Annotated in this window: 39 protein-coding genes and 1 CRISPR repeat array (1 of these 40 running past the window's edge); of the genes, 24 read left to right on the top strand and 15 right to left on the bottom strand. The window is 30.9% G+C overall.

Features of this window, described 5'->3' with window-relative positions; translation table 11 throughout:
- The 7 genes from RBH29_RS02835 to RBH29_RS02805 all read left to right on the top strand — a co-directional run.
- Nucleotides 1-7 carry the 3' end of a baseplate J/gp47 family protein gene (locus tag RBH29_RS02835; RefSeq protein ID WP_306695002.1) on the top strand. 2,192 nt of this gene lie to the left of the window's left edge, so 7 of the gene's 2,199 nt are visible here — the last part of the coding sequence; its start codon lies beyond the left edge, outside the window; it ends in the stop codon at nt 5-7.
- Between the two features lie 48 nt (nt 8-55).
- A complete protein-coding gene (locus tag RBH29_RS02830; RefSeq protein ID WP_306695001.1) occupies nt 56-1,186 on the top strand; it encodes a phage tail protein in 1,131 nt (376 codons plus the stop codon).
- A 105-nt stretch (nt 1,187-1,291) separates the two neighbouring features.
- Complete coding sequence (gene alr, locus RBH29_RS02825; RefSeq protein WP_306695000.1) at nt 1,292-2,428, top strand: alanine racemase; 1,137 nt, start codon at nt 1,292-1,294, stop codon at nt 2,426-2,428.
- 67 nt (nt 2,429-2,495) lie between these two features.
- Entirely contained in the window at nt 2,496-3,707 is a 1,212-nt protein-coding gene (locus RBH29_RS02820; RefSeq protein WP_306694999.1) for an ABC transporter substrate-binding protein, read from the top strand.
- 95 nt (nt 3,708-3,802) lie between these two features.
- Nucleotides 3,803-6,277, top strand: coding sequence for an MFS transporter (locus tag RBH29_RS02815; RefSeq protein WP_306694997.1), 2,475 nt, complete (start codon nt 3,803-3,805; stop codon nt 6,275-6,277).
- Nucleotides 6,278-6,294: 17 nt separating this feature from the next.
- Entirely contained in the window at nt 6,295-7,428 is a 1,134-nt protein-coding gene (locus tag RBH29_RS02810) for a D-alanine--D-alanine ligase family protein (protein WP_459076750.1), read from the top strand.
- A 2-nt stretch (nt 7,429-7,430) separates the two neighbouring features.
- On the top strand, nt 7,431-9,635 hold the full coding sequence (locus RBH29_RS02805) for an AAA family ATPase (RefSeq protein WP_306694993.1): 2,205 nt from the start codon (nt 7,431-7,433) through the stop codon (nt 9,633-9,635).
- A 66-nt stretch (nt 9,636-9,701) separates the two neighbouring features.
- Here the strand turns inward: RBH29_RS02805 and RBH29_RS02800 are convergent, their stop codons facing one another.
- The 12 genes from RBH29_RS02800 to RBH29_RS02745 are packed head-to-tail and all read right to left on the bottom strand — an operon-like array spanning nt 9,702 to nt 31,989.
- Nucleotides 9,702-16,370, bottom strand: coding sequence for a hypothetical protein (locus RBH29_RS02800; protein WP_306694991.1), 6,669 nt, complete (start codon nt 16,368-16,370; stop codon nt 9,702-9,704).
- Between the two features lie 22 nt (nt 16,371-16,392).
- Nucleotides 16,393-17,166 (bottom strand): GNAT family N-acetyltransferase, encoded by a 774-nt coding sequence (locus RBH29_RS02795; protein WP_306694989.1) that lies wholly within the window; start codon nt 17,164-17,166, stop codon nt 16,393-16,395.
- Between the two features lie 59 nt (nt 17,167-17,225).
- Nucleotides 17,226-17,663: a type III secretion system chaperone family protein gene (locus RBH29_RS02790; RefSeq protein ID WP_306694988.1), complete on the bottom strand. Its 438-nt coding sequence runs from the start codon at nt 17,661-17,663 to the stop codon at nt 17,226-17,228.
- A 50-nt stretch (nt 17,664-17,713) separates the two neighbouring features.
- Nucleotides 17,714-18,100, bottom strand: a complete 387-nt coding sequence (locus RBH29_RS02785; RefSeq protein WP_306694987.1) for a DUF4280 domain-containing protein — start codon at nt 18,098-18,100, stop codon at nt 17,714-17,716.
- Nucleotides 18,101-18,133: 33 nt separating this feature from the next.
- On the bottom strand, nt 18,134-18,931 hold the full coding sequence (locus RBH29_RS02780) for a hypothetical protein (RefSeq protein WP_306694985.1): 798 nt from the start codon (nt 18,929-18,931) through the stop codon (nt 18,134-18,136).
- A 6-nt stretch (nt 18,932-18,937) separates the two neighbouring features.
- Nucleotides 18,938-19,513, bottom strand: a complete 576-nt coding sequence (locus RBH29_RS02775) for a DUF4255 domain-containing protein (protein WP_306694984.1) — start codon at nt 19,511-19,513, stop codon at nt 18,938-18,940.
- 33 nt (nt 19,514-19,546) lie between these two features.
- The gene (locus tag RBH29_RS02770) at nt 19,547-22,735 is read right to left on the bottom strand and encodes a copper amine oxidase N-terminal domain-containing protein (RefSeq protein WP_306694982.1); all 3,189 of its coding nucleotides are present in this window, start codon (nt 22,733-22,735) and stop codon (nt 19,547-19,549) included.
- Between the two features lie 20 nt (nt 22,736-22,755).
- The gene (locus tag RBH29_RS02765) at nt 22,756-24,834 is read right to left on the bottom strand and encodes a TolC family protein (RefSeq protein WP_306694981.1); all 2,079 of its coding nucleotides are present in this window, start codon (nt 24,832-24,834) and stop codon (nt 22,756-22,758) included.
- A gap of 40 nt (nt 24,835-24,874) precedes the next feature.
- Nucleotides 24,875-26,485, bottom strand: coding sequence for an MORN repeat-containing protein (locus RBH29_RS02760; protein ID WP_306694980.1), 1,611 nt, complete (start codon nt 26,483-26,485; stop codon nt 24,875-24,877).
- 26 nt (nt 26,486-26,511) lie between these two features.
- Nucleotides 26,512-29,265, bottom strand: coding sequence for a HAMP domain-containing protein (locus tag RBH29_RS02755; protein WP_306694978.1), 2,754 nt, complete (start codon nt 29,263-29,265; stop codon nt 26,512-26,514).
- A 3-nt stretch (nt 29,266-29,268) separates the two neighbouring features.
- Nucleotides 29,269-30,183: a hypothetical protein gene (locus RBH29_RS02750; RefSeq protein ID WP_306694977.1), complete on the bottom strand. Its 915-nt coding sequence runs from the start codon at nt 30,181-30,183 to the stop codon at nt 29,269-29,271.
- Nucleotides 30,184-30,204: 21 nt separating this feature from the next.
- Nucleotides 30,205-31,989, bottom strand: coding sequence for a hypothetical protein (locus RBH29_RS02745; protein WP_306694976.1), 1,785 nt, complete (start codon nt 31,987-31,989; stop codon nt 30,205-30,207).
- A 671-nt stretch (nt 31,990-32,660) separates the two neighbouring features.
- Between RBH29_RS02745 and RBH29_RS02740 the strand changes: the two genes are divergently transcribed.
- The 3 genes from RBH29_RS02740 (at nt 32,661) to RBH29_RS02730 (ending at nt 34,514) form a co-directional block, all read left to right on the top strand.
- On the top strand, nt 32,661-32,930 hold the full coding sequence (locus RBH29_RS02740) for an ArsR/SmtB family transcription factor (protein ID WP_306694974.1): 270 nt from the start codon (nt 32,661-32,663) through the stop codon (nt 32,928-32,930).
- Nucleotides 32,931-32,949: 19 nt separating this feature from the next.
- Nucleotides 32,950-33,636, top strand: coding sequence for a deoxyribose-phosphate aldolase (gene deoC / locus RBH29_RS02735; RefSeq protein WP_306694972.1), 687 nt, complete (start codon nt 32,950-32,952; stop codon nt 33,634-33,636).
- 83 nt (nt 33,637-33,719) lie between these two features.
- The gene (locus tag RBH29_RS02730) at nt 33,720-34,514 is read left to right on the top strand and encodes a GerMN domain-containing protein (protein ID WP_306694971.1); all 795 of its coding nucleotides are present in this window, start codon (nt 33,720-33,722) and stop codon (nt 34,512-34,514) included.
- 43 nt (nt 34,515-34,557) lie between these two features.
- Here the strand turns inward: RBH29_RS02730 and RBH29_RS02725 are convergent, their stop codons facing one another.
- Nucleotides 34,558-34,884 (bottom strand): hypothetical protein, encoded by a 327-nt coding sequence (locus RBH29_RS02725; RefSeq protein ID WP_306694970.1) that lies wholly within the window; start codon nt 34,882-34,884, stop codon nt 34,558-34,560.
- A gap of 605 nt (nt 34,885-35,489) precedes the next feature.
- On the opposite strand from RBH29_RS02725, the gene RBH29_RS02720 reads away from it, so the two are divergent.
- From RBH29_RS02720 to RBH29_RS02710, 3 genes are read left to right on the top strand one after another with little or no spacing between them, the layout of a single operon-like run.
- Entirely contained in the window at nt 35,490-35,861 is a 372-nt protein-coding gene (locus tag RBH29_RS02720) for a hypothetical protein (RefSeq protein ID WP_306694969.1), read from the top strand.
- 39 nt (nt 35,862-35,900) lie between these two features.
- Nucleotides 35,901-36,683, top strand: coding sequence for a hypothetical protein (locus RBH29_RS02715; RefSeq protein WP_306694967.1), 783 nt, complete (start codon nt 35,901-35,903; stop codon nt 36,681-36,683).
- A gap of 31 nt (nt 36,684-36,714) precedes the next feature.
- The gene (locus RBH29_RS02710; protein ID WP_306694966.1) at nt 36,715-37,179 is read left to right on the top strand and encodes a hypothetical protein; all 465 of its coding nucleotides are present in this window, start codon (nt 36,715-36,717) and stop codon (nt 37,177-37,179) included.
- Nucleotides 37,180-37,261: 82 nt separating this feature from the next.
- On the opposite strand, the gene RBH29_RS02705 is transcribed toward RBH29_RS02710, so the two are convergent.
- On the bottom strand, nt 37,262-38,317 hold the full coding sequence (locus RBH29_RS02705) for an RpnC/YadD family protein (RefSeq protein ID WP_306694964.1): 1,056 nt from the start codon (nt 38,315-38,317) through the stop codon (nt 37,262-37,264).
- Nucleotides 38,318-38,393: 76 nt separating this feature from the next.
- Here RBH29_RS02705 and RBH29_RS02700 point away from each other — a divergent pair, with 76 nt between their 5' ends.
- From RBH29_RS02700 to RBH29_RS02685, 4 genes are all read left to right on the top strand, one after another.
- Complete coding sequence (locus RBH29_RS02700) at nt 38,394-40,334, top strand: hypothetical protein (RefSeq protein WP_306694963.1); 1,941 nt, start codon at nt 38,394-38,396, stop codon at nt 40,332-40,334.
- Entirely contained in the window at nt 40,331-41,215 is an 885-nt protein-coding gene (locus RBH29_RS02695; RefSeq protein ID WP_306694961.1) for an ATP-binding cassette domain-containing protein, read from the top strand. Before RBH29_RS02700 ends, RBH29_RS02695 begins: the two co-directional genes overlap by 4 nt.
- A gap of 532 nt (nt 41,216-41,747) precedes the next feature.
- Nucleotides 41,748-42,626, top strand: coding sequence for a DUF6273 domain-containing protein (locus RBH29_RS02690; protein ID WP_306694960.1), 879 nt, complete (start codon nt 41,748-41,750; stop codon nt 42,624-42,626).
- Between the two features lie 54 nt (nt 42,627-42,680).
- Entirely contained in the window at nt 42,681-44,906 is a 2,226-nt protein-coding gene (locus tag RBH29_RS02685; RefSeq protein ID WP_306694958.1) for an S-layer homology domain-containing protein, read from the top strand.
- A 148-nt stretch (nt 44,907-45,054) separates the two neighbouring features.
- Here RBH29_RS02685 and kamA read toward each other — a convergent pair whose 3' ends face one another.
- The gene (gene kamA / locus RBH29_RS02680; protein ID WP_306694956.1) at nt 45,055-46,392 is read right to left on the bottom strand and encodes a lysine 2,3-aminomutase; all 1,338 of its coding nucleotides are present in this window, start codon (nt 46,390-46,392) and stop codon (nt 45,055-45,057) included.
- 384 nt (nt 46,393-46,776) lie between these two features.
- Here kamA and RBH29_RS02675 point away from each other — a divergent pair, with 384 nt between their 5' ends.
- From RBH29_RS02675 to RBH29_RS02645, 7 genes are all read left to right on the top strand, one after another.
- On the top strand, nt 46,777-47,295 hold the full coding sequence (locus RBH29_RS02675) for an ABC transporter ATP-binding protein (RefSeq protein ID WP_306694954.1): 519 nt from the start codon (nt 46,777-46,779) through the stop codon (nt 47,293-47,295).
- 216 nt (nt 47,296-47,511) lie between these two features.
- Nucleotides 47,512-48,567 (top strand): Fic family protein, encoded by a 1,056-nt coding sequence (locus tag RBH29_RS02670; protein ID WP_306694952.1) that lies wholly within the window; start codon nt 47,512-47,514, stop codon nt 48,565-48,567.
- Between the two features lie 170 nt (nt 48,568-48,737).
- A complete protein-coding gene (locus tag RBH29_RS02665) occupies nt 48,738-50,564 on the top strand; it encodes a TIGR02556 family CRISPR-associated protein (protein ID WP_306694947.1) in 1,827 nt (608 codons plus the stop codon).
- A complete protein-coding gene (gene cas7b / locus RBH29_RS02660) occupies nt 50,561-51,478 on the top strand; it encodes a type I-B CRISPR-associated protein Cas7/Csh2 (RefSeq protein WP_306694945.1) in 918 nt (305 codons plus the stop codon). The genes RBH29_RS02665 and cas7b overlap by 4 nt, the downstream gene beginning before the upstream one ends.
- 15 nt (nt 51,479-51,493) lie before the next feature.
- Complete coding sequence (gene cas5b, locus RBH29_RS02655; protein WP_306694941.1) at nt 51,494-52,201, top strand: type I-B CRISPR-associated protein Cas5b; 708 nt, start codon at nt 51,494-51,496, stop codon at nt 52,199-52,201.
- 10 nt (nt 52,202-52,211) lie between these two features.
- Nucleotides 52,212-54,611 carry a CRISPR-associated helicase Cas3' gene (gene cas3 / locus RBH29_RS02650; protein WP_306694939.1) on the top strand — a complete coding sequence of 800 codons (2,400 nt, stop codon included), beginning with the start codon at nt 52,212-52,214 and terminating at the stop codon, nt 54,609-54,611.
- Between the two features lie 16 nt (nt 54,612-54,627).
- Nucleotides 54,628-55,299: a CRISPR-associated endonuclease Cas6 gene (locus RBH29_RS02645; RefSeq protein ID WP_306694937.1), complete on the top strand. Its 672-nt coding sequence runs from the start codon at nt 54,628-54,630 to the stop codon at nt 55,297-55,299.
- A 263-nt stretch (nt 55,300-55,562) separates the two neighbouring features.
- Nucleotides 55,563-57,671: a CRISPR direct-repeat array (repeat unit 37 nt; unit sequence GTTGCAGTAAGAAATCCATTAAAACAAGGATTGAAAC).

The raw sequence follows: 57,671 nt of genomic DNA, 5'->3' as shown, positions 1-57,671 counted from the left end.
AGAGTAAAGAAAAACTTATAAAGATAAAGTACTTATAGGAAGGTAGTGACATTAGATGGGACAAGACACAAAATTCTTTTCCTTAAATGGATATAATGATTTAAGAAATAGTTTTAGCCAAAATATAAAAATTATGTCTGATGGATCTTTAGAGCTAGCAGAAGGAAGAACTAGAGGGACCTTTATCTGGACATCTATAGACAGCAGAGAAAAGGGGATGTCTTGGTATAGAATACTTGTTGATGGTTATATACCCCAAAATGATTTTATAAAGCTATCGTGTTATGTAAATGAGAAAAAGACGATATTTTTTAAGGACAAACTTATAGACATTGATGATTGGCTATTGGATGACTCTATAAAAGATAAAGAGAAAATGGAACTTTTTGAAGTTTTAGATATTGTATCTTTTAATAATGCAAAGGATGTATTAATAAACAATGCAAAGGGAAGGTATTTATGGATTAAGATTGAATTGACTAGTAGTCAGAAAAAATCTCCTATAATCAGAAAAATAAGGGCATATTATGATGTTCAGTCATTTGTTCAGTATCTTCCTGAAATATACCAGCAAGAAAATGATAGTAGTGAATTTCTTGAGAGATTTCTCGGAATATTTCAATCTTTGTATCTTGATATGGAAGAAAAAATTGACAATATATCAAATTATTTTGACCCTGAATGTGTTTATGGAGAGTTTTTGAATTTTTTAGCAGACTGGGTTGGGATTGATGATGTTCATATATGGGATGCTCATAAGTTAAAAGCTCTTATAAAAACATCTGTAAAATCATACAAAACAAAGGGTACTAAGGAGAGTATAGAAAAACATGTAGAGTTATACACCACAGAGAAGCCTTATATCATAGAACATTTCCAGATAAAAAAGTTTAATGATATTGAAAAAGATAAATTAATGAAACGGCTTTACAGCGATAGTCCATATATTTTTACTGTTATTGTTAAAGAGCAACATGTACCTGGCAGAAAGGAATACTCTGAATTAAAAAAGATAATTGACAGTGTAAAACCTGCACATACCCAAGCAAACTTAGTAGTTTTAAAACCTTTGATACATCTGGGGAATTATTCCTATCTGGGAATAAACAGCTATTTAGAAAGACCGACTAAACTTAAACTGGATGGATATTCCACTCTTACATTTAACACAATGCTTGGTGGATAAAAATAGTATCAGAATTTTGATTAATTGAAAAATATTTAATATTTGAAATAGGTTGCTTTCATAAATCAAGATATTTCGTAAGTTGAAAATATTAGGAGTGATTTTGTGATAGAATCAAATGACTATGGTTTTTGCTGGACGGAAATCGATATTGATGTAATAAGAAATAATCTAATAAAAATAAGAGAAAAAGTTAGTAATGATACAAAGGTTATGGCAGTAATAAAGTCTGATGCATATGGACATGGAATGGAGAGAATTTCACAGATAATTTCTAATGAAGGTTTAGCTGATGCACTTGCAGTATCTAATCTAGAAGAAGGATTAAAATTGAGAAGAATAGGGACAGGCTTGCCTGTTTTAATTTTAGAGAATATATTTTCTGAGCAAATACCCCAAATAATCCAGTATGAACTTATACCTTCTGTGTTCTCAATATATTTTGCAGAAAATCTTAACAGGGAAGCGAAACTAAAGGGTATAAAGCAAAAAATACATATAAAAGTTAATACAGGTTATGAAAGTAGTGGAGTGGATGTAGAAAAGTGTGTGGATTTTATAAGAAGAGTTAACGAACTTGAGAACCTAGAAATCGAAGGAATTTTTACCCATTTAGTGTCAGCTTATGATAATAAAAAAAGTCTGGTATACAAACAACTTGAATTGCTTAATAATTTGCTTTCAGAGATAAAAAAAATGCAAATAAACATTCCAATAGTACATGTTGCAAATAGTCCAGCAATCTTAGCTTATCCAGAGAGTCATTATGACATGGTAAGAGTAGGGACATTAATGTATGGCTTATCACTTCCTTTTATAGATACAGAGCATGAGTTTTCACAGGCAATGGAGCTTAAAGCAAGAATTAACAGCATCAATGATTTTAGGCAGGGAAAAATGTTTGGATATAACTGCAAAGATTATATTTGTTCTGAGAAGACTTTTGCCACAGTTTCAATTGGCTATTATAATGCCCCGTTTTTACTGTTTTCTGACCATTTAGATGTTTTGATTAGAGGTAAAAGAGCACCTGTTTTTGGTAAAGCAAGAATGGGATCCTTAATTGCAGATATAACTGAGATTAAAGATGCCAAAGTTGGTGATGAAGTTGTTATATTTGGAAAACAATTCTTTGAATCCATTACCCCTAAAGAAATATCACAACGAATTAATATTGGCGTAACTCGTTGCGATAGCATTTGTTTTTTAGGGAATGGAACTAAGAAGATTTATAAAGAATAGATTGATTTAAAAAAGTCTTAAAACTTTTTTAAAAGAACACCATGTATAGCGGAAAGGAGTGGGTTGTATGAATAAAAGAATTATACTCAGGTTGGCTTTAGCATCAATTATTTTTTTAATATCAGTTTTACAGTTGTCAAAATACAATGAAGAATTTTTTCTAATTGAATCTAGAGGAGATAATACCAACTATCTTAGTGCAGATTTTATAATAGATGAAATGAATAATAAAAACTTAGGGCCTATATTAAAAGAAGGAGACAAAAAATTTAAGATTGCTGTTGTACAAAGTGGAGAGTACTATGCCTATATAGATTATTTCTCAAATATGCTGGAGGGACTCAAAGAAATAGGATGGCTCAATGATGTAGATTTGCCTAAAGAAGCAGACAGCATGCTTTCTTTTTTAGAGGAGTTAAACAGTATTTCATATAGTGACTATGTTGAGTTTTCCGTAGATTTGTTTTTTGACATGGAATGGGATACAGAAAGAATGAAGTCATCAGAATTTTCAAGCATTAAAAATTCTGATAATATTGATTTAATTATCAGTCTTGGTACATCTTCAACACGGTACATATCTAAAATAGGGGATTTTCCTATTCCTGTTCTTGGAGATGGTATTTCAGACCCTGTTGGAGCTGGCATAAGCAAGTCGTATGAAGACTCAGGAAAAGATTTCTTAACTGTTATGTGTGACCCAAGTGTATATTTAAGACAGGTCAGACTTTTTCATGATATTGTTGGATTTGAAAGATTGGGTGTTCTTTATACAGATACAGTTGAGGGAAGAAGTTATGCTGCGTTAAGAGATGTTGAAAAAGTATCCCAGGAAAGAGGCTTTGATATGGTAGGCTTTACAAAATACCTCATTGAAGAGGAAGTGCCTGAAGCTGATGATATGTTTTTAAAGGCGTTAAAAGAGTTAAGCCCTCATATCGATGCTATATATTTAAATCCTAGTGCAGGCGTTAATATAAATAATCTGCCCAACATACTAAAAATACTTAACAATCATAAAATTCCATCTTTTGTCATGATGGGGTCTATGTACGTTGAAAATGGAGTGCTATACGGTGTTTCCATGGAAGAATTAACGTCAGCTGGGATTTACAATGCAAAGAAAGTTGAAATGATACTGCATGGTTATAAACCAAGAGAATTGAATCAATTATTTGAACACAATCCGAGGATTTCTGTAAATCTTAAAACTGCAAAATCTCTTAATTATGATGTTCCTGTTGACTTATTATTGAGTACTGATGAAATATACTATTAAGGACTTAGTTTGCATAATTTTTCTTTTTAAATCGTCGGGATTTTGTCCCTTAGAACAGGCCAATACTTCCAAAACATTTTTTAGGAGGGGAAAACTTGAATAAATTTCGAAACGTAAGCATGATTAAAGGAGCAATTATTATTTTAGTAGTATCTCAACTCTTGACGCTGTTTCTTGCTATTGCTTCTTTTGATGATGTTTACAGAGAGTCATTGATTTCTGAGTTTCAAGTGGTTACAGGTGAGATTAAAGAAGAGATAGAAAGAGGTATAAATCTAGGAAGACCTATAGACAGGTTTACTGGTTTAGAAGACATTCTTAAAAGAGGGCTTTATCGAAAAGAAAATTTAAGTAATATGTTTGTAACTTCTGTTGAAGGAAGGGTACTTGGAGCGACTCAACAAGAAGCTGAATCTACAATTCTTGATATTGGACATGTGGATAACCTAGATATTTATAAAGACAATCAGTATAACATTATAGAATATAAAAACCATTACTATATTGTAGTTCCTCTGCTTCATAATGATGATAACTTGGTTGGATTCTTAATCTCTCAATTTAATAAAAACATTATTACTGAAAGAATTGTAGAAATACTTCTTAATAACCTAGTATATTTTGTGTGGATTTTAATTGGGGCAGCCTGCCTTATAGTTGTATTTCTTACTTTGATAGATAATTTTAGTTCTGAAAAAGATAATAATTTAAAAAGGTTTTTTAACATTGAAAGAAAAAAGATACTGGCTATTTTAGCTGTTCTTTTGATAGCTCAATCATATTATACCTATCTCAATTACAACTATTTCAAATCTGCCTATACAGAAGTTATAGAGTCAAAAATTTCATCGTTATCATGGAATATGAAAGAAAATATTGAAACCCTTATGGATTTAGGGTTATCTATAGATAGCTTAAAAAACATGGAGAATGTGTTGGGAATAAGCATTGCTGACTTTAAGGAATGTAAAGATGTATTTGTTACAGATAAGGAAGGAGAAATACTATATAGGGCAGATTACAAAGGCAGCCGAAGTATTGTGGAAGGAAATTTACTGGAAGAAGACAGGCAAAGTGATTTTTTCAAAATAAAAGATGAGTTCAAGGAGTATATCAATGAAATAAGAGATAGTGATGGAATTTTAAAAGGTTATTTGGTGTATATTCCAGATTTGAAATTACAGGAGAGCCAGCTTAGCGATATGCTTCAGGACTCGGTAACTATTATACTTGTATCACTGCTTTTTGCTTTTGAAATGCTTATGTTCCTTACCTTGATAGCTAGAAGGAAAAGGGCTCTTATTGATGGTAGTGATGAAAAAGAATTTGATGATGACAGTGGATTTAAAATAATAAGGCTTGCTGCATTTACCTTCTTTTTAGGAGACTTGTTTTCAATGTCTTTCCTACCGTTATTCACCAAAAATCTCTATAGTGAAAATCCTGTAAATCTGTTAGGATTGTCCCAAGAGGCTATAGTTAGTCTTCCTATATCTGCTTATATGGTTGGTGTAACAATAATTATTCCTGTTGTAGGGTTTATATCTAAGAAAATATCTGTAAAGAACATGTTTTATGCTTGTATAAGTATTTCGATAATTGGATCATTATTCTCTGCACTGTCAGTTAATGTTCCAATGTTAATTGTATTCAGGTTTTTAGCTGGCATAGGATATGGAGGAACAATAATAAACTCTATAGATTTTATCATTCAAAACACAAGAGAGAAATACAGAGCCACAGGTTTTGGAAATTGGTCTGCAGGATATGCTGCTGCAAGTATTTGTGCCCTACCAATAAGTAGTGTAATTGTAAGTAAATTTGGTTACAGGGTGGGATTGATGCTTTCTGTGGCAACTGGAATAGCTTTTGCAATTATTGTTTACCATTATGTTAAAGACAAAAAAAGACCTGTGGATGATATTGATGACACTAGAAATTTTAAAGAGAGTTTAATAGATCTATTTGTAATATTTAAAGACAGAAATATAGCACTTTGTCTTTTCTTGTCCAGCATACCGTTGCAGATTTGTCTTGTAGGAGTGTATCAGTTCTTTTTCCCTCTATATATGAATTCTATAAATATTTCCCAAGGGAATATAGGAAGGCTAATGTCGATATTTGGCATCATAAGCCTTATGACACCACTAGTTGCAAAAATTTCTGATAAAATTAACAACAATAAAATATTTTTGATTTGTGGAAACATGATAATTGGTGCTTCATTTTTATTGTATCTCACAGGTGGAAGTGTTTTAATTGTAGCTATATCTATAGCTGCAATAGGGTTAGGAAGTACCTTTGTAGATGCTGTAAGGGAAGCTTATCTTATATCAATAGATAAGTCCAGAGAAATTGGTGAGACAAAAATGATAAGCATTTATTGCACTTATGAGAAGTTTGCAACCGTCTTAGCACCAGTTTTTATAGGGATGCTTATGGCCTCATTTAATCCTACTATGGTAATAGCCTATATGGGAATCGTTTTGATATTTTGTATTCTAATGTTTGCAGTTTTCACACATGGTAAAACTAGTAAAGTCAATAAAGAGGAAAGCAGGGAAGCGTAAGTAAAAAAATAATTTTAATGGAGGTTAAAATGGCTGATAAAATAAAAGTAGCAGTAGTATTTGGAGGAAAGACATCTGAACACATAGGTTCTGTAGAGTCTGCTTTATATGTTTTAGCTTATATGGATTGTTCAAAATATGACATCCATGCTGTTTACATTAAGGAAGATGGAAAACCTTCCACTCCAGAGGAATTCATAGAGCTGATTCCAAAATTTCTCAACAACCCGGAGATATCAATATTTGATGAGAATGAGAAAATGCCCCGGGGCTTTTTAGAAAAACTTAAGACATTTTCTTTATTTAATTCACATAGTCAAATAAATAAAAGCGATTTTTATGATAATATTTTGAGCCACAAATATCATATAGTTTTTCCAGTTATGCACGGAAAATATGGTGAAGATGGATCAATACAGGGGCTTTTAGAATTTTTAGATGTTCCATATGCAGGGTGTGGTATATTAGGTTCAGCTATAGGACTTGATAAGGAGATTGCAAAAAGGGTTTGTATGACACATGGTATACCTGTTGTTGATTTTGATGTAATAAGAAAGAGTGATTGGATAAAAGATAAAAATAATTGTATAGACAGAATTGAGAAAAAGTTATCATATCCCAATTTTATTAAGCCTTCCAATTTAGGGTCTTCTATTGGTGTAGCAATGGCTAAGAACAGAGATCAGTTTATTTTAAGTGTGGAAAGTGGTTTAGAACTAGACAATAAACTTCTTATTGAGAAAGCGCTTAATATAAGTGAGTATGGAATTGGAATATTAGAGGGGGATGATATTAAAATAAGTCTTCCAGCTAAGTATAATTGCTGTAATGAATTTTTAGATTATGATGCTAAATTTGGAAGTAATGCGTTAGAGGATGATATACCTGCAAAGCTTTCAACTGAGGGTATTACAAGACTAAAAGAGATGGCGGGGAACATTTGTTTAGCCCTCCAGCTGGAAGGGTTTTCGAGAATAGATATATTTATTGATGACAAAGAAAATTTTTATTTTAATGAGGTTAATACAATGCCGGGATTTGGAGCACACAGTGTGTTTGCAAAGATGTGGGAAGTTAGTGGACTTAATATAAGTGAGTTGTTAGACCAAATGGTAAAGACAGCTCTAAACAGGAATAGAGGAGGGAAATAAGGATGAAGGGGTTATTTCATTCAAGGTTTGACAATACTCTTTTAGATGTTCCCTATAAAAATAATGAAGAATATCTTTTAGATATTTTAAAGTTTTATGAAATTAAAATTGTAAATCTTTTCAAAGCTGAACATGAAGAAAATTCTCCAGAAAATCTTAGTCAGCTTAAAGGACTGGTTATTTCAAAAGATGAGGTGCTTGATATATTAAGGGGGGAGCTAAATACAGATAGTGTTGAGGGTGCTTGTATTTACAGTGAGGATATTGAGTATGCAGAAGAATTTATAGATAAAAGAGTTAGGGCAAGTTTAAAAGAGGGGGTATTCCTTCCCCTTGTATACATAAATACTATATTTAATCTCAATCATTTTGAGCGTCACTGTGTTATGCTTGCCATTACCGTAGAGTTAAATAGAAAGTTTGAAAAACTTTATGGATTTCTTCAGGATGATATAACACTGAGACTTCCTACATTGGAATTGGCTATAAAGCTTTACACATTAAATTCAAGGGCAGTACCAAAAGCTATTTCAATGATTAATGATCGTAAAATATTGGATCAATATTTTTTTTCAAGTCTTAATGACTTAGCAAGTGATAGATCGGATTTATCAAAGGTCTTAAAACTAAATTCAAGAATATTAAATTTTATTCTCGATACAGGTATTGAAGATGAAAAAGCATCTCAAATGGCAGATGTTTTTTATCCTAATCAGGATTTAGATGAACTTTTAGAGGGACAGGATATGTTAGATACAATGAAGGGCATTATAAAAGGCAATGAAGGACTATTTAAGCAAAAACTGCTGTTATATCTTAAAGGGAAAAGGGGAACAGGTAAGAAGTTTTTAGTAAAACATTTATGTAGAGAATTAGGACAAACTGTACTTTTTGTTGATGTGGAGAAAATATTAAGGTCGGGTGAAAGCATAGAAACAAACATGAATACAATTTGCAGAGAAGCTTTAATTCATGGTGCAGCACTCTGCTTTTTTAAACTTGAAGTTTTACAGGATGAAGAGACCTTAGATTATACAAAAATATATGCCTTATTAAAGTGCGTAGAAAAAATTGGAAACACAGCTTTTGTTTTATCTGAAAAGGAAATTAATATAAAGGATGAACTCTATGGCTATAAGATTATAGATATAGAGTTTAAAACCCCTGGGAATATGTCAAGGTTTAACATATGGGAGAAAATGCTTTTGAAGTATAAATTAAAGGGGGATATAGACATTTCTGGTATTGCAAATAAATTTCAATTTACACCAGGGCTTATAAAAAACTCCCTTGAAACAGCAAAAGATATGAGTTTATTAGAAAATGATGAGGGGATTTGTGAAAAGACATTATATAGTGCCTGTTTTAAGCAGGTATCACACAAGCTTCCCTCTATGGCGTCAATTATAAAACCAGTGTTTAAATGGGAAGATATCGTACTTTCAGGTGAAGCAAAGAAGCTTTTGAAAAATGCATGTGACTTTGTAAAATACAATCACATAGTTCAAAATCAATGGGGTTTTGATAAAAAACTTCCCTATGGAAAAGGGCTTAGTATTTTACTCTACGGGCCTCCTGGTACTGGTAAAACAATGGCAGCACAGGTAGTGGCAAATGAGCTTCAGCTTGAAATATATAAGATAGACTTATCCGAAACGGTAAGTAAGTATATTGGTGAGACAGAGAAAAATTTACAACAGTTATTTGACAGGGCAAAAGAGAGTAGTATGATATTGTTTTTTGACGAGGCGGATGCCCTGTTTGGAAAACGTTCAGAAGTAAAAGATTCTCATGATAGATATGCTAACATGGAAGTGTCTTACCTTCTTCAAAGAATTGAAGAACATGAGGGCATTACCATACTTGCAACCAATTTTATTCAAAACTTTGATGAGGCATTTAAAAGAAGGATTAATTTTATTGTAGAGTTTCCATTTCCTGGTCCCGACTTTAGAAGACAAATCTGGCAAAATGTCTATCCTAAGGAGGCACCTGTTGAAAGAGATATTGATTTTGATTTTTTAGCAGAGAGATTTGAGCTTACAGGTAGCAATATAAAAAATATAGCCCTATTTTCAGCCTATCTTGCAGCTGATGATGGCACAAAAATAGAAATGAGACATATTTTAACTGCCTTAAAGTATGAGTACGGAAAGATAGGGAAGACCCTTTTAAAAGATGACTTAGGCCCATACTATAACCTATAAAATGGGGTTAGGCTCGAATAAGTAAATTATTCAAGCCTGACCCTATTTTAGTTTGCATTTACCATTCTACTCAGAGTAGCTAGAAACTCTAGACCCGTCTAACATATTTTTTACTTTTATTTTTTCAAGAGGCACATCTGTAATGTCATTCCATTCATCATAATTGTTGTTTGATAACATGAATTCAAATTCTTCATCATTGTCGTCTATAATTGCATTTATATTAATATCTTCATAATCAAGGTTTTCAAGAGTTTTTCTAATCAAGAATTCCTTATTTCGTATAAAAGAAGATAATACTCCATAATGCATTGCCAAATCAAGATTTTTTTTAAATTTAGGATATTTTTTATTATATGATTCTTTACAGTCGTTAATAAACTTTTGTTTTCTATCAGGAGATTTTTTATTTGAGCTTCCCATTAACTGTGTCAGCTTATCATATCTAGTATCATTTTTTGCATTTTCATTGATTGGATTTCCGAAATCATCTAAAAGTCCTTCGGCAACTATTATTCTATATTTATACATAGCGGCTTTAGAGCGGAGATTATACATTTTGTTCTTATGAGATTTATGCTTAGATTCCACATCTTTAAATTCATCATTCATTTTTTTAAGTTTGTTTGCAAATGATTCTTTTATATAAGATTTATTATCTTCAAATTTTGTGGTTCCTTTAGAGTTATTTAATTCTATCAATTCATTTTTGACTGCTTTTCCATCTTCATTTGTAACATCAAGAATCATTTTTTTGTCTGATTTTTTGTAATTTAAGAATTCGGTCTTTAGTTCGTTAATAAATGATGAAGCATCTTCGTTTACATCCTTTGTAATGTTTCCTTTAATATTTAATAATCCTGCATTCCATTTAGCTAATTCATATTCATATTTTTTTTCAAACATATAAAATGCGCTTGCTTTTGCATATATTCCGCCAGCTATAGTGACGTCAACATCTGTTGAATAGGGGAATTCCAATTTCTTAAACAAAAAGTCTTTATTTTTATATTCAAAGTTAGATGAAATACCAACTTTACTTAAAAGATCAATTCGTGCTTCACCATATAGTCCACCCTCTAAAGAAACAATATACTTTGAGCCTACCTTAATACCTGCTATGAGTTTAATGCCAGCCATACCTTTTAGACCAAGATCAGCGTTTATTTGCCAAATTGAAGGACTGTCTATTGAATTAGTTTGTGAGGTGAGATTTAAAATGCTTCCTTCTCCAAATAATGACATATAACCAAATAACTCTATTCCTCCTTTTGCAGAGAGAAAAGGTATGCCTAATATAGGTACGTTGATTTCGGTTGAACTCATAGGAGGTAAAATATTATCTGGGAGAGTAAACTCAGGAGTTTTCAATGAGCCACTTAAAGTTGCTAAATCAAAATTTAGCTTAAAGCCAAATTTGTCAATCTCAAAGGCAGGGGCTATAAAGGATAAACCTTTGGCAGTACATTTTAGTTTGCTTTCATTTTTTGAACCGTCATCATTTATTGTTGAATTATTTTCTAATGTGACCTGTCCTAATTTTAGACCAAAACCTTCAAGACCTATGTATTGAAGATATTTTGAGGCTCCACCAAAAAAGGATTGAGCTTCATCTTTTTTATCAGAAGCCTTAATTCCTTCAGGATTACCTGAGCCAGTTGTTATTTCAAGATTTGAAATGTTTAAAACATTGTCGTTAAATGATGCAGAACCAATCTTTAGGTTGAAAAAGGAACAGGCTAGTTTAAAATCATTTAACGTTCCACTTGTCTTTCCAGTTTTATCAAAGTTTACCGAAGCATTATAGGCACCTCCTGTTAATCCTGCAAAGTCAAAGTCAAAAGCTCCTGAGACACAAAGATTTTCAGTATCTTTTTTTATAGTTGCTTCTTTTATAGAAAAAGTATCATTAAAAAAGTTAAGATTACTAAATGTTGCGTCAATTTCTTGAAAGTCAAAGCCCTGGCTGCCAGCTTTAAACCCTGATATATCAGCCTGTGCTTCACTACCTAGAAATTTTGCATTGGCTTTAAAGTGATCGGCTGTAAAAAGTTTATTTGAAGAAGAGTACTCTACATTTGTTGCATTGAAGTTTAGTGTACAAAAACTTACTTCTATACTGCCGTCTGCACTTTCGTCTTCTTTAATGCTTTCATCATTATTTTTACTTCCTATCTTAAAGTACCATTCACTTTCATTTTGAAAATCGGTTTTTTGTGCAGTTATTCCACCTTCAACATTGGCTGTAAAACCTGCAATGTTTAATTTAGCATCCTTTGCACTTATTGTAGTTATACTTGAGTTTTCTGACTTATTTTGAGTATAATCCATTTTAGGAGAGGTTATATTTATGTAATCATAGAAACTGACACTGTTAGCTGAAAGGGTGAAGGAATCCCAGTCATATTTACCTTGAGATACAGTTAAGTTAGTAATATTTCCTGAAAAATCTGTGCCAGCTACTTTGCCAGATGCAGAGGCATTTTCAACAGATGCAGATTTGCTTCCAGAATTGAAATTTATTCCAGTGGCATTTGCTGTTATACTGCCAAAGTTTAATTTTGCACTTCCATTTTCAATTCCTCCAGACCAGTTTCCAACTCTATGAATTAGAGTGCACTCACCATTTAAATCCACAAAGCTTTTAGCATCCTCAGAACCTTCTTTTTTGCCGTTCATAATTTTAATACCCTCTGATAAAAACAAGTCGGTATAGTCTCCATCGTCGTAGATTACAGCAACTAAGGGATTCTCAATTCTTACTATGTCATATAGATTGAAACTGTCTCCTGATAAATAAAGAGAGTTCCAAAGATAACTTTTTTCTGTTAAATGCAGTCCTTGAAAGTTTCCGCTAAAAGTGTTTTTGAGTATATTAGCTGATGCAGGTGCACTTTTAATAGGTGCAATTTTTTTATTGGCATCAAAGGATATATCACTTGCATCTACAGATATTTTTCCAAAGTTAAGCTTAGCAGTTCCAGAATCAAATCCATTAAAAAACATACCTGAACTATACATAAGTGTACTATTTCCGGCAACATCTACAAATTCATCATTTTTTTCTGATGAAGAAGCAGTACCGTTTTTTATTTTAAAGCGGCCAGAAGTTAAATTATTAATATAATTGCTATTGTTATATAATACAGAAAATTCAGCATTATTAATAAGAAACATATCAAAAAGATTAAGACTGTCAGTTGATGATAGCATAAATGCGCCCCAAGTATATCCAATTTGATTTAGATTAAGGCCTTGGATTTCTCCATTAAAGGGGGTTGCCCCAATTAATTGATAAGAGGAAGCTTTAGACATATTAATTGACCCTGAGTTTTCGTCCACACTCATTTGGGAAGCTTCTACCGATATATCTCCAAACTGAAGTTCTGCAACTGAAGAGTTAAGATCAATTGTAAATATACCAGAGCTATAAATAAAGTCCCCCACATTTTCGAGATTTACCCAAGGGTTGGGACCATAAAAATTACCATTTAGAATTTTAAAACTACCGGAAGTTAATTTATTATTATAATTACTATTATCGTATTCTACAGAGAATAAAGGATTAAGTAAATGAAGCATGTTGAGAAAATTAAGGCTTGGGGCACCAAGCTTAAAGTTACTCCATTTGTAACCTTTTTTATCAAGATTTAAGTTTTGAACAATTCCTGTAAAAGGAGTATTTAAAATATTTTGAGATGCTTGGGCACCTGTTGTTGAAGCATTTTTTGATGCTGCATCTATTATTATGCCTCCTGCATCCACTGATATGGTACCAAATTGTAGTTCGGCAGTCCCAGATTTAAGTCCACCTGAAAATTTACCCGATGTATATGAAAGAGTTTTTTCGCCATCTATATTAACCATAGGTTCAGCAGCGGAGGGTAATGGCGAGTTGCCATTTTTTATTTTAAAGTTACCAGAAGTTAAAATATCAGTGTATTTTTCATCATTATATTCAACTGAAAATTCAGGTTTGTCAATTTGAAATAAGTCATATAAATTTAAAGTGGTTTCAGAGGACAGTTTAAACTCGGTCCACTTATATTGTTTTTTAGCTAATTTTAAATTTTTAATGTTTCCTTTAAAACTGTTTTTAAGTATTTTTTCAGATGCTTTTGCATCACCAATAGATGCAGATTTTGAGTTTGTATTAATTTTTATATCTGATGCATCAACACTTATATTTCCAAACTTAAGTGTTGAAATTCCTTCTTCAAGTCCACCTGAAAATTTACCTTCTCTGTATAAGAGAGTTTTTGTTCCTTCTATATCAGCCATTGAGTTATTTCCGTTTTTAATTTTAAAATCTCCTGAGGTTAGAGAATTTGTGTAGTCTTTCTTTAAATATTCAACAGAAAATTCAGCTTTATTGACATGAAACATGTCATATAAATTAAGTTTATTATCTGTAGACAGAACAAAGGAAGACCATTTATAACCGTCGCTACTTAAAATCAAACCGTTAACATTCCCTTTAAAAGGGGTGTCGCCTATTTCTTGTGATGCATTGGCAGAAGCAGATAAAGACATGGTTTTTGTGTCAAAAACTAATTCTGATAAGGTTACATCGATATTGCCAAACGGAATGGAAGCTTGTGAGTCGAGATCAATTGTAAATGTGCCTGCTCTGTATAAAAGTGAATTAGTACCTTCTAATTCTACAAAGGGTAGATTTGATGTGTTTCCTTTAATTTTAATGGATCCTTCCATTAATTCATATGTATAATCTTCTTCAATATAGTTAACCTTAAATCTTGGATTGTCTATTTTTAAAACGTCAAAGTCAAGTAGGGAAGAGGAAAGTTCAAAAGAGTCCCAATTATATCCAGCGGTATTTAAGTTTAGTCCTGTAATATCTCCTGAAAAACTACTGTCAAGTATTTTATCAGTTGCTTTGGCACTGCCGATTAAAGCAGATTTTGAACCTGCATTAATTATTATATCTGATGCATCAACATCGATGCTACCAAATTTAAGCCTGGCATTTCCTGACAAGAGTCCTTCTGAAAACTCACCAGAATTATATAAAAGGGTATTTTCACCAGCATTAATGTTAACCATAGGACTAGAAGTTTCGTTGCCACTTTTTATTTTAAAACTGCCGTCAGATAATATATCAGTGTATTGTTCATTGTCATAAATAACTGTAAACTCAGGGTTCTCCACTTCAAACAAATCAAATAAATTTAGTTTTTCAGATAGTAGATTAAAGGAGTTCCAGCAATAACCGTCAATATCTAGATGTAAATCTTTAATTTCTCCTTTAAACTCAGACTGTTCAATGATTTCTGAGGCTTCAGATTTTGAAATTGTGGCACAATTATCCTCAATGTATGCATTAATACCACTTGCTTCTATATCTATGCTTCCAAATCTTAAGAGGGCTGAACCATTTTCAATTCCATCTGTCCATTCTTGGTTTATATATGAAAGGTTGGGGAGACCACTTAAGTCTGTATATGGACTTGAAAGTGGATCATTGCATTTGGTACCGTGTACTATTTTGAAATCACCTCTTGTTAAGAATAAATTATATTTTCCTTTTGCATAATTAGCTATAAATCTAGGGTTTTCAACTTGGATAAAATCAAATAGATTCATTTTATTTGCTACTAAGTAAGTTTGTTGAAAAACATAAGTGTAATCAGTTAAGTCAAACCTGAATTTTTTTAGCGGTTCTTCTCCAGTAAATTGACCACCAAATACAGACATTTTTGGGATAGCATTTTCGGAACTGTATAGACCTTCGCTGGATTTGTAATAGAGATTTTTTATTTGAAATTCAAGATTTTCATGCTCAATATCTAAATCAAAGCCTGAAATATCTCCAAAATATTTTTTGTTTGCAATATCGTAACGTAAATTGACTTTATCAGGAGTTTTAACATTTTTAATACCTGGAAGTAATAGTTTAGTATCATATGACTCAATGTCAGCGATACCTTTGGATTTAATGCTAACAGATGGATTTTCAAGTAAAATGAAACTTCCAATTAGCATATCTTCTGTACGAAAATTTTTTTCTCCTGTAAATAAAACTTCTAGAGAGGAGCCAAGCTTTGCAAAAAAACTTAATTTTTTAGTTTGTGCCTTTAAAACATCTTCTCCCTTATCTTTCATTTCTTTAGCGTGGGATTTACTAACTTTGGTATCTAATGTCGGAGTCTGTAATTTTTTTAAGTTACTATGGACTGAGGATGCAGTTTCAAAGGAGCTAACTCCATCTGCTAAATCTATTTTCAATGGCCCACTATCAGGTTTAATTGATGCTTTTTCTCGTTTAACTTGAACTTGGGTTTCTTCCACATCATTTGGGTTATTGGAGGTGACTTTGTCAGGAGTAAAAATTTTTAAACCTTGGTCTGTTTTTTTAAAATCTGGAGTTTTTTCATTCTGATATGATTCCATGAAATTAGAGGGTGCTTTTTTCATAGCAACCAAATCAGATGTAAGAGAACCTTTTCCAAAAAAGCTTGATGCAGTTTTGAAAGAGTTTTTTACACTACTCCAGGCTCTTGTAAAGATTCCAGATTGTTTTTTTGGAGTATCAGAATCTTTCTTTTCATTATCCGATTGTTTACCTAAGCTGTCAGCCTCTATATAAGCCTGTAGCAGAGCTTCTTTGTCAAGTTTTGCAGAGCGACTTGAAGCTTCAGCCGGCAAATTATTTTTTGTTAGATTATTGTCTCTGTTATTTGCAGTTTTTTTTCGTTTTGAATTCCAAAATGCCATAAAAAACACCCCTTACTATGTTTTAACAGTTAATTCTTGTTACTTGATAAGTTTTTTTGATACGGTATCCAAATTTTAAAGCTAAACCTATTGATACAGGGTTTGATGAATCCCAAGAAGGATAGATATTGTTATCTAAGCAGTATAGAATAAGTGCGGCAGCAGCAGTAGTTGCAAGCCCTTTTCCTCTAAAGGCTGTATTAGTGTCAATTTCAATTTCTATTCCTCCAGCAAAAATTGAACAGGACGATGCACCAGACACAATATTACCATTATGGATAATACAATATCCCACTCCTCTTTTGCAAAAATCTTCAGGAGATTTAAAGTTTTTAATAAAGTCTTCGGACCACTCTTCTTTTTGTAGTTTTTTAGCAATTTCCACATTCATAGGTTTAACTTGGAATCCTTCAGGTAATTTGCTTAGAAAACCTTTTACGTGTTCATAGTTCAAGTTGTCTGGGGTAAAGTCATGTCTGGTTATTATAGATATTTTCGAATCATACTGGACTTTTATTAGTTCACTCCAGTAAGGAGAAGAAGGCAAAACAGTTACAGGATTGGTTAAGCTTTTTACTAAACCTAAGGCAGTAGGGCATTTGGAATCTCCGGCAAAAATGGTATAACCACTAAGAGAAAGCTGACAGACAGAAGGGTTGTCTATACTGTCAGACCATGCATTTCCCATGTATCCTTCAAGTACTGAGTTAATCATTGGAAATTCATATACATCATTAAATAGGTTTTTTAATTTATATCTTTTATCAGTAGGTACCTGAATAATATTTGTTGACATATCGAGACTCCTTAGTTTTTTTAAAAAGCTAATCAAGACAAGAGAACCGTCCCCTTGTCTTATTCTAGAATGTCTTTTATTGGAGTGTCGGAATAAATAATTTTCATTATTAATGGGAGAAACTCATCCATGGTAAGTATGTTTATTATGATGTTATTGCCTATGATGTCATGTGAATTTGTATTATCTATAAGTTGAACAGCTGTTTTAAAATGGAATTCTCCTGTATCCATGTCAATTTCAAAATTACCTATTTTAAGTCCATAATTTAAGCGAGTGATAAATTCAACAGTTCTTAAAATTTTGTCTTTTGGAACTTTAATTGACAAAACAGAATAATATATGAATTTCTTTTCCTCCTCAAGGCATTTGCAAAAGGATGACCATGTGCCATTTTTACCTTCTACATCAATTTTAATTAAATCGTTTATTTCATTAAAAGCCCATCCATTTTCTTTAGCTATCTCACGTACTACATCAATAATTTTTTCTGACATTATTTTTCCTCCTTAAAATTATAATTATTGTAATCTTTTATTTATTCACTCTAGGGCACCTGAATGGTAGTTTGCCCGGGATTTGTTATTTGTATGATTCCTGCCCATGTACACATAAGTTTTGATGAGTTATTAAGTGCAGGCATATTTGCAATTAGTACAGTGGGAGAACCTGGAACCCAAGGGCTTGGTGTGTTTGGAATGCAAGGCATAGGAGTTAAGACACCTAAAGCAGCAGCTGTAGCTGATGCTACCTGTGGGTTTGCAAGAGAATTACACATACCAAATGGAAGAATATTAACCATTGGTTTGTAATCCATTATATTGGCTACAGGCATTGATGTTAATACTTTATTTTGAGGGGTAACAGTGAAATTGCTGGGGGCAGTTCCAAAGCTGCATTGCAGCATTGCACCACCACATACACATATACCCATAATAACACCTCCAAATAGAAAATAATAATAAATTTAAAAAGTTATTGTTCCAATTTTATTTCGTATATTTTTTGAAATTTCAAATTCCCTTGAAATAACCCTGCTGTTATACTCAGCTTCAAGTATAATTTCCTTGTTGTTATCAATTTTAAAATCAAGAGGCATAAGAAACTGGCCATTTTTATCTGTTCTGGTTGAATAAACTTTAAGTATATAAGCATCATTTTTGTTATATTCATGTGTTAATGGCTCTTTTAATATAAATGTATTGTTGTTGTCAAAGCTTTCCAAAAGGGTAAAGTATTCTTTTTTGTCACTTTTTTTATCACATATTAAAAAAGTTTTACCTTCAAGGTTTTTGCTTCCTGAGGAGTATAAAGTAATTAAGTTTTTATCCTTTAATTTTTTAATTTTAACTATTTTATAATCAGAGCTTTGGTTATGAGGAACAACCTTTATGTTAACCCCGTCTAGAGGATTATTGTTAGAAGATCTAATAACACCGGTGACGGCTGTACAAGTAGTAGAAAGATTATAATTTACATTTGGTTTTAATCGTATTTTAACTACAGGTGAAGAAGCTTGTAAGCTTTCAGTGTTGATATTAAAGATTTCATCAATGTATTTTGATGATTTTACCATTATTTGAATCTGGTTTGATGGCAGATTTGTAAAGACATAAAAACCATCGTTTTTTCTAAGGGGATTTATATTTGTATCTTTAATTGACAGTGTAAATCCTGATCCATAAATACAACTATCAGTAAAATCATCTATTAGCATTACTGCCAAATTAACTCTAAAAAGCTTCTTACATGCAAGCAAGGTCATAACATATCAATCCTTCTTTTTTATTATAAGATCCATATCAACCACACGCTTAGTTGTCTTAATTCTGGTTGATTCAATTAATACTGGTGAAACAGTATAGTATAGAGCCAGCTTTATAGGGGAGTTTGAAGCACTCCATAGCTTGATTTTCTCATCAAAGGTAAGATTATTTAATACAACTTTTAAAGGTTCTTCTCCCTCATCAAAGGAATTACCAAGCTTTGAATTCTCAATTACAGGTGAGTCATGGAGAATTTGCATGGTTCTACCTAATATTCGTTGTTCATCAACGGCTTTTGACTTTATATCCCTTCCTATGTTTACTGAAATCATATAATAAAGAGTAAGTGAAATGGAAGGATACTGTTGGCGTTCATTATCTAAATTAATCATATTAACATTCCTAAAACTTCCATTTTCTTGAATATCATAAAGGTGAAGAGATAAAACAAAATCGTTTTTATCAAAGGGTGAGCATAGTAATATCATGTCACGATTTTGTATGAGCTCAGGGCACATGTTATCTCTTAGAAGGTTTATTATTGAGTTTCCCACTTCACTTAGTGCAAAGTATCGTGCCATTTTATGGCTCCTTTCTTTTTGTAGTATATGTTTTTACTTAATTCTTTCCTCTAATCTTTTAGGATAAAGAACTAAGCAACTGTCACCAGATCTCCAGATACTTTCAAGCTCAAGTTTCCTAGTTATGTAATCAAGAGGTACATAAGTAGCACCATTAATTGTGACTGCAGGAGAGGGCATTATATCTTCCTTGCCATTTATAGCAACGACTTCACTTCCTATATTAAACACAAAAATGTTGTTATTATTTACTAGAGTAACTTCGGAAGTTGAAGGCCTCCACAGAACCCTAGCTCTCATAGATTCAGCGAGAGAACGAAGGGGAATGAATACTGTGTTGTTTCTTACTGCAATTGGAAATCTATGCTTTGCATTACTTCCCTCAATTATTAAGTTTTCTAAAGGGAGTAGTTGATATCCATTAATAACTTGAGACCTTAATTCAAGTTCATGACTTTGATACTTTTGTCTTTCAAGTTCTTTTAATTGTTTTGTTATGTCTGACATTAGCATATCTATAGCATTTAGGTTTTGTTCTGGATTAGATTTTAAACTATTGAGGATGATAAGCCTTACTATAAGACGATGCTTTCTGGCGGATAAATCTATAATATGGTTTATATCTCCTACATAACCCATGCCAAGAGAGCTTTCAGCCTGTTTTAAGTCAGATAATAATGGTCCTGTTCCGTCTACATAAGAATCGTCCTCATATGAGTCGTCTTCATAAGTATCATCTTCATAAGTATCATCTTCATAAGTATCATCTTCATCGTAGGAAGAATCATCTATGTCTGTTTCATCATCTATGCCAATACCCTCCTCTAATGCTGTATTCATAGATTGCTGCAAGGCTTTAAGTTGGTCGCCTTCACTATGTTTACCACTAGATATAAGATCTTTATATTTATCATCTATAAGCTTGTTAAGATTATCAAGGTCTGACTCTTTAGTGTCTAGGCTTACAGCACTATCGGGTAACTCGCCAGAAATATTTCCAAGTTTATTTGCCAGTTCAAGAGCCTTTTCATAATCTCCTGTTTGAATAGAATCATCAAGCTCTTTTAGTGTGTCTTCGTAAAGATCTGACAAGATTTCATCTACTTGGTCATCAGACTTTTCGGGCTGTTCATGACTTTCAGGGATTGATTCCATGAGTTCTTCTAAAGCCTGATTTATGGAGTCTTGTATGCTTTTAAGATTGTCAGCCTCATCTAAACTTCCTTCAACTACAAGGTCTACATATTTATCATCTATAATTTTGTTAAGGTTATTAAGGTCTGACTCTTTTGCTTCTTTGCCTTTAAAATCATCGGGTAATTTATCTGAAATATTGGCAAGTTCATTTGCTAGATTAAGAGCCTTATCATAATTTCCCTCTAGTATTGAATCGGTTAAATCATTTAAAGTATCCTCATAAAGCTCTGACATGAGTTTTGCTTTATCGTCAAGGAAATCTTCAGTATTTATAAGGTCAGAGGATATGGAGTCTAACTGTGATATCAAATCATTAACAGTATCTAAGTCTTCATCATCCATTGCTTCTTTTAGTTGTTCTTCTAAATCTCTTTTTTCTTTCATTAGGTCTTTATAATTTTCAAGAGCCTGATTTTCTATAGAATTTTTTTTGTCGGAAAGCTCATTTATATCTCTTTCTATTGAAGCAGCCAGTTCTAAATCGCCTTTTTCTATAGAGTCCATGTATTGTTCGTTTAAAAGTTTTACCTGCTCGTCAATTAAATTAAGCTCATCAATTGCTTCCGAAGAGGTTTTGTTTAAATCAGAATGTATAGATGCAATTTTAGAATTTAAACTATCTATAAGGGAATTTAGGTAGTCAACTATTTCTTTTTGAGAATCGCATTCAGGCACTAAGGGAATTGTTGACATATACTGGCTTCTTATGTCCTGATATAAAGATAACACATCATTTGGATTGCTTCTTCTTTGTTTAATGTAGTCAGTTAGTTCCTCTATATTATCCCCCATTTCTTCTAATAATAGCATATTTTCCTCTTTGAGAGACGCTAATAATCTAGAGGATTCACCATTATTTTTTGCACTAAGATATTGAGGTGAGTCACCTCTTTTAGCCAATGTAATAAGTTTCTCAACTTCTTTTTCTTTTAATGAATCCAGTATGGATAGCTCAATTTTAATGTTTATAATTGAATTGGATAGAATGTTATTTATCGCATATATTCTGTGAAGAGAAGTGTCAGCACTTTGATAATCATCTTCAGAAACAGCGTCTAAAAGATTTTTAGAAGCAGTTTTTTTCTCAGACAAAATGGGAGAGTGGGGGGAAGAATCACTTGATTGATTTTCCAGTTCCACAATTTTCTTTTGAACCTGATCAAGTGCAGACCAGTATTTTGTAGAGAGATCGGTGTAGGCATTTTTAACAAATCTTCTATCGTCTCCTTCGCCTTTTGTTACAATTTTGTCAGCATACTCTGCCTCTGTCAGAAGTCGATCGTAAACCTCTTCATAAGATACCAATATTTTCTCTGTATTAAGATTGCCTCTTAACTGAGTAGGTATTTCAATCACTTGATCAGGTTCTTCTTTAGTGGTTTTTAAATATTCTATATACTTTGTAAGCTTATCCATCAACATTTCTTTGTCGTTGTATTTATTCGAAAATACTGGAATAAAAACCCTATTGATTGAATTTAGCTTATCATAATCCTCATAACTGCGATCTTCCATTTCTAGAATCATTTCTCTTTGGGTTTTTAATTCCTCTAGTTCAGGTAAAACATTTGGATTTCGGTAGTCAATTATTCTGAACAAATCTACTTTACGACCGGATTCAAGATCAATTGTTGCACCATCATCTCTTGTCCAGTGTGTTAAAGTCAGTTCATTTATTTCTGAGTTTGAAACAGCATTCCCAGAAGTAGATATATCAGAAAAGCTTGAGGCATTGGTTATTTCAAACCATGTTCCATTTGCAAACTCTGACTTATAGTAGGTATCAAATTGAAAGTGTTCCTCAGCACTTTTTAATGCAATATCAATAAGATCATTGTTTAAGGCTTCAAAAGAAATAATATGTGATCCGATAATAAGTGAACCTATAGGAATATCTTTTGCATCAGGTCTTGAGGGATTTGCATGCAGAACGTCCATATTTAAAATATAGATGCAAAGAATAAAGACTATAAGTAAAACTATTAAGTTTTTTATAGTTTGTTTAAGAGGTTTTGTTAATGCCATAAGCTCACCATCCTGATAATTTATTTTATATTTAAAATATTATTTCCATCTTCTTTAGAAAGGTCTAGGGTAAATAATTCATTGTCCATATTATATAGTTTAATGTCAATTATTTCAGGGTTGTTAAATATTATAGAAAGATGATTAAAAGGTTTATCAATTTCTATTACCTCACTTGTGATGTTTGTTTCATCAATTATAACTTGATAGTGAGTTGCTGCTATTTCATCGCTTATTTTTACAGATAAGCTTGATCTGAAAAAAGAATCTAACTGATTTAATGACCATTCTCCTATGTTTTTTTCACTATGAGATAGAGATTCTTCCAAAAGCTCTTTAAATACCAATTCTCCTTCTAATTGAGCTCCATCAATTTCTGCTTCATGGGTCGGTATATCATCCATGTATAGCTTAACTACCATCCTTGTGGAGTTTCTAAAGGAAATTGGCAGGTGGGAGATGGTGTTGCTTAGTCTTGTTTTATTTCCAATTTGTGTTCCATCATCAGTAAAAAGTGCAAAATGAGTTGCATCTATATCTGCACTATCAGGGATATTTACACCAAAAATGAATTTAAAGTCGGTTATAGGCAGTCTAACATACCAATTGGGACGGTTTGATAAATCGGTGTCTGCTTGGTCATCTGTTCTAAATGAATCACCTGATTCAAATTCACTTCTGTCAAAAGAGACTCCAGACCTGAATTTATCTATTGCACCACTGGCATAAAGGTTAAACATGCTTATTGTTTTATTATAATTTAAGAGACTTGAAAAAACTGCATTTTCACTTTGTATAGCGTTATTTTTTGCAGATTCAAGTTCTTGAAAACTTAACTCACCAAGTCTATTTTGGGTTTTTGCTCTTTCGTACTGAGCCTTTGCATCCTGAGCATTTTTAACTGATTCATCATAAGCAATTTCAAGTTCCTTAACGGTAAGATAGGTGTCTTCTATCATATCGACAAGTTGTTTTTCTGCATCAGCTTCGGCTTTTCTAGCTCTGTCTCTTTCAATTAAAGATAGAAATAATGCATATTTTTCGTCTTCAAAGTAGCGTATACCGTCATATTCTCCTTGAAACCATTCTCTAGGTATACGTATGCTAAAAAAACCTAGGCGAATACGACGTCTACCTGTCCAGGGACGTTCAATATTATTTAAAGCTCTATGATATTTGTTTAAAAATGACCGATAGTTGATTTCACTGTTTTTGGAAAGTTCACTTTCCAATATACTGACCTTGCTGCCCCAACGGTCGTTGTATATATTTCTAAGTTCCTGGAGTTCTCTTTCAGCTATTTTTCTATTCCTAGAGGCTTTAAAAAGGTCAAAGTCATTGTCTACAGAATGGGAGACAATGCCTTGAAGATCTTTTCTTTCTAAGGATACAAAAGAAAAGTCTTTACTAAAACTATAGCCTGTTTGTACATCAATGCCAACAATTTCACCAAGTTTTTTCTTTGCATTGTCATATCTTAAAATTTCTTTTCTAAGGTTATCAGTTTGTGTTTCTACCTCTTTTTTTAAATATTCATAGTCATCCCTACTTGCCTTTCCAATTCTGTAATCTCTTTGAATTCTTTCAAGTGTTGATTTTGTATTTTCAAGTAGCGTTTCTGAAAGAGAAACGCTTTCCATAAGTTCAACAGTTTCAATATAAGCACTTTCTGCTTTAAATTGTGTGTTTAATGCTTCATATTTCAACTTTTCATTGAGAACAACTATACTGTTTTCTATTTCTGGAACCTTCATTACAAGGCTTATCTCTCTTGGAAGACCGTGCTTTGAAGGGAACTCAATATTATAAAGCAGAGAGAATCTCACTGTGGACTGCTTACGTCTTATATCACGGATGGCTTCTCTTGCTTGCCTTAATTCAATTTCTTTTAGTATAAGCTCAGTTTCCACATCTTTTATATTGCTACAGTTTTTTATGGCAAGAAGCACTGCTTCATCCAGAGTAAGGTTATTTGGAGTTCTTGAAGTTGCTCTCACAGGTAAGAGGCATAGCACAATAGTTAAAACCAGAATATATATACCTGTTTTTTTAAAAAGCATCCTATCAGTTGAGGGGGATTTTAAATAAACTTTATTCATATGACCTCCTGATTGTCCTAATTGTTATTTTGTTCACTCACTATTTTATAATGAGATATAAAAATTCTTCTGCCTCACCTTTGAAAAATGCTGAAAAACTATATTCTTCTCCTTTGAAATGAGCAAGATATATTTCATCAGGTATTTGGTCTAAATCTATACTATTGTTTTTTAATATATTGCTTAGTACCAGTTCATCTTCAAAGGTAAGATACGTGTAGCCTGAATACAAAGGTTCTCCATGAATTAGTATAAAGTCTTCTAAAGCCATAGAATTATTTATTTCAGATATATTCACATCACCCCACAAAATCACTTCGTTAACAGTTAAAGAAGTATCATCTAAAAGTGCTTCATCTTCTTCTTCCATGTAAAGTACAAGGCTTAAATTCATATCTTCATAGGTGATACACACCAAATCATGTTGCATGCTGATTGTATTTGGAGTAAGAAAAACGTTATCTAAATCTGTTACAGGCTTACCTAGTAAATAGAAGAAATCAATATTTCCATCCTTAAAAGGTCCATTAAACAATTCTCTTCCATTTATACCATATATGGTACCTAAACCATCAAATAAACCGTTTTTAAACTCTCCATCATATACTAGCCTACCATTTTCTGTATTATATAATTTGCCAAGCCCGTTATATATTCCATCGGCAAAATTACCTTGATACACCATAGTATTTTTTTCATAATCGTATAATTTACCCTGACCGTTGTACTTTCCCAAAGTAAAAGTGCCGGTATATTTAATGGTTCCATCAGGGAAGAATTCTTTTCCCTCCCCATGATACAGGTTATTCTCAAAATAACCTGTGAATTTTTTACGTGAATATTCATCGTAAAGGGTACCTTTTTGGCTGTACGCACCATTTCTAAAGCCCCCTGTGTACCTTATCATTCCATCTTCATAATAGGTTCCTTCTCCCTCGAACAAACCATCTTTGAAGGTGCCCTGATACTTCATTGTTCCATCTGGGTAGTATTTTGTACCATGACCGTTATATTCGCCATCTTTAAAAGTTCCATGGTATATTGGTGTACCTGACTCATCAAAAAGCTGCCCTTCACCGTTATATTTATTTAGCAAAAATTCTCCATTAAACAAAACATTGCCATCATGATGGAGTTTGCCTTTTCCACTAAAGTTGTTAAGTAAAAATTCGCCCACATATACAAGAGAGCCTTCTAAATCATAAAGTCGTCCTTTTCCTGTACATTTGCCTTCTACTATATCACCTACATAAACTACTTGAGAGTTTGAGGCTAAAATATTTGCTCTTCCAGTATAGTTTTCTATATCAGGTGAGTTAAAATAAAAGCTTGGCGTCCAAAACCTCTCTCTAATTGGGGGAAGAGCATATCTAGTGAACAATATAGGGGCTGCGATACAGATAATTATAATTATTACTGCTAATTTTTTTGATATCAGTAAATTGCCAAATTGAAAATAATCTTTCAGGCTTTTGTTATCTCCACGTAAAAAGCCAAGAACTTTCTTGACTGCTTTTTTTGTAAATTTAGCAGAATGGCGTTTAATATTAGAGAGTTTTTTGATTTTTTTAACAAACTTTTTGAAAAACCTTGATATTGAATTTGATATAATTTTAATATTTTTACTAAGAATATCTTTTAAATCAAACATTATTATCCAACTCCTTGGCGACTATTCTAAAAAGTATTTAAGGAAAGATCTGGCTTTTCGACAGAGTCTTTTTTGTAGTATTCGTCACATTTATAAATGTATTTTTTGGATACTGAATCATATGGGTTAATTTTAAGTACGTTTATAAAACCATTTCTTGCTTCATAAAACTTACTCTGTAAAAATAGCTTGACAGATTCTTCAAAAATTATTTTTGTTCTTTTTTTGAGCATTAACAATTCAGGTTGATCTCCGTCATAGAAATCATATAAATTAATTATTTCATTTCGTTCTTTTAAAACAATTCGACCTATGTGTCGAGAGTTATATTTATTAGCTGGAAGAGATTTGTATACAGGTTCAGTAACCAAAATTGAGCAACCAAGTTCTTTTGACAGTGTTTCAATACGAAATACCAAATTTACGTGCTCCGAAATAGCTGTTGCAGACATTCGATTTTCCTGCCCTACTATTCCCAGCATAACTGAGCCTTTATGTATTGCAGAGGCAAAATCTAGACTATCCAAATTATCATTGCTGTTTAAGTTTTTTTGAGCTAAAAGTTTTTCTCTTAGGGCAATGGAAGAGGTCAGAGCTTTTTCTGGATTAACAGGGAAAAGAGATAACACACCAGCCCTGTCAAATCTATCTACAATACCTCCGAGGTTTGTTATTTCATTGCCAATTAAGTTAAAAGCAGAGTTAATAAGATTAAATATTTCTTCAGTTGATAATTTTGAAGATATTTGATCAAAATCCTGTGTATTTGTAAACATAATAGTTATATCTTTTTTTACTTGATTTCCTAGCTTGACATGTAGTACGCTTTTCTTGTGTAACAGCTCAAAAAACTTTAGAGGAACAAATCTATAGTATGCGTCGTTGAGCTTGGTAAGCTCATTAAAATGCTTTTGGAGTTTACCAGACATTTGATTAAATACTTTACTTATGTCAGTAATTTCATCATTTGAGGTAATTTTAATCTGAGTTCCGTAGTTTCCTTGGGAAATTGAATCAACTCCGTGTTTTAGCTTTCTTAAAGGCTTTAATGATATATAAAGTGCAATCATACAGAGAATAATAATTATAAAAGCGGAAAAAAGGTTTACTATAGAAATCTTATAGGTATTGTATACAACAGTTGCATTATAATCATCGAAGGTTGTTCCAGTTTCAAGAACACCTACAACTGTTCCATTAGAATCAATAATAGGAGTTACTACAACCAGCCAGGTTCCAAGTTCATCCTGTATGCTGCCAGATATAATGCGTTTTTCATTTGCTGCCTTTTTGTATAAGTCCAAAGATTTCCTATTATAGATATATTCCATAGGCATATTGCACTGATAGCTGTACGAAACTCCTATATAAAATCTATCATCTCTTACAACACTTAACATATTATAAATCATTTTTTTATACTCTTCTTCTCTTATATCATAGTAACTGTCAAGATCAAAATTGAGAATTTCATCTAGTTCATTATATTCCGTTCCCTTATATGCTTTTGGAGAATCAATTGCTTTAACTTTTTCAGCATCAATATTACGTGAAAAACCTAGAGAAAAATTATAAACTTGAGATATTGTTTCATCATATAGTACTTGCTGATAGATATTCATTGTATATATGTTAACAATAATCATGCTTATCAAAATTAATGGCATTAAAATTATAGCCTGTTTGAATATAATAGAAGATCTCTTTGAAACAAATCTTCTAAAAAGCTTATAAAAAAGGATAAGTATTAGTGTAGCTAAAGACAATAGAATATAAAGAGTAACTATTCTTATAATATAATATGAGTGGGGAAGTGATGGATAAATAACCTGATTTGTGTTTTCCTCCATATAAGCTATACTTTTTTTATCATCTATCACATCATTAGTTATAGCAGCAAATAGGTTTTCATTATAAGCATATAGATTTCTTATATCCTTATAAGTAAGACCTGTTTTTTCCTCTATTATATCACTGCTGTTATTTTTTACAATTGCCTTTTTTTCGTTCATATCTATAAAAACTTTGTTTCCAGTGAATAAATCCATAAAGAATAAATTACCATTAGCATCAATGCTTAAATCTGATGGTATTGAGTTTTCACTAAAACCTTCATGAGGGAAGATGTGTGTATAAGACCCTTGTTTATCCAGTTTTATTATGTTTGCTTTTCTAGTAAGCAAGATAATATCTCCTGAAGGAGAGTACCTTAATTCAGAAGGATATATTTCTTGAGACAGCACCATTTCTTTAATGGTATCTGTTGTATGACCATTTATAGAAATTCTTTTCAATTTGACAAAACTTTTGTCTTCATTTAGATGGAAAAAATAAATAAAATCTTCATAAATGTCCACAGATGAAATTCCAATATTTAAGCGGCGCTTAGCATCATCATAACTGATTGAGTATATTTCCTTTTGAAACTCTCCATTTTTATCAAATTTAAGTATTTTTTCAGATATTATCAAATGAGAGAATGTTTCATATTCTATCTCAACTACATAAATATTTCCCTCAGAGTCAATTGCCATGTCAGAGTATTCATATAGGCGATTACCTTTAATAGTTTTGAAATCAATGGTGTTTAAAATTGTTCCATTGCTATCAGTTTTTACAATATTTACTTGGTCATTTAAGTTATTTATATAGTGAATATATCCTGAATTATCAATGTTTACTTCTGTTATATAGTTAAAATAATCAGGTACCAGTTTTAGTGTTGTAAATATAGATACTGGAATGTATATGGCAAAAAGTACAAAAAGTTTCCACCTCATTAATTAATCACTCCCATCTTTAGGGGTACTGTCTTGGTAAATAGAATCAGATAACAGTTCAACAGTACCAATTTGGGTGATGCCATTATACGAGTCAGTTTCATTAAATGCCTGTTTTGTTTTAAAGAAAGAGCTGTATATCCAAAAAGTCAAAAGTCCTGCTATTATAAAAATAATTGAAACAACTTTTACACCATTTAAGATTTTTTTCTTTTCTTTGATTTTTGATAATAAACTTTTATTTGCCAAAGCACGGTAGTTTTCAGGATCTGAAGTATAGCACCTATAAAACTCATTAAAATCTGAATATAGTTCTTTAAATGACGCATATTTAGACTTTATACAGTTTTCAATAACATTCCAAAGTTCATCAAAATGATATTTTTTATCATGTATAAGAATTTTAGAAAGTATTAAACCTGTATGATTCATAATTTCTTCAAGGCTAACAGAGTCATTAATGTCATTAAGATTTAAAAAATAGTTAAAATATATTTTGTATGAGCTTTCCACGTTTAAATTACTACTTTTGAGCATTAAAGATGTAAATTCTGGTGGAAGCTTTAAAGACATCATATTTACAATTAGACTTTTGGCTATATTAAGCCTTTCAGTGAAGGACATTCTTATATTGTTAAGAACCCAGTCAAGTTTTCTTTCATCAAAATATTTAAATATAACATAAAGACAGGAGTCTATTGATAATATATCTATCAATTCATTTATATCGTCCTTTTGTTTTAAATTAGTAAAAAAAGGCATGTATTTTTTTATAAGATGCTTATCCATAATTTTGTTAATAGTAAATAAACGTTCTTGAGAACAACCAAGACGTTTACCTATGTAAATATCCTGAGACGGTGAGGAAAAAACATTTTTAACTATGAAGTATTCATGACTTAATGTTTTAATGTTCATTTATACATCTCCTTGTCTTGTCTATTTTTCTTTTACTATAACAAAGGCTGAAGCTTTAAGTTTTGGGTCTGATGAGCTTTCAGCGTTTATTTCATAGACGCCTTCTTTACTTGGTGCTGTATAAAATCCATTAGAGTCAATTGTACCTCCTTCTGCCTCAACAATGCTCCAATTAAATGAAATATTTGAATTATTATCACAAATAACTTTAAAATGTCCACTTTCTCTTGGAGAAAGTGTCATTGTATCAGGTCTTATAAAAAATTCATTATTATGATCATCTGAATAATCAATGGAATTGTCATTTAAATCCTTATATGCTCTCCACCTTACCTTTATACTGGATGATTCAGTATTAGATAAAAGCTTTATTCCTATTACAAAGGTTCCTTTATCAGCATAGGTAACAGCTCCAGTTGAAGCCAAAGGACCAGAAGGTTCATATTGAGATTTGGAAAATATTTGTGAGTCACCAAAAATAATTTGATGGCCAAGATTAAAAATATTATTGTCACTTTCTTCATATTCTACACCAAGGTCAATATAAACAGGGCCCTTCCCAAGACCATGTATGATTTCTTCTGTAAAATATTTCTTGTTGTATTTAGGGTTAAGACCTAAGGGGATTTCAACAACTCCTGTAGTAAAGGAATTTTGTAAACTGGAGCTACTAAAAGATGGAGAGGAATTGTTTATTATATTAGTTGTATCATCAAAATAATTGTTGTCAGTACATTCAATATTATTAGCTATTTCTTGGTCTAATAATACAGAATTAAGAGAAGAATTTAATATATATTGACTAAAAGGATTATTTTTAATGTTTTCTATAACGTATGTTTCTCCTACGTTTAATATATTTATTTGGGCAAGATAAAGTCTGTGCTGACTGATGTTTTTGGTGATTTCATCCATAGATAAAGAAAAGTAATCTTTTTTAATTGCTTCTCTAATGTGAGAGTTAATTATATTGACGGAATTCCTACAATTAATATCTAATCTTGAAACTTCGCTGTCGTTTATTGTCATTTTAAAGCTTTCAGGTTTTACAATTAAATCTGTTTTAGTATCGTTTAATTTGTCTGCTTTAAGCTTAAATTTTAAGATTGTTTTTTCTTCTTTGTCTGAACCGTTAAAACTAACCTTAAGAGAGTTGCTGCCATCAGATGTAGTAAAACAGGGCATATCCACTTCATAAAAAAAGGAGAAGGGGGATTGCTGATTGTTTTCTACTATAACGGTAAGATACATCTCCCCAAGGGAGTTTACATATTTAGGTGTTAGATGGGTTACCTTTATCTTGTTATCATTATATAATGTCTGAACATTCTCATAAAGATTTGATAAGCTTAAAATTGAAGGCTCAGGCTCTTCCTCACTTATAAAAAGCCGATATACTTCTTTATATTTATTATGTTCAATTCTTTCTTCATTATCGGAAGTGCCAGAAATAGAGTGAACTGGTTCTTTCTCTCTTTCAGCGTATTCTATGCATAAGTAGAGTTTTTTAGACAAACTACTGCTTTCAAATCCATCTATTGTAGAAAGCTTCTTAATTACAGGATTGTCCAGTACAATTTCTCTTCCTGCATAATCTAATGCCATTCCCATTTCAACAGATATGGATGTATCATCTACTTTAACAGTGTTAAGTCCACACACTATACCGCTTCCAAATAATAACCTGTTTAATAACCTTCTTTTGTCATTAAAATATTTTTGCTCAGATTCAAAATCTGAAACAGTTAGAAGCTTACCATAAAAATATTTATTTCTTTCAAAAGGAAAATATTTTAAATTTTTCAAACTATCCATCCTCTCTGTTTTTTTTATGAAGTTTTAACATTTAGAAACACAAATCTTTTAAATTTAATAGAAAAAAGAATTAATACGTTAAGTAATGTCTTAGAAATAACTTTGTATTCTCAAGGGCAAAATCCGATGTTATTTCTTAGCATTACTAAGTTTAAAATAATAATACTTTTTACAAACTTTCTCTAAAGGATATTTCATTACAAAACATGCAAACAAGAGCTAATTATCTCCTTTGAGCTTAAATATTGACAAACATATTGAACTGAACAAATTGATTCTAATAGTGCTGAAATACATTACTTCACATAAAATAATATATTTGTTACGACATACCATAAATAAGGTGCTACATACTATTATTCTCAAAATCTTATAAAGTGAAATGCTTATAATGTCGCCTCTTGAGAAGGGTTAATTCATTTGAGTCTATTGCAACCTTACGTCCATGATATGAAAAAACAAGATTAATAATAATTATAGCATTTCAATATAATATATGCAATATTAAAGTTTAACTTTTTTTTGGTTATAAGATTGGTAAGAAAAAATAAATCACAAAAAATACTAAAAATGTATATGTTCCTTTCTTTTCATCGTGGTTATTGACAATTAATGAATTATATCATAAAATCAAGATATACAGATAATAGGAGGAAGTCTATATGGAAGATTGTAGAATATATGAGAAAAAGGCTGAAAAAATAAAGGCATTGGCTCATCCTCACAGACTGTGTATTGTAAGAGGATTAATAAATAACAATTGTAATGTTACAAAAATTCAAGAATGCTTGAGTTTACCCCAGTCAACAGTATCTCAACACCTTGCAAAACTCAAGGCAGCAGGTATAATTGAGGGGAAAAGAAGTGGACTTGAAATTTGTTATTCTGTTGTAGATAAAGATGTTATTAATATAATTTCAGCATTATTTTAATTATTAGGAGGAAGAAGAATTGGATAAAAGAGATGTTGTGGCAAAAGCGATTGATCATGCAGTGTTAAAACCTGAGTTTACGGATCTTGAGCTTGAAAAAGAGGTGAAGCTTGCTAAAGAGTACAATGTGGCCAGTGTTTGTGTTAAACCCTGTCATGTAAAAATAGCGGGTGAAATTTTAAAAGATTCAAAAGTGTTAGTAGGCACAGTTATAGGTTTTCCCCATGGGACTACAACTACAAAGTGCAAAGTTAATGAGTCCATAGAGGCGATAGAAAATGGTGCTAAAGAACTTGATATGGTTATAAACATAGGAAAGTTAATTTCAGGCGACTATCAATATTTAAAAAATGATATAAGTGAAGTTGTAAATTGTGCTCATGATAGAAATGTTATAGTGAAGGTAATTATTGAGACTGCTCTTTTAAATGACCAACAAAAAATACAGGCATGTGAAATTGCAGAGCAGGCGGGAGCAGATTTTGTAAAGACCTCTACAGGATTTAATGGGGGTGGAGCTTCATTGAGTGATATTGAACTTATGAAAGAATCTGTTAGTTCAAAGACAAAAATAAAAGCTTCTGGAGGTATTAAGACATTAGAGCAGGCTATGAAGTTTATAGAGGTAGGATGTTCAAGGTTAGGGACAAGTTCTACAGTTGCTATTTTAACAAATAGTGTCAATGATGTAGATAGTAATTATTGATTTAAGGGTAAAAAAGAAGAATACTGAGTGTATGACCGGCATAAAAATAATCTATAAAGAATTTATAGTGAGGTGGCCGGTTGATGAAAAAACAATTGTGTATTGTATCAGTATGCATTATGATAATAACATTTATGGCAGGATGTTCTTCTAAGCAGGATAGTTTACAAGGTGAAGATGTGCACCCTGTTAGTAGCATTACATTAAGTGAAGCGGAAGCTAGGCAGATATCAGACAAAGTTCCAATAAATCTTTATTTTGCAAATAAGGATTGTACAGAGTTAAAGTTGGAAATTAGATATATACCTGTGAGTGAAGCAAAAAAAAGTGTAAATCATCTAGCAGGGATTATTGTCAATGAACTAATAAAGGGACCTAAAGTTGACGAGTTAAGGCCTACTATTCCATCTGAATCAAAGCTTAAATCAAAGATAGAGATAGATGGTGATGTTGCAGTTGTTGATTTTAACAGTGAATTTAGAGAGAAACATTCAGGTGAAAAGGCTCAGGAAAAGATGACAATTTACTCAATTGTAAATTCTCTGACAGAGTTGAAGGAGATAGATAAAGTACAGTTTTTGATTGAAGGCGAGAAAGTTAAAGAATTTAAAGGGAATTTCAGATTTAATAAGACCTTTCCAAGAACTATTTCAATTATATCAATGGATACACAAGCTTTAGAGGTTGTAAGGCACAAAGAGCAACCTAATGAAGAAAAAGATGAGGAAAAAGACAAGGATAAGGGCAAAGATAAAGATGATGATTACATAATAGAAGAGGAAGATGTGTTTTCAGAAACAATAGAGGATGTAGATGTATTTGGAGAAATAATAGAAGATGAAGAGTTTGAAGAATCGCTAATTGAAATATATGAGTGAACTTGCGTGCTTTAGTTAAACATTGAGACTTCAGGTGGAGATTTTACTCCACCTGAAGTTTTATAAAGATTGTCTTATTCATCTTCTCTTCAAAATCATTTAGGCTATCGGATTTTGATGCTAATTTATGCCATTTAGATAAAGTAGCCAAATCTTTTTGATCTTTTATTTTTGCAGCTAATGATTCAGGCACACTACCTAAATCTTCAAGAAGTTCTAAAATGTCTTCAACCTTACCTTCAATCTTACCTTCAATCTTACCTTTCATTTCAATAGCTGGATCATACAATGTTCGTACCATATCATACACCTCCGTGCTTGTTTGGGTATAGTCACCATATTTATTATATAAATATTCTGTTATATTCATAAGTACCCTTAATATTTTTTCTAAATTAATTTTATCATATTTCTTATATGAATTGTTGTAAATTTTTATGGGAATAGGGTGGGGGTGTTTCAATGTTTTAAAAATATCTATTGATTAGAAGCAAAGCTTGTAGTAAAATTGTACCTAAGTTAAATTTATTTGGATAAAAAAGAAGTTGAGAGTGGGAAATGAAATATAATGAATGCAAAAGTTTACATAAGTGGATAAAACAATATTTAAGTAAAGTTGTTGCAAAAAAAGACAAAAAATATCAAAGAAACTATTGACATTACCATTATATATATATATATATAATGGTGAAATATAGAATATATTCTATATTTAGTGTCATGTATCAGCTGATATGAAAGTAGTTAAAACGAAGTACATAGGAAGTAGTGCTAATGGGACGTGGCATCCTGTTTGCCCAAATGGGACAGTATGGTCTACATGGATTAATGAGTGGATATAAAATTGCTAATACTTAAAGTTGACTTAACAAAAGAGGGCATAATTAAAATTTAAATAGAACAGTACCTAATAAATGCCATATGTAATTATTTATTAGGTACTGTTCTTGGGTTAAAATAGAAAGAGGTGTAAAAATGAAAAAAAGGTACATTTTAACTTTCGTATTTCTTACAGTTTTTATAGTTTTGACTGGTTGCAAAGCTGATGCAGACTTGAAAAATTCATACAATTCAGAAACTGACTATCAGTATTTATACCATAGACAGGGGGAACTCATAACCATGGCTGATGCTGGTAGTGGTTACTATTTTCTAAATGGCACGCGTATATATTATGCAGATAAGGATAATATGGAACCTGTTTTATTGGATAGCAGACCAGATGCAGATTATAGTCAACAAAGTCAGAACAACAGGGATGACAGTTCTTTTACCAATGGCGAATTTTTAACATTTTATGATGAAAAACTATACATACTTGAAAGAGGAGAGAGGATTTTTTTATAAGAAAGTCAAACAACAGAAGAACCTATTTATTTAATTGAGATGTCAAAGGATGGAACAGAGAGAAAGACGATACTAACGCTTGACTTTCATCCACTTAGCATAGCAATACACAGAGGTGTTGTATATTACACAGTGCGTGATTTTAGTAAGGATTCAGATTTAGAGTACCATATAATGAAGTATGATTTAGAAAAAAGATTTTTTAATGAGCCAGAGATAATATATACTGGAAGTAGTCCAGATGGTAGTATTTTTGACTTAATGCCATATGGAAATAATGTCTATTTTCTTGAAAGAGAATCTAATATAAGAAGGTTAATGAGATATGATATAGAAAAAGAAACTACGACGCAAATAATTTCTGATGATGATGATAATATTCGACCAACTATTCAAGGCTTTTTAAATGATAAACTTATACTTAATATGTTTGATGGAGATGATAATTATGAAAAAGAATGGTTTGCATATATGTCTGATTTAGATGGAAGCAATATAGAAAAACTCCCAGTAGACATAAATTTTCTTTCGCATATTTATTCTGACAACAACTATTTATATATAAGACCACTTTATGCAGCTTTGAATTTGGAAGAGTATCAGCATATTCCTGATGAGATGGTAATATATGATTTGGATTATCAAATAGTTGATACAGTAGATATGTCTTATTATAGAGGAATGCATAAATTGATTTCAGGGGATGATGAATATATGTTTATATTTTATACAAAAGATTATGTTACATACTATGTAGATTATTTGGATAAAAAAGAAATCGGCAGTGGTAATTTAGAGTTTAAAAACCTTATAGAAAGCTAAATGAAACTAGACATTTTATTGGGGGATTATTGTGAGACTAATAGCATATGAATTAATCAAATTCTTTAATAAGAAGTTGATTTTGTTTCTTGTACCTTTATTAATGCTGGCAAATGTATTTTTATATTATCAGCAAGAAATAAAATATAATGAATACGTAATTTATAATATTATTGCCACTCATGTTGTTCCTGATGTAGAATTTATAGCAAAGGAAATTATTTTAATAAAAGAAGGAAAACTTTTGTTGCAGGATAAACCTGGTAATATTTTAGAAGACATGCAAGGTAAAGTTTTTGAAGTTAGTGTAAGCAAAGAGATGGTGAAAGATATTCAGAAAAAATATAAGGTAAGTAATATTTCAAGTGAAAAAGATAGTGTATGTGTCAGATTTATATCAGACAAAAAACCTGAGGAATTAAATTTAAGGAATGCAAAACCTAGCTTAGATGATGTATACTTGTATATGTTTGATGATGAAGTAATAAGTACATAGGTAATAACCCGATATTTAGCTTTAGCTGAACATCGGGTTGTTAATCTGTTATGTTAACATGTGGTGTTATAACAGTATCTTATTACATCTTCTCTTCAAAATCATTTAGGCTATCGGATTTTGCTGCTAATTTATGCCATTTAGATAAAGTAGCCAAATCTTTTTGATCTTTTATTTTTGTAGCTAATGATTCAGGTACTCTACCTAAATCTTCAAGAAGTTCTAAAATGTCTTCAACCTTACCTTCAACCTTACCTTCAACCTTACCTTCAATCTTACCTTCGATCTTACCTTTCATTTCAATAGCTGGATCATACAATGTTCGTACCATATCATACACCTCCGTGCTTGTTTGGGTATAGTCACCATATTTATTATATAAATATTCTGTTATATTCATAAGTACCCTTAATATTTTTTCTAAATCACTTATTAGAATTTCATTGCTGTCATTTATTTCTCTTAATGTATCAATAGTATTTCTGATTGTGTCTAATAATATGTTAAACTCTTTATTAATTAAATGTGCTTTTTCTTTATATTCTTTTTTGCTATTGTATATTTTTGCTATTCTTTTTCTTGATTTAAATACCTGTAGAGGAAGTAGGGGATATAGTTTTTTATCTTTTAACTTTTGTGCTGAATATTGCCAATATTTCATTGTTGGTACTTTATAACGTACTTCTTTTCCATCAGGTAAAACCATTACAAAAGATAATTCATCTTTTATATTTTCGTTTTCTTCAATAAAAATAACCAATTGTTTAGGAAAATCAAGTCGTATTTCTTCATTATCGTTTGTATTATTTAAATTCAATTCCCTTGCTTTTTCAAATCCATAAAAAAACATTCTTATTACCATTCTATTATCATTTGTTGTCTGAAACTCAATATGATAGTGATATAAATGTGTGTCTTTATAAATATTTATAAAAACATCACCTATTATTCTATCAAAATCATCTTTAACAAATTCACTATTTCCATACTCAATGTTTACCTCATCAGCAATGAAATTTTCGTTAAAAAGTCCATTTATCATATCAATCATAACTTTTTTAGACATTTTAAAAAGGACTTTCATAATTTGGTCTAATTTGATTTTTTCCTGCTTTTTATTAGTATTTGTTTCACCCATACTAAAACCTCGTTACTTTCTTAAATTAATTTTATCATATTTCTTAATTGTTGTAAATTTCTATAGAATAAGAAGAGTGTATATATTAAAGGAAGGGACGTTCTCATATCGAAACATAATTAAAACTCCAAAAGATTTTGAACACCTAAAAGATATTCCTCTAGAACTAGGTCTTGATAAGGGTGTCGTTTCTGCAACTCAATTTTCTACTACAGATATTTTAATTGCCATAATCATTTTCCTTATATGTGTGTACATATTTCTTCAAGAAAAGGAATCAGGTCTAACAAGGTTAATTCGAACAAACAAAAAGGGAAGATTTAATATTGCAGTTGCCAAACTTATTACTCTAATTTTACTAACCGGGGCATTAGCATTAATTTTTTATGGTTCTATTATTTTAATGGGGAATTATTTATATGGTTTTGGAGATTTGTCGAGATATATACAATCTATGGAGGTTTTTAAACACAGTAACTTACTGTTGACAGTAGGGCAGTATATTACCTTGTTTTTAGTGGGTAAATTGGCTGTTTGTATTTTGGTGGCTCTTATATTTTCACTTTTCTTTACATTAATAAATAATGCCAGTAAAATATACCTTTGCATAGCTGTATTATTAGGCTATAGTTATATTTCTCATGTTTTTATTCATTCACTTTCTCATGTAAGCCTTTTAAAATATATCAATATAATATATTTTTATAATACATACAGTTTATTAGGTGAATATAGAAACATTAATTTTTTTGGATATCCCATTAATAATTTATATTTGGCAGGGGTGTTGATAGGTATACTATTTATTGTTTTACCTGTTTTTTCTGTGTTTATCTATGTAAAAAACAATGCTGCCGTTTCTAATTCAGTATTTCATGGACTGCGAAACAAACTAAAATTAAACAAAATAAAGTTAGGTCAATCTATAAAACCAATAAACCATGAGCTTTTTAAAGGTTTTGTTACAGGGAAAGGATATATAATTATAATAGTAGCCCTTATTATTGGATATAACAGTATTAATTTTGAAGAGCTTAGATTTAATGAAGATGATGCCTATTATAACAGTTACTTAGCAGTGCTTTCGGGAGAGTTAAATGAGGAAAAGATTAATTTTATTGAAGAGGAAAATGAAAGATTTGAAAAACTTCCTGAAGAGTTTGCAAATGTCTATAATGCTTATCAAGAGGATGAAATTACATTGCAGGAGTATAATCGAAAAAATGCAGAACTTGAGGCATTTGAATTGAAGAGAAAGGCTTTTCAAGATGTTTACAATCAGTATCAGTATTTACTTGAAGTAAAAGAAACAAAAGGTTTAGAAGTAGGGTTTGTTAATGAGATTTCATCTGATTATATTTTCAATAATAGGTCGAGAGATATAATTAATGGGATAATGTACACCATATTGTTGATATTGTGTTTATGTGTTATATTTCCAAATGACTATAAAAACAATATGATTGCCATTTTAAAGTGTACTAAAAATGGCCGATTCAGGCTCTTTGCCTGTAAACATGCAGTTGCATATATAATTGCTTTTATATTAATGGTTATAATATATCTGCCTCAGTATATAAATCTTATTAAAAATTACAATGTAGAAAATTGGAATGTTCCTATACAGAGTATAATGATGTTTCGAAATTTTAATATACCTGTTAGTGTTATAACATTCATTATTTTAAATATTGTGCTACAATTTTTAGGTGTCTTAATTATGTCTAATTGCATATTATTTTTATCACTTATAATAAAAAGACATTCGCTGGCTATTTTAGCTGCATCTGCGGTTTTTGTATGCCCTATACTGATTCAATGGGCAGGACTAGATTTTATACGCAGATACTCATTTAATAATATCTATTTAATGTTTACGGAATTTACAATGAGCAGTTCAATATGGAGTACAGTATTGTATTATTCTGTACTGGTACTTTTAGGTGCATGTATAAGTATTTTATGCTGGAACAAGTATAATCACAATTTGTTAGCTTTGGGGGTGAAAAAGAGATGAATCTGTCAATTAAAAATGTCAGCAAGACTTATAATAAGGGAAAGAAAAAGGCTCTAGACAGTTTTAGTGTAAATCTGACTTCGGGTATATATGGTGTTTTAGGGCCTAATGGAGCTGGGAAGTCAACACTTATGAATATTATTACAGATAATCTTAAGTCGGATACAGGAGAAGTTACTTATAATAATGAAAATATAGTTAAGATGGGAAAAGAGTATAGAGATATTCTTGGGTATATGCCACAGCAGCAGGCAATATATGACGATTTTACAGGTTTAAGATTTTTATGGTATATGGCAGCACTTAAAGGTTTAAAGAAAAGCCTTGCAAAAGAAAGAATAGAAAATTTATTAAATACAGTCAACTTAAAAGAAGATGCTAATAAGAAATTAGGTGCCTATTCAGGTGGAATGAAACAGAGGATATTAATTGCACAGGCATTATTAAATGACCCTAAAGTTCTTATTTTAGATGAACCTACAGCAGGATTAGATCCAAAAGAGAGAATACGAATAAGAAACTTTATCTCTACCATAGCACTTGACAAAATAGTTATTATTGCCACTCATGTTGTTCCTGATGTAGAATTTATAGCGAAGGAAATTATATTAATAAAAGAAGGAAAACTTTTGTTGCAGGATAAACCTGGTAATATTTTAGAAGACATGCAAGGTAAAGTTTTTGAAGTTAGTGTAAGCAAAGAGATGGTGAAAGATATTCAGAAAAAATATAAGGTAAGTAATATTTCAAGTGAAAAAGATAGTGTATGTGTCAGATTTATATCAGACAAAAAACCTGAGGAATTAAATTTAAGGAATGCAAAACCTAGCTTAGATGATGTATACTTGTATATGTTTGATGATGAAGTAATAAGTGCATAGGTAATAACCCGATATTTAGCTTTAGCTGAACATCGGGTTGTTAATCTGTTATGTTAACATGTAGTGTTATAACAGTATCTTATTACATCTTCTCTTCAAAATCATTTAGGCTATCGGATTTTGCTGCTAATTTATGCCATTTAGATAAAGTAGTTAAATCTTGTTTGGGCATAGTCACCATATTTATTATATAAATATTCTGTTATATTCATAAGTACCCTTAATATTTTTTCTAAATTAATTTTATCATATTTTATTTGAATTGTTGTAAATTTCTAAGAATTCTATTTACATCTCCGTTAGAATATTTTTTTAGTTGCTCACTATTTTTAGATATTAAAGATACTGTTTTAGAGCCAAATAATAATAATCTTACCATGTAAAAACGTAAAAAAATGCCATTTCGTGACTTTAGTCATTTTTTATCGTGACTAAAGTCACTTTTTTTAATGACTTTAGTCACAAAAACAGTGACTTTTGGCACTTGATATTTTATGTGCTGGTGATATATCATATTACTATAAAGTAAGATATGTTTAAAATTAACAAGAAGAGATGTGAAGATATGAAAATGAAAAAAGTACAGTGCATGCTATTATTTTTCATTATAGCAAATATGTTTTTAGTTATGGGGTGTGAAAGTGTGGAAAAAGATAGTGAAAATGTTACCATATCGGATATTGCTTATGATAATCAGGTTTCTTCAGGTATTTTTAGTAAAATAGGCTCAGGAAATAATAAAATTGAAGAAAATGATTATACCGTATACATAGAAGAAAATGATGAGTTTGTACCATATCTAGTACTTACATCTGATTATAATGGTAACACAATGCTTTTGAGAAAATATGTATTAGAAGAAGAACGTCCTTATAATGAAGATTCTCAAAAAGTTTTTTATGAGAATAGTCTAGTAGACAAATTTTTAAATGATGAATATATAAAAACTTTAAGTGATTTTATTCAAGATAATATTGTTAACACTAAGGTATTGGTAACAAGGACTTTTATAAATAATATAGGGAATGTAGACGTAGAAGCATACCCTATAGAAAGAAAGATATTTTTAATTTCCTATACTGAATTAGGTTTAGAAAGAATCTCAGTAGCAAAAGAGGGAAAGTCCCTTGAATATTTTGAACACAAAAAGAGTTATTCAGCGTATGCATATGAAGGAAGAGAAGAACGCATCTGGTATTTGCGCACACCATATCTAAGTTCGTCTGGTGATGCTGTATGGGTAGTTGGAATTGACGGAACTTTAGGTGGAAAAGGGATTTTAGAGTTCGGAGGGGAAGGGGGATTGGCAAAGTCAAGTGTCCGACCTGCATTTTGTGTTAACAATTCATTATTAATAGTAGAGAGCAAGGAGGTGATAGATGGTGAAACAGTATATGTTGTGAAAAAATAAAAATAAAAAAGAGCTTTACAAAAATTAATTATTTTAAAACTGGGGGAATTTATAATGAGTGTATTTTATTTCAAAACAAGAGTTATATGTTTAATGTTAATTATTTCAATGATTTTTTCATTTATTCCTTTCATAAGTTACGCAAGTAATGATTTTGTTATTGGCTCTACTAGAATTATAAGAATCAACTGTCCAGTAGATGTTGAAGTATATGATTCAGACAACAATCTTGTAGCTTCTATAATAGATGATATTCCTCAAGAAATAGCAGAAAGCAGCATTGTTTCTTCTATAAATGAAGATGGAGAAAAACTTGTTTATCTTCCAGCAGATGCTGACTATAATGTAAACCTTATTGCTACAGATTCTGGTGAAATGTCAGCATCAATAAATGAATACAGTTATTATACAGAAAGTAATTCAAGAATATTGAATTACTATGATATAAATGTTGAAGAGAATGATGTATTTACAGTCGCTGTACCTGCCTTTGATGTTGACGATGTTTCTGATGCAGTTGTAAATGGCTCTCAAGTAGAATACTTAGTAGCTGATATAGATGGAAATGCAATGGCTCCAGATGTCTCTATAATGGGTGAGGAAGCTCAAAAGGCCCGTTTTGATATTAATGTTTATGTAGAAGAAGAGTATGGCTTTGTTTTAGGAAGTGGCGGAAGGGCTTTGGGGGATTATGCCAAAATTACCGCTGTTCCTTACGATGGGTATGCATTTGAAGGTTGGTATGTAAATGATGAAAAAATATCTTCAGAAGCTGAATATCGTTTTAGAGTAGAAGAAGATTTAGATATATTTGCTAGATTTGCACCAAATGATTTTTTCACTCAAAATATAAAAGTAGAAGTACAAACAGATAAAAGTAAATATGCTATAGGTGATACAGTAAAAATAGAGGAAACTATAAGTAATCTACATCCAGATGAAGCTATAGAAGACTTTAAGTTAATGACTGTTATTTTTGATGAACTTAAATTTAGAATATGGGAAAATAATAAATCAGATTTAAGCTTGTTACAGGAGGATTCAATAGTAGTAAATGATAAATGGTCAACAGAAAATGCTGATTCAGGAGAATATAAACTTGCTACTGTTGCGTATAAAATTGAAGATGAATCAAAAATTTTTGTTTCTGATGAAGTCTCATTTGAAATAGTAGAATCAACACCACCTTCGCAAGGTGCAGGGAGAATAGTAACACCACAACCTCAAGAAACGCCACAACCACAAAAAAATGTTGAAGAATCGGAAACTGTAGAAGAAATACCATCAGTTATGCCAAAAGACATTTCTGTCTTTGTAAGCACAGATAAAAGAGCTTATGCAGAAAACGAAGTAATTACTTATAAAATAAAATATCATAATTTGATTGATTCGCCAACTGGAGAATTTGAGTTGTTTGCCGAGGTTCCTTCATACACAGAAGTAATAGAGGCAGATGGAGGTATAGTCAAAGAAGATGTAATAAAGTGGGAAATGCCTGATTTAAATAAAAAAGAATCAGGAGAAATAACATACAAAGTAAAGGTTAATGAGATACCTCAGTCTGAGATAAAAATTAAAAATACTTTTGAGATAAAAGATGATGAATTAATCAATCCTAAAAATTCAATATCAACTATTGAGGTTATGGCTCGAACTAGAAGACATGGGGATATAACTCATAAATCATATATAAATGGCTATCCTGATCAATCATTTAAACCTGATAAAGATATAACCAGAGGAGAAGTAGCTGCAATATTAGCAAAAATTATGGAACTGCCAATTCAAAGTGATATAGAAAAAACAGAATACAAAGACGTAGATAGTAGCCATTGGGCAGCAGGATACGTAGAAGCTGTGACAAGTGCTAACATCTTTACAGGATATGAAGACGGAACATTTAGACCTGATGAAACTATAAGTAGAGCAGAACTTTCTGTAGTGGTATTTAAGTATTTGAATTTAGATGAAAAAGATGCACTAAAAGAAAGTTTTACAGATACTAAAGGACATTGGGCATTAAACTTTATAGAAGAAATTAGTCGAAATAAAATAATTAGAGGTTATGAAGATGGAAGTTTTAAACCAAATGGTAAAGTTACACGTGCAGAAGCAGTTGTTATGCTAAACAAAATGCTATACAGAGGCTCATTAAAGGTGAATGAAAATACATTTGTAGACTTAGACAAAAATCATTGGGCATTTGAGCACGTGGAAGATGCAGCAAGAGATCATAAATTTACTGTAGATAAGCAAGGTAATAAGGTGTTTGTTAAATAGCATGTGACAGCAAAAAGATTTTAAAAAAAGAGATGATTTTAAAATAAATATTTATTTTAAAATCATCTCTAAAGTTTATAATTGGCTTTTATTTAGCTTTAGCTAAACGAGTTCACTATTGTCTTATTCCTAAGCAAATGTGTTTTTATTAATCTCCATTGCCATTGCCGTTACCATTAGAATCTCTTCTTTCTATTCTAGCATTATTTTCAGGTACTAAAGATACAGTTTCATCCCAGTCTGAAAGAAGTTTTTCAATACCTGTAGCTTTATACTCGGAAGCTTCATCAACTTTTAAATTAAGCCTGCATGTATCACAATCTCTATCACATGTTACGTTGTCATATTGTTCAGGTTCAGTATATGTTGTTATGACACCCTCATAATTTCTAAGTATAACTTTATTAACCGACCAAGATATGAGATAGTTAGGCATTACCCGTATCTTACCTCCGCCTCCAGGTGCATCAATTACATAATTTGGCACAGCAAAACCACTTGTATGACCTATTAGTCTCTCCATTATTTCAATGCCCTTACCTACTGGTGTCCTAAAGTGCTCAAGTCCCTCAGATAAATCACATTGATAGAGGTAATAAGGTCTAATTCTATTTTTTACAAGTTTATGAACAAGTTCTTTCATTATCTCAGGGCAGTCATTAATTCCTGACAGTAAAACACTTTGATTTCCAAGAGGAATACCTGCATCTGCCAGTTTTCTTATTGCATCTTTAGAAGATCTAGTTATTTCTCTTGGATGATTAAAGTGAGTGTTTACCCATAGTGGATGATGCTTTTTTAATACATCAACTAAACCATCAGTTACACGGTAGGGAAGTACAACAGGTATTCTTGAACCTATGCGTATTACGTCAACATGTTCAATTTCCCTTAATTTTGTAAGTATCCAGTCTAAGTTTTCATCAGACAATAAGAAAGGGTCGCCACCAGATAAAAGCACGTCTCTTACCTGTGGAGTTCTTCTTATATATTCAATTCCTTCCATTATTTCATCTTTAGATGGAATTGAATCCACATCACTTACTTTTCTTTTTCTTGTGCAGTGCCTACAGTACATTGCACAAACATTACTTACCTGCAATAGAACCCTGTCAGGATATCTGTGTGTTACTCCAGGAACAGGACTGTCATCATCTTCTGAAAGTGGATCAGCCATTTCGTGACTTCCTACAGTAATCTCAGATACTGAAGGAAAAGCTTGTTTGTATACAGGGTCATTTCTAAAATCCTCAGTGTCTATTAATGACAAATAATATGGAGTTATGGCAAGAGGAAACTTTGATAAAGTCTCATCAAGTTTTTTTCTCTCTTCATCTTCAAATTTGATTCCAAGTAATGTTTGGAAAGTTTTAATATCTTTAATGGTATGTCTTAATTGCCAGTTCCAATCCTTCCACTTAGAATGAGGAGTATTTGTCTTAATTCGGTCTGCAATTCTCCTTTGGTTTTCATTATATTGTTGCATTTTTTAATTTCACATCCCTTTATTTTAATAGTTTTATATTTTAATATAGTTTCCTTATTTATCTAACCTGTATTATTATAACATGTGCAATTGCGAGATGCAATTATGGATAATTTGTAAAAATTCATATATCAAAGCACACTTTTTTTATTACTATTTACTAAAAAAGTGTATTTATTATATTTTAATTTTTATATAACAATGTTGTATTATAATGCTAATGATAAATTTTTCACATAAGATTAAATAGAGATAACTAGACGATACAAATGTATCACATGAAAAAGGTAATTGTCAAACTATCAACAATTATCAGGGTGAATAATTACAAATATGTAATTAAATAAAAATTTTATTTATTAAGGGGAGGGGGGGAAGATTTGTATGGAACCGATTATTAGAATTTCTAATTTAAGCAAGATATATCGAGTGGGAAATGAAAAAGTTGTTGCACTTGATGGTGTAAATTTAGACCTTATAAAAGGTGAATTCTGTTGCTTTCTTGGCACTTCAGGCTCAGAGAAATCAACTTTATTAAATGTTCTTGCTGGTCTCGAAAAACCAACAAAGGGAAGTATAAAAATAAAAAATGTTTCCATTGAAAGGTTAAATGAAAAAAAACTTGCTCAATTTCGCCAAAGAAATATTGGGTTTATTTTTCAATCATATAATCTTGTAAACTATTTAGATGCAGTGGAAAATGTCAGTATGCCTCTTATGTTTAAAGGGGCTTCAAAAAAAGAAAGAATTAAAAAGTCAATTGTTATGTCGTCATTAATGTATTTCTTGTTAATGTCTTTATTAACATATGGATTTAAAACAAATATACCATTTATTATATTAATTATTGTTGATATTATAGGTAGTTATTCAGGCAAATATTCACCGTTTTTTTACTCATAGAAACATTTTAAATCATGTTTTCATAAATATAGAACAAACACATTTAGTAATGCATAAAAAGGTCTTTTGATGTACAAAATACAGACGAAATTGTGCAGAAACGAATATTATTATGCAGCAAGAGAGATTGGTTCTACACAAGAATGTTTGCTTTCTGCATAAAGTAGTGATAAAATTGTGCAGAAGCAAATAGTTTTGTGCAGAAAGGAGCCTGTTGTGCGTAGTTTTGATTATCGTAAAATTCCTGATGAATTAATAAGTTATGAACTGATGAATTTAGTGTCAGCCATTCATGAATTTAAAGGAAAGCAAGATTTATTTATTGAAGCAAGATCCGATGTTTTAGAATCAATGCTAGAGGTGGCAAGAATTCAAAGTACAGGGGCGTCAAACCGTATAGAAGGAATATATACTTCTGATGAAAGATTAGACGCTTTGATGAAAGAAAAAGCTGAACCTAAGAATCGCTCAGAAAGAGAAATATCAGGATATAGGGAAGTTTTGGCAATAATTCATGAAAACTATGATTATATACAGCCACGCACGAACGTTATTCTTCAATTGCATAGAGACCTCTATTTCTTTAGCCCAAAAGCTTCAGGGGGGCGGTTTAAGAACGCTGATAATGTTATAGCTGAGACGGATACGAGTGGAACGAGTAGAGTTAGATTTAAACCTACGTCGGTTTTTGAAACGCCAGAGGCTATGGAGCGATTAACTGAGACATTTATAGATGCAATAGCTGCGGAAAAATATGATCCTTTGCTACTGATTCCCATGTTTATTTTAGACTTTCTCTGTATACACCCATTTAATGATGGGAATGGTCGAATGAGTAGATTGCTTACGCTATTACTGTTGTATCGATCTGGATATATTGTAGGAAAGTATCTTAGTATAGAGATGATTATTGAGAAAACAAAAAAAGCGTATTATGAATCTCTACAGAACAGCTCAATTGGATGGCACGAAGAAGAGAATAGTTACTATCCTTTTGTGAAATATTTGTTGGGAGTTATCCTTAGCGCTTATAAAGAGTTTTCAAGTCGTGTAGAATTAATTCATGATAAAAATCTGACAAAGCCAGAGAGGATACGTAAGTTGTTTGATAATTCCTTAGAAAGATTATCTAAAAAAATGATTCTTGAGCGTTTCCCTGATATAAGCACCTCTACTGCAGAAGTCACATTAAGGGAACTTGTAAAAGAAAACTATATCATTAAAGTAGGAGCTGGAAAGAATACAGCTTATATACGGAACATAGAAAAATAGAAGTTATACACGTATAAAACCTGCCCCCAATGGGGGCAGATAATTTTTACTCACTCTTTTTAAATACATCTACCCTAATGTAAGCATTGATTATTTAGATTAATGTGGTATAATTGTAATCAATAACATTTCGAGCGTTTTAATTTAATTTCAGAAAGAAGGTGCCTTGGATGCTTGCAGGTCTTTTACAACTGGGGGATTATGTAACTCAAAATAGAGACGCAGAAACTAATCCATATCTTGAGGTTATTGAAAATCCAAATGAAAAGGGAAGCTATAATCATGTGCTAAAAATAACTTTTGAAGAAGGTGAAGAACTTATTTACAGGGGCATAGAATATGAAGAATTTGACCTTAATAAAATTAGCAAATATGCCTATAAAAAAGGTTCACCAAGAGGCGGAGATATAACTCCTACATCAAAATATACAAATATTGAAAGGACACTTAGCAAAATAAGTACTTCAATAAAGAATTTAGTTGCAAATACAGATGGACAAGATGAAGAAAAAACAATTTTTAAAAATATTTATGACTATGTAGTTTCTAATGAAGAAGAAATCAAATCAAATTTAGATGAAAAAATTAAATCAATCTCTCTTAAAAAAGGTGAGTCTTTTATAATCACAATTGTCACTATAAAAAATGGAATAGAAAATTATTTAGGTGACTTTCAAATGGTAAAAAACTATTTGGGCAGAATTTTAAACGAGCAATATTACAACAAGTATGGAAAGGTTTCAAAAGGAAATGGTATTTGCTATTATTGCAAAAACCAATCTGAAGTTTTTGGGTTTGTAAATACCTTTAATTCGTATACTGTTGATAAAATTGGGTTTGTTACAGGAGGATTTAAACAGGAAAAAGCTTGGAGAAATTATCCTGTGTGTGGAGAGTGTGCACAAAAACTTAATCAAGGGAAAAAATATGTTAGACAAAACCTTTCATCTAAATTTTCAGGCTTTAATTATTTTATAATACCAAAAACTGTTATAAGAGATAAAGAAGATGAGGAAGAATTTACAGATATTTTGAATGAGTTTGAAAAAGACAAAAAGTTTTCAACAAAAGACAAAGCTAAGAAAAATCTTTTAGCAAGTGAGAGAAATTTTCTTGAAGTGATGAAAGATAGCAAAAATTATTTAAACTATAACATGTTAATATATAAAGAAGAACAATCAGGTTCTGTATTTAAAATATTATTATACATAGAAGACATAGTACCTAGCAAGGTAAAACATATATTGAGAATTAAAGATGAAGTAGAAGATATAAATTTATTTAGAAATCTTCCCGGAAAAGAAAAGACATTTTATGATATGAAATTTACATTTGAAAAATTAAGATATTTCTTTCCTAATAATTCAATGGAAGGTGACTTTGACAAAAACTTTTTAGAAATTTTAAATAACGTATTTACATATAAAAAGATAAGCTATAAATTTCTTTTAGGCAGAATGATTTCTAAAACAAGAGTTATTTTTTCAAATGATGGATATTTAGGAACTCCTGTGCTTTACGCACTTATGAATATAATGTTTATTAATAAATTGAGTTTGTTTAATGACAAAAGGAAAGGGGTGAAAAGAATAATGGTGGAGAAGACAGAAAAAAACAAAAAATATCTGGATTTTTTTGAAAATGAAAGCTATAAAGATGTATTTGATTCAGATTATAAAAGAGCAGTATTTTTAACAGGAGTATTGGTTGAAAATCTTTTGAACGTACAGTACAGAGAAAGAGGCAGTAAACCTTTTTACAGCAGGTTAAACGGTCTTAAATTAAACAGACAACTATTGAAGAGAATATTTACAGAGGCAATCAACAAGCTCAATGAGTATGAAAAGAACTATTACGCTGAATTAGAGCACTTAATAGGAATGTATATGCTTGGAGAAGACAAAAGTGTTTCTAATGATGATATTAGTTTTTACTTTGTACTGGGTATGACTTTAGCAAAGCATTTTAAAAAGAAAAGTGAGGAGGAAGAAGAATGATAAAAAATAGGCAGGAAGTACTTTTTTTATATGATGTAACAGATGCAAATCCTAATGGAGATCCACTTGATGAAAACAAACCTAGGATAGATGAAGAAGCGAGTATTAACATTGTTACAGATGTAAGATTAAAAAGAACAATAAGAGACTATATGTATAATTTTAAAGGTTATGACGGAACTGATGGAAAAGATATTTTTGTAAGAGAGTTAAAAGCTGAAAAAGGTGGACTAAAAGACGGAAAGGCTAGAGCTAAAGATTTTAATGAAAATCTTGATACTGTGTTAGAAAAAGCAATAGACATAAGATTATTTGGAGGAGTTATACCTTTAAACAAAGCTTCTATAACATTTACAGGACCTGTACAGTTTAACATGGGAAGGTCATTAAACAGGGTAGAGTTAAAGCACATTAAAGGGACAGGTGCGTTTGCTTCTGGAGAGGGAAAGTCTCAAAAAACTTTTCGTGAAGAGTATATAATCCCATATTCCTTGATTGGTTTTCATGGAATAATTAATGAAAATGCTGCAAAAGATACAAAACTTTCTGATGATGATATATTGATGTTAGATGAGGCAATATGGAATGGAACAAAAAATCTTATCACTCGTTCTAAAATGGGACATATGCCAAGGCTTTTGGTGAGAGTGGTGTATAAGGAAAGCAATAATTTCTTTATGGGAGATTTGCAAAGAAAAATAGAACTTGTACCAAATACAGAGGAAGAAAAAATAAGATCCTACAAAGATTTTTATATTAAAGTGGATGATTTAATCGATACATTAATTGAAAATAAAAACAATATAGAAAAAATTATATTTATTTGTGATAAAAACCTAAATTTAAAGTATAAAGATGAGAAAATATTACTGCAAGATGTCAGAGAGTTGAATTTTGAAGAGAAATCTTTTTAAGAGAGAGGGAGGCAAATGATTGAAAAATACTTGGCTTTTGATATATGGTCTTTATATGGTCATTTTAAAAAACCATATACTACTACATCTCCCCTTACATATTCAGTTCCGACAAGAACAGCTATTACAGGAATAATAGCTGCTATGATTGGATTAGATAAAAATGAATACTGCAAACATTTTACAAAGAAAAAGGCAAAGATAGGTGTTTGTATAAAAAATCCTATAAAGAAAGTAAGGATAAGTGAAAATTTTATTAATACAAAGAAATCCCTTACAAAGATACATGAGAGATCTCAGATAAAAGTAGAGTACTTAAAAGATTCATGTTACAGGATATATTTTTCACATGAAGATGAAAAAATCTATGATAAGCTAAAAGATGTACTTAAAAATCACAATAGCGTATATACCATAAGCATGGGTCTAAGTGAGAATCTTGCTAATTATAAATTTGTTGGAGAATTTCAAGGGGACGAGGTAACAGATAACAATGAATTTGTAGAAATTTCAAGTATTCTGCCACTAACAGGAATTAATAAGGGAGACATCGTTTTTGAAGATGGAAAGGAATATTTTACAGAAACAATTCCCTTAGAAATGGATGAAACTAGACATGTAAAGGAATATGGTGAAGTACTGTTTGAAAGAAACAGTAAAGAAATAAAAGCATGTATTAAAAGCTATATTAGTTTTTCGAATGAAAATATAACTATAATTTAAGAGGTGTTTTATGTTACTTTCACATCCGGATAAACGACTTGAGGTTCACCTTTCAAATGTGTTTTTAATAGGAGAAAGCATTTTAAATAGCCAAAAAATAAATTTTGATAGCTATTCCATAGAAAACATAAAGGTATTAAACAGAATAAATCTTTTAACACATGACTTAGGAAAGGCCACGCCGTTTTTTCAAAAGTATATTAGAAGTGTCGAAGATGAGACGGTTTTGAAAAAACTTCAAAATGATGAAAGAAAAAGACATGGTCTTTTATCCGGAGTATTATCTTTTATAATAACAAATTCAATTATGAAGGATGAGAGGTTTTCTTTTTTGTCATATATTCTGGTTTCAAAACATCATGGAGAATTACAAGATTTTACCGAATATATAAGTAAATTAGATGATAAAAATATTAATCTTTTAATTGAACAGTTTAAGAGCATTGATAAAGAAAAATTTTCTAAATTGTTAAGTGAAATTAATATCTCTTTTGATATATTTAATATTGATGTTGGTGATTTTTCAAAGGAAATTGAATATATGGTTTCTCGCAAAATGAGAAAAAAAATAAGTGATTTAAAGAAAAGTGAAACGTATCTTTTATTAAATTATCTCTTTTCAATACTTGTGTTTTCAGATAAACTAGAAGCTATTTATGGCAGTGAAAAAATGAGTATTGAAACCTTTATTGAAAAAAATATGAACAGACCCTCTTTATATTCTAGTTGTGTTGAAAAATATGTAGAAACTCTTAGAAATAAAAATATTGAAATGGCAAAACTGAGAAATGAAATATATAGTGATGTCGTAGATGCTTTAGAAAAACTTGAATTAGATAGAAAAATATTATCTATAAATCTTCCTACAGGAGCAGGAAAGACACTTGCAGTACTAAAAATTGCACTAAGGCTTAAGGAAAGGATTATAAAAGAATGTGGATATAATCCTAAAATTATTTATACTTTGCCGTTTACATCTATTATTGAGCAAAATTTTGATGTTTTTTCAAAGGTTTTAAGGTCAGAAGACAGCAATGTACTTATAAAACACCATTATTTATCTGAGAAGATGTATAAATGGGAAGTGGAAAATGCTATGGAAAATTATAGTCATGCTGTATCAGAGCATTTTATTGATTCTTGGGAATCTGAAATTGTTGTAAGTACATTTGTTCAACTTCTACATTCAATATTCACAAACAGAAATAGGAAGCTTAAAAAGTTTCACAATATATCAAACTCAATTATTATATTAGATGAAGTACAAAACATTCCTTTTAGGTATTGGAATCTTGTGAAAGAGATATTTAAGGGCATGTCTAAATATCTAAATTGTTATTTTATTTTTATGACTGCTACAATGCCACTGATTTTCTCGGAAGAAGAACAGGAAATATTTGAACTTGCAAAAAACAAGAATAAGTACTTTAATATGTTAAACAGAATAATAATCAATACAAATTATTTACAAAAGGCGATGACAATTGATGAATATAGGGAAATTCTTTATGAAGATATTTGTAACTATAAAAAAGATAATTTTCTAATCGTTGTAAATACAATAAAGACTTCAATAGAAATTTATAAATTTTTAAAAGAAGAGTTTGAAGAGGATGCAGAAATATATTATCTTTCAACTAATATTATTCCTAAAGAAAGGCTTTATAGAATTGAAAAAATTAAAAAGAGCTTAAATAGAAAAATAATAGTTTCAACTCAAATGATTGAAGCAGGAGTTGATATTGATATAGAGAGGGTTTATAGAGATTTTGCTCCTATGGACAGTATAAATCAGACAGCAGGTAGATGTAATCGTGAGTGGGGAGGCAAAAAAGGAATAGTAACTCTTGTTAGCTTAATTAATGAAAATCATTCAGACAGGCTTTTTGCCAGTTATATTTATGATAACATTTTACTTGAAGAAACAAAAAAGGTACTACAAGATAAGTCTAAAATAGAGGAAAGAGACATATTTAACTTGGCAAAGCAGTATTATGAGGGTTTGAAAAGTCATGGTAGAGATGAAAGTAATGAACTTATTAAAGAAATAGATAGTTTAAATTATTCTAAAGCTTTTGACAAGAGGGAAAATGAATCTGCTTTTGAGCTTATTGAAGAGAAATTTAAAACAGTAGATGTTTATGTAGAAATAGATGGTGAAGCAGAAAAAATATTAGGAGAATACCAAAATATAAAAAAAATCAAAAACAGATTTGAAAGAAAGAAGAAATTAAATAGTATTAAAAAGGATTTTTACAAATATGTTTTAAGTTTGCCAGAGTATGCAGTTAAAGTGCATATGGACATAAACGAAAAAGATATTACAGTATTTAGTAAGAACATGATTTTTAATACATACGATAAAGATACAGGTTTTAAAAGAGAAATTGAAGAAGACTATTTTTTCTAGTGGGGGGAATGTAAAATTGGATATAAAATTGCTTACAGTCAGGCTGGAAGGCAACAAGGTTAAGAGTAGAGATATACCTAAAATAAGAGGATATTTAGCAGAAAAGTTTCCTAATTATATGGAACTTCACAATCATATAGAAAAAGATAAGTTTAATTATACTTATCCTGTAATACAATATAAGTCAATAAAAGGAGTACCAAATATTATTGCAATAAATGATGCTTCAAAGATATTAATAGATGTTTTTTATGATGTAAAAGAAATAGATATTAAAGATAAGTTAATGAGTATTCTTGAAAAAGGGTATATATTAAAAACTATGGAAATTGGGTGTTGCAAAGAAATTAATGAGTATGAATTTTTAACTCCTTGGATGGCACTTAATCAGAATAACCATGAAAAATACTTAAAACTTAAGGAAGAAGAAAGAGCAGGGCTTTTAAAAAAAATTTTAATTGGTAATATTTTATCTATGTCAAAGTCGCTAGAATGTTGGGTAGACAAGCCTATTGAAGTGTTTATAAAAATACGTCCAGTGGAGGTTAACTATAAAAACAAAAAAATGATAGGATTTAAGGGAAGGTTTATGACTAATTTTATGATACCTGAGTATCTAGGTATTGGGAAATCAGTTTCAAGAGGATTTGGAACAGTAGTAAAGGTTAAAGATAGAAGTTTTATGTAAAATTAGTTGAAAGTTAAGGTGTCTTATGGTAAATTATAAGTGTGCTTTATAGTGACTGGAAAAATGTTGCTGAAAAATTATTTGATTTTTTGCATGGATAGGCTTTGAAATATTGTTATTAGTGAGGTTGGACACTATGTTGATGATTCAAAAACATCAAAAAGATGGAGTTTTTTAAGGTTTTTAAATAAAAAACACTTAAAAAAATATAGTCACAAAAATGCCTTTAGATTTGATATATAAGCTTTTGGTCACAAAGTGCTGTTGCAGTAAGAAATCCATTAAAACAAGGATTGAAACAACCTTCAGGCCCTTTGTTGTATACTGAACCCACACTAAGTTGCAGTAAGAAATCCATTAAAACAAGGATTGAAACTTAATGCTGAATCTTCTGTATATCCAGACTCACCTGGTTGCAGTAAGAAATCCATTAAAACAAGGATTGAAACAATCTTCTAACTCTCTCTTAAAATTCTCACTTATACGTTGCAGTAAGAAATCCATTAAAACAAGGATTGAAACATGTTCAAAATGGAAACGGAACAGTAGATAGAAGAATCGAGTTGCAGTAAGAAATCCATTAAAACAAGGATTGAAACAAAATGTATTATATGTAATTTCGTGGTTATTGTCCATGTTGCAGTAAGAAATCCATTAAAACAAGGATTGAAACATAAATGACTATGATTCTTTGTATTCTAAAAACCCATTTAGTTGCAGTAAGAAATCCATTAAAACAAGGATTGAAACCTTACATATTCAAATTTTTGCATAATACTGTGGTACGTGTTGCAGTAAGAAATCCATTAAAACAAGGATTGAAACAAAAAATGACAAAACTTTTTAAAAGTTTATTCTCAAAATTGTTGCAGTAAGAAATCCATTAAAACAAGGATTGAAACATGGTTATAAAGGCCAAGATGTGATTGTTTTTGAAGAGTTGCAGTAAGAAATCCATTAAAACAAGGATTGAAACTATACTATAATTATAATAATGACGACTATACTTTAGTGTTGCAGTAAGAAATCCATTAAAACAAGGATTGAAACATGTCGGCAAAAGGCAAGTCACAAGTCAGATAATCAAGTTGCAGTAAGAAATCCATTAAAACAAGGATTGAAACAAGTTGACGTGAAGAACGGCAAAATCGTTTTTACTTGTTGCAGTAAGAAATCCATTAAAACAAGGATTGAAACTTGGTGGCAAAATAATAATCACTAGAACAGATGAAGTTGCAGTAAGAAATCCATTAAAACAAGGATTGAAACACATTCAGGTAGTGAGTTATAGAGTTTACTGCCTTTTGTTGCAGTAAGAAATCCATTAAAACAAGGATTGAAACATAAGCAACCTGTCTTGATAAATTATTGAATGGTCTGGTTGCAGTAAGAAATCCATTAAAACAAGGATTGAAACAACATTGGGGACTACCATCAGAAGCAGCAAAAAAAGTTGCAGTAAGAAATCCATTAAAACAAGGATTGAAACGCAAATATGATACAATAATGTATGCATGAAAGCAAAGTTGCAGTAAGAAATCCATTAAAACAAGGATTGAAACTCTAAGTCATCTATAGCATCATTGTAATCTTCAGGTTGCAGTAAGAAATCCATTAAAACAAGGATTGAAACAAAATAATTTGTTAGATATTAGATTTACAAAGTTTTGTTGCAGTAAGAAATCCATTAAAACAAGGATTGAAACTTTTTTGTTACCGAATTTACTAATCCCACCCCAATTTGTTGCAGTAAGAAATCCATTAAAACAAGGATTGAAACATTCTGATGATGAAAAATTTATAAATCAAATAATGGGTTGCAGTAAGAAATCCATTAAAACAAGGATTGAAACAGAGGAAACATCAGGTTAAATGGTATTCAAATAACTGTTGCAGTAAGAAATCCATTAAAACAAGGATTGAAACATGAAGTTGAACACATTTACAAGTTCGGGCTAAAGAGTTGCAGTAAGAAATCCATTAAAACAAGGATTGAAACGTCTCATGGTACGCGTGTCTAACACCTGTACCATGTAGTTGCAGTAAGAAATCCATTAAAACAAGGATTGAAACATTTAACCTTTTGATTTAAATTAATTAATCTAGTTTTTGTTGCAGTAAGAAATCCATTAAAACAAGGATTGAAACAAAGTAATTTGAATGAAGTAAATAACGCTATAGCAGATGCAAGTTGCAGTAAGAAATCCATTAAAACAAGGATTGAAACAAATCCATGATTCCACATGGGTAATCGTAGAAGAAAGTTGCAGTAAGAAATCCATTAAAACAAGGATTGAAACGCATAGTAAAATTCTTGCCTGTTCATCTGTTCTAGGTTGCAGTAAGAAATCCATTAAAACAAGGATTGAAAC

Origin of the sequence: Herbivorax alkaliphila (assembly GCF_030848475.1) — a bacterium.
Classification (GTDB): Bacteria; Bacillota; Clostridia; order Acetivibrionales; family Acetivibrionaceae; genus Herbivorax.
Note: the sequence above shows the minus strand (reverse complement) of the source record. Positions and strands in the feature narration are given on the sequence as shown.

Excerpts from the sequence above, each read along its gene's own strand:
- cas7b (WP_306694945.1), top strand. The coding sequence starts at position 50,561 with ATGATAAAAAATAGGCAGGAAGTACTTTTTTTATATGATGTAACAGAT.
- RBH29_RS02760 (WP_306694980.1), bottom strand. The coding sequence starts at position 26,485 with ATGTTTGATTTAAAAGATATTCTTAGTAAAAATATTAAAATTATATCA.
- RBH29_RS02665 (WP_306694947.1), top strand. The coding sequence starts at position 48,738 with ATGCTTGCAGGTCTTTTACAACTGGGGGATTATGTAACTCAAAATAGA.
- RBH29_RS02705 (WP_306694964.1), bottom strand. The coding sequence starts at position 38,317 with ATGGGTGAAACAAATACTAATAAAAAGCAGGAAAAAATCAAATTAGAC.
- RBH29_RS02695 (WP_306694961.1), top strand. The coding sequence starts at position 40,331 with ATGAATCTGTCAATTAAAAATGTCAGCAAGACTTATAATAAGGGAAAG.
- RBH29_RS02810 (WP_459076750.1), top strand. The coding sequence starts at position 6,295 with ATGGAGGTTAAAATGGCTGATAAAATAAAAGTAGCAGTAGTATTTGGA.
- RBH29_RS02805 (WP_306694993.1), top strand. The coding sequence starts at position 7,431 with ATGAAGGGGTTATTTCATTCAAGGTTTGACAATACTCTTTTAGATGTT.
- kamA (WP_306694956.1), bottom strand. The coding sequence starts at position 46,392 with ATGCAACAATATAATGAAAACCAAAGGAGAATTGCAGACCGAATTAAG.
- RBH29_RS02720 (WP_306694969.1), top strand. The coding sequence starts at position 35,490 with ATGAAAAAAAGGTACATTTTAACTTTCGTATTTCTTACAGTTTTTATA.
- RBH29_RS02675 (WP_306694954.1), top strand. The coding sequence starts at position 46,777 with ATGGAACCGATTATTAGAATTTCTAATTTAAGCAAGATATATCGAGTG.
- RBH29_RS02690 (WP_306694960.1), top strand. The coding sequence starts at position 41,748 with ATGTTTAAAATTAACAAGAAGAGATGTGAAGATATGAAAATGAAAAAA.
- RBH29_RS02740 (WP_306694974.1), top strand. The coding sequence starts at position 32,661 with ATGGAAGATTGTAGAATATATGAGAAAAAGGCTGAAAAAATAAAGGCA.
- RBH29_RS02750 (WP_306694977.1), bottom strand. The coding sequence starts at position 30,183 with ATGAACATTAAAACATTAAGTCATGAATACTTCATAGTTAAAAATGTT.
- cas5b (WP_306694941.1), top strand. The coding sequence starts at position 51,494 with ATGATTGAAAAATACTTGGCTTTTGATATATGGTCTTTATATGGTCAT.
- RBH29_RS02730 (WP_306694971.1), top strand. The coding sequence starts at position 33,720 with ATGAAAAAACAATTGTGTATTGTATCAGTATGCATTATGATAATAACA.
- RBH29_RS02795 (WP_306694989.1), bottom strand. The coding sequence starts at position 17,166 with ATGTCAACAAATATTATTCAGGTACCTACTGATAAAAGATATAAATTA.
- RBH29_RS02785 (WP_306694987.1), bottom strand. The coding sequence starts at position 18,100 with ATGGGTATATGTGTATGTGGTGGTGCAATGCTGCAATGCAGCTTTGGA.
- RBH29_RS02780 (WP_306694985.1), bottom strand. The coding sequence starts at position 18,931 with ATGACCTTGCTTGCATGTAAGAAGCTTTTTAGAGTTAATTTGGCAGTA.
- RBH29_RS02725 (WP_306694970.1), bottom strand. The coding sequence starts at position 34,884 with ATGAATATAACAGAATATTTATATAATAAATATGGTGACTATACCCAA.
- RBH29_RS02765 (WP_306694981.1), bottom strand. The coding sequence starts at position 24,834 with ATGAATAAAGTTTATTTAAAATCCCCCTCAACTGATAGGATGCTTTTT.
- RBH29_RS02770 (WP_306694982.1), bottom strand. The coding sequence starts at position 22,735 with ATGGCATTAACAAAACCTCTTAAACAAACTATAAAAAACTTAATAGTT.
- RBH29_RS02830 (WP_306695001.1), top strand. The coding sequence starts at position 56 with ATGGGACAAGACACAAAATTCTTTTCCTTAAATGGATATAATGATTTA.
- RBH29_RS02800 (WP_306694991.1), bottom strand. The coding sequence starts at position 16,370 with ATGGCATTTTGGAATTCAAAACGAAAAAAAACTGCAAATAACAGAGAC.
- RBH29_RS02820 (WP_306694999.1), top strand. The coding sequence starts at position 2,496 with ATGAATAAAAGAATTATACTCAGGTTGGCTTTAGCATCAATTATTTTT.
- RBH29_RS02775 (WP_306694984.1), bottom strand. The coding sequence starts at position 19,513 with ATGGCACGATACTTTGCACTAAGTGAAGTGGGAAACTCAATAATAAAC.
- cas3 (WP_306694939.1), top strand. The coding sequence starts at position 52,212 with ATGTTACTTTCACATCCGGATAAACGACTTGAGGTTCACCTTTCAAAT.
- RBH29_RS02790 (WP_306694988.1), bottom strand. The coding sequence starts at position 17,663 with ATGTCAGAAAAAATTATTGATGTAGTACGTGAGATAGCTAAAGAAAAT.
- RBH29_RS02685 (WP_306694958.1), top strand. The coding sequence starts at position 42,681 with ATGAGTGTATTTTATTTCAAAACAAGAGTTATATGTTTAATGTTAATT.
- RBH29_RS02755 (WP_306694978.1), bottom strand. The coding sequence starts at position 29,265 with ATGAGGTGGAAACTTTTTGTACTTTTTGCCATATACATTCCAGTATCT.
- RBH29_RS02715 (WP_306694967.1), top strand. The coding sequence starts at position 35,901 with ATGTCAAAGGATGGAACAGAGAGAAAGACGATACTAACGCTTGACTTT.